The 57,671-nt window shown below is 69.1% G+C and carries 45 protein-coding genes and 6 pseudogenes (1 of these 51 running past the window's edge); 26 read left to right on the forward strand and 25 right to left on the reverse strand.

Features of this window, described 5'->3' with window-relative positions; translation table 11 throughout:
- A partial coding sequence (locus PV721_RS03965; protein WP_319721379.1) for a hypothetical protein occupies positions 1 to 1,721 on the forward strand: 1,721 nt, incomplete at its 5' end.
- Between the two features lie 136 nt (positions 1,722 to 1,857).
- Positions 1,858 to 2,622, forward strand: coding sequence for a metallophosphoesterase (locus tag PV721_RS03970; RefSeq protein ID WP_319721380.1), 765 nt, complete (start codon positions 1,858 to 1,860; stop codon positions 2,620 to 2,622).
- Between the two features lie 50 nt (positions 2,623 to 2,672).
- Here the strand turns inward: PV721_RS03970 and PV721_RS03975 are convergent, their stop codons facing one another.
- Entirely contained in the window at positions 2,673 to 3,158 is a 486-nt protein-coding gene (locus PV721_RS03975) for a nuclear transport factor 2 family protein (RefSeq protein WP_319721381.1), read from the reverse strand.
- Between the two features lie 26 nt (positions 3,159 to 3,184).
- Complete coding sequence (locus tag PV721_RS03980) at positions 3,185 to 3,919, reverse strand: SDR family oxidoreductase (protein ID WP_319721382.1); 735 nt, start codon at positions 3,917 to 3,919, stop codon at positions 3,185 to 3,187.
- A gap of 139 nt (positions 3,920 to 4,058) precedes the next feature.
- Here PV721_RS03980 and PV721_RS03985 point away from each other — a divergent pair, with 139 nt between their 5' ends.
- On the forward strand, positions 4,059 to 4,919 hold the full coding sequence (locus PV721_RS03985; protein WP_319721383.1) for a helix-turn-helix transcriptional regulator: 861 nt from the start codon (positions 4,059 to 4,061) through the stop codon (positions 4,917 to 4,919).
- Positions 4,920 to 4,938: 19 nt separating this feature from the next.
- Here the strand turns inward: PV721_RS03985 and PV721_RS03990 are convergent, their stop codons facing one another.
- The 6 genes from PV721_RS03990 to PV721_RS04015 all read right to left on the reverse strand — a co-directional run bounded on the left by PV721_RS03990 (position 4,939) and on the right by PV721_RS04015 (position 9,576).
- Positions 4,939 to 5,595, reverse strand: a complete 657-nt coding sequence (locus PV721_RS03990; protein ID WP_319721384.1) for a hypothetical protein — start codon at positions 5,593 to 5,595, stop codon at positions 4,939 to 4,941.
- On the reverse strand, positions 5,592 to 6,095 hold the full coding sequence (locus PV721_RS03995; protein WP_319721385.1) for a DUF6114 domain-containing protein: 504 nt from the start codon (positions 6,093 to 6,095) through the stop codon (positions 5,592 to 5,594). Before PV721_RS03995 ends, PV721_RS03990 begins: the two co-directional genes overlap by 4 nt.
- Complete coding sequence (locus PV721_RS04000) at positions 6,086 to 6,724, reverse strand: DUF6230 family protein (protein ID WP_319721386.1); 639 nt, start codon at positions 6,722 to 6,724, stop codon at positions 6,086 to 6,088. Before PV721_RS04000 ends, PV721_RS03995 begins: the two co-directional genes overlap by 10 nt.
- Before the next feature lie 107 nt (positions 6,725 to 6,831).
- Entirely contained in the window at positions 6,832 to 7,593 is a 762-nt protein-coding gene (locus PV721_RS04005) for a MerR family transcriptional regulator (RefSeq protein WP_319721387.1), read from the reverse strand.
- Positions 7,594 to 7,621: 28 nt separating this feature from the next.
- The gene (locus tag PV721_RS04010) at positions 7,622 to 8,815 is read right to left on the reverse strand and encodes a methyltransferase (protein WP_319721440.1); all 1,194 of its coding nucleotides are present in this window, start codon (positions 8,813 to 8,815) and stop codon (positions 7,622 to 7,624) included.
- A gap of 410 nt (positions 8,816 to 9,225) precedes the next feature.
- Positions 9,226 to 9,576, reverse strand: a complete 351-nt coding sequence (locus tag PV721_RS04015; protein ID WP_319721388.1) for a tetratricopeptide repeat protein — start codon at positions 9,574 to 9,576, stop codon at positions 9,226 to 9,228.
- 105 nt (positions 9,577 to 9,681) lie between these two features.
- Here PV721_RS04015 and PV721_RS04020 point away from each other — a divergent pair, with 105 nt between their 5' ends.
- Positions 9,682 to 10,647, forward strand: a complete 966-nt coding sequence (locus tag PV721_RS04020) for a pirin family protein (protein ID WP_319721389.1) — start codon at positions 9,682 to 9,684, stop codon at positions 10,645 to 10,647.
- 796 nt (positions 10,648 to 11,443) lie between these two features.
- On the opposite strand, the gene PV721_RS04025 is transcribed toward PV721_RS04020, so the two are convergent.
- Positions 11,444 to 12,925, reverse strand: a complete 1,482-nt coding sequence (locus PV721_RS04025) for an HNH endonuclease (protein ID WP_319721390.1) — start codon at positions 12,923 to 12,925, stop codon at positions 11,444 to 11,446.
- A 185-nt stretch (positions 12,926 to 13,110) separates the two neighbouring features.
- On the opposite strand from PV721_RS04025, the gene PV721_RS04030 reads away from it, so the two are divergent.
- Together PV721_RS04030 and PV721_RS04035 are read left to right on the forward strand one after the other, a co-directional pair.
- Positions 13,111 to 15,624 (forward strand): tetratricopeptide repeat protein, encoded by a 2,514-nt coding sequence (locus tag PV721_RS04030; protein WP_319721391.1) that lies wholly within the window; start codon positions 13,111 to 13,113, stop codon positions 15,622 to 15,624.
- A gap of 58 nt (positions 15,625 to 15,682) precedes the next feature.
- Positions 15,683 to 16,663 (forward strand): hypothetical protein, encoded by a 981-nt coding sequence (locus PV721_RS04035; RefSeq protein WP_319721392.1) that lies wholly within the window; start codon positions 15,683 to 15,685, stop codon positions 16,661 to 16,663.
- A gap of 142 nt (positions 16,664 to 16,805) precedes the next feature.
- On the opposite strand, the gene PV721_RS04040 is transcribed toward PV721_RS04035, so the two are convergent.
- The 3 genes from PV721_RS04040 to PV721_RS04050 are packed head-to-tail and all read right to left on the reverse strand — an operon-like array spanning position 16,806 to position 20,476.
- Positions 16,806 to 18,758, reverse strand: coding sequence for a DUF3732 domain-containing protein (locus PV721_RS04040; RefSeq protein ID WP_319721393.1), 1,953 nt, complete (start codon positions 18,756 to 18,758; stop codon positions 16,806 to 16,808).
- Positions 18,759 to 18,779: 21 nt separating this feature from the next.
- Entirely contained in the window at positions 18,780 to 19,265 is a 486-nt protein-coding gene (locus PV721_RS04045; RefSeq protein ID WP_319721394.1) for a three component ABC system middle component, read from the reverse strand.
- Positions 19,262 to 20,476 (reverse strand): ABC-three component system protein, encoded by a 1,215-nt coding sequence (locus tag PV721_RS04050; protein ID WP_319721395.1) that lies wholly within the window; start codon positions 20,474 to 20,476, stop codon positions 19,262 to 19,264. The genes PV721_RS04045 and PV721_RS04050 overlap by 4 nt, the downstream gene beginning before the upstream one ends.
- A gap of 329 nt (positions 20,477 to 20,805) precedes the next feature.
- Here PV721_RS04050 and PV721_RS04055 point away from each other — a divergent pair.
- The 6 genes and pseudogenes from PV721_RS04055 to PV721_RS04080 form a co-directional block, all read left to right on the forward strand.
- Positions 20,806 to 22,181 (forward strand): annotated as a pseudogene (locus tag PV721_RS04055) (IS1380 family transposase).
- 360 nt (positions 22,182 to 22,541) lie between these two features.
- Positions 22,542 to 23,429: a DUF5655 domain-containing protein gene (locus PV721_RS04060; RefSeq protein ID WP_416371020.1), complete on the forward strand. Its 888-nt coding sequence runs from the start codon at positions 22,542 to 22,544 to the stop codon at positions 23,427 to 23,429.
- 646 nt (positions 23,430 to 24,075) lie between these two features.
- The gene (locus PV721_RS04065; protein WP_319721397.1) at positions 24,076 to 24,315 is read left to right on the forward strand and encodes a peptide deformylase; all 240 of its coding nucleotides are present in this window, start codon (positions 24,076 to 24,078) and stop codon (positions 24,313 to 24,315) included.
- 343 nt (positions 24,316 to 24,658) lie between these two features.
- Positions 24,659 to 24,784, forward strand: a complete 126-nt coding sequence (locus PV721_RS04070) for a hypothetical protein (protein WP_319721398.1) — start codon at positions 24,659 to 24,661, stop codon at positions 24,782 to 24,784.
- Between the two features lie 114 nt (positions 24,785 to 24,898).
- The gene (locus PV721_RS04075) at positions 24,899 to 25,648 is read left to right on the forward strand and encodes a transposase family protein (protein ID WP_319721399.1); all 750 of its coding nucleotides are present in this window, start codon (positions 24,899 to 24,901) and stop codon (positions 25,646 to 25,648) included.
- Between the two features lie 574 nt (positions 25,649 to 26,222).
- A pseudogene (locus PV721_RS04080) lies at positions 26,223 to 26,396 on the forward strand (transposase); the annotation flags it as partial.
- A gap of 28 nt (positions 26,397 to 26,424) precedes the next feature.
- Here the strand turns inward: PV721_RS04080 and PV721_RS04085 are convergent.
- The 5 genes and pseudogenes from PV721_RS04085 to PV721_RS04105 form a co-directional block, all read right to left on the reverse strand.
- A pseudogene (locus PV721_RS04085) lies at positions 26,425 to 27,633 on the reverse strand (IS3 family transposase).
- Positions 27,634 to 27,954: 321 nt separating this feature from the next.
- Positions 27,955 to 28,911: a YncE family protein gene (locus tag PV721_RS04090; protein ID WP_319721400.1), complete on the reverse strand. Its 957-nt coding sequence runs from the start codon at positions 28,909 to 28,911 to the stop codon at positions 27,955 to 27,957.
- A 308-nt stretch (positions 28,912 to 29,219) separates the two neighbouring features.
- On the reverse strand, positions 29,220 to 29,420 hold the full coding sequence (locus PV721_RS04095) for a hypothetical protein (protein ID WP_319721401.1): 201 nt from the start codon (positions 29,418 to 29,420) through the stop codon (positions 29,220 to 29,222).
- A gap of 196 nt (positions 29,421 to 29,616) precedes the next feature.
- A protein-coding gene (locus PV721_RS04100; RefSeq protein ID WP_319721402.1) for an IS5 family transposase occupies positions 29,617 to 30,434 on the reverse strand; the annotation gives its coding sequence in 2 pieces (ribosomal slippage) (positions 29,617 to 30,114 and positions 30,117 to 30,434; 816 coding nt in all).
- Between the two features lie 392 nt (positions 30,435 to 30,826).
- Positions 30,827 to 31,897 (reverse strand): annotated as a pseudogene (locus PV721_RS04105) (IS630 family transposase); the annotation flags it as partial.
- 482 nt (positions 31,898 to 32,379) lie between these two features.
- Here PV721_RS04105 and PV721_RS04110 point away from each other — a divergent pair.
- A complete protein-coding gene (locus PV721_RS04110) occupies positions 32,380 to 33,426 on the forward strand; it encodes a radical SAM protein (protein ID WP_319721403.1) in 1,047 nt (348 codons plus the stop codon).
- Positions 33,427 to 33,520: 94 nt separating this feature from the next.
- On the opposite strand, the gene PV721_RS04115 is transcribed toward PV721_RS04110, so the two are convergent.
- Complete coding sequence (locus PV721_RS04115) at positions 33,521 to 34,372, reverse strand: YncE family protein (RefSeq protein ID WP_319721404.1); 852 nt, start codon at positions 34,370 to 34,372, stop codon at positions 33,521 to 33,523.
- Between the two features lie 437 nt (positions 34,373 to 34,809).
- Positions 34,810 to 35,559 carry a transposase family protein gene (locus PV721_RS04120; RefSeq protein WP_319721405.1) on the reverse strand — a complete coding sequence of 250 codons (750 nt, stop codon included), beginning with the start codon at positions 35,557 to 35,559 and terminating at the stop codon, positions 34,810 to 34,812.
- Between the two features lie 357 nt (positions 35,560 to 35,916).
- On the opposite strand from PV721_RS04120, the gene PV721_RS04125 reads away from it, so the two are divergent.
- Positions 35,917 to 37,125 (forward strand): IS110 family transposase, encoded by a 1,209-nt coding sequence (locus PV721_RS04125; protein ID WP_319721407.1) that lies wholly within the window; start codon positions 35,917 to 35,919, stop codon positions 37,123 to 37,125.
- A gap of 13 nt (positions 37,126 to 37,138) precedes the next feature.
- Here the strand turns inward: PV721_RS04125 and PV721_RS04130 are convergent, their stop codons facing one another.
- A complete protein-coding gene (locus PV721_RS04130) occupies positions 37,139 to 37,966 on the reverse strand; it encodes a HEAT repeat domain-containing protein (RefSeq protein WP_319721408.1) in 828 nt (275 codons plus the stop codon).
- Between the two features lie 238 nt (positions 37,967 to 38,204).
- Here PV721_RS04130 and rpmD point away from each other — a divergent pair, with 238 nt between their 5' ends.
- The 3 genes and pseudogenes from rpmD to PV721_RS04145 all read left to right on the forward strand — a co-directional run.
- Positions 38,205 to 38,801: a 50S ribosomal protein L30 gene (gene rpmD, locus PV721_RS04135; protein WP_319721409.1), complete on the forward strand. Its 597-nt coding sequence runs from the start codon at positions 38,205 to 38,207 to the stop codon at positions 38,799 to 38,801.
- Positions 38,798 to 39,772 (forward strand): GlxA family transcriptional regulator, encoded by a 975-nt coding sequence (locus tag PV721_RS04140; RefSeq protein WP_319721410.1) that lies wholly within the window; start codon positions 38,798 to 38,800, stop codon positions 39,770 to 39,772. Before rpmD ends, PV721_RS04140 begins: the two co-directional genes overlap by 4 nt.
- A gap of 1,089 nt (positions 39,773 to 40,861) precedes the next feature.
- Positions 40,862 to 41,085: pseudogene (locus tag PV721_RS04145) on the forward strand (hypothetical protein); the annotation flags it as partial.
- Positions 41,086 to 41,138: 53 nt separating this feature from the next.
- Here PV721_RS04145 and mmsB read toward each other — a convergent pair.
- The 3 genes from mmsB to chvE form a co-directional block, all read right to left on the reverse strand.
- Entirely contained in the window at positions 41,139 to 42,374 is a 1,236-nt protein-coding gene (mmsB, locus tag PV721_RS04150) for a multiple monosaccharide ABC transporter permease (RefSeq protein ID WP_319721411.1), read from the reverse strand.
- A gap of 3 nt (positions 42,375 to 42,377) precedes the next feature.
- Positions 42,378 to 43,925, reverse strand: coding sequence for a multiple monosaccharide ABC transporter ATP-binding protein (mmsA, locus tag PV721_RS04155; RefSeq protein WP_319721412.1), 1,548 nt, complete (start codon positions 43,923 to 43,925; stop codon positions 42,378 to 42,380).
- Positions 43,926 to 44,026: 101 nt separating this feature from the next.
- Positions 44,027 to 45,121 (reverse strand): multiple monosaccharide ABC transporter substrate-binding protein, encoded by a 1,095-nt coding sequence (chvE, locus tag PV721_RS04160; RefSeq protein WP_319721413.1) that lies wholly within the window; start codon positions 45,119 to 45,121, stop codon positions 44,027 to 44,029.
- Between the two features lie 442 nt (positions 45,122 to 45,563).
- Here chvE and PV721_RS04165 point away from each other — a divergent pair, with 442 nt between their 5' ends.
- The 7 genes and pseudogenes from PV721_RS04165 (at position 45,564) to PV721_RS04195 (ending at position 53,092) form a co-directional block, all read left to right on the forward strand.
- The gene (locus PV721_RS04165; RefSeq protein ID WP_416371023.1) at positions 45,564 to 46,553 is read left to right on the forward strand and encodes a LacI family DNA-binding transcriptional regulator; all 990 of its coding nucleotides are present in this window, start codon (positions 45,564 to 45,566) and stop codon (positions 46,551 to 46,553) included.
- A gap of 186 nt (positions 46,554 to 46,739) precedes the next feature.
- Positions 46,740 to 48,460, forward strand: a pseudogene (locus PV721_RS04170) (ribulokinase).
- Positions 48,457 to 48,837 carry a class II aldolase/adducin family protein gene (locus PV721_RS04175; protein WP_319721415.1) on the forward strand — a complete coding sequence of 127 codons (381 nt, stop codon included), beginning with the start codon at positions 48,457 to 48,459 and terminating at the stop codon, positions 48,835 to 48,837. The pseudogene PV721_RS04170 and the gene PV721_RS04175 overlap by 4 nt, the downstream one beginning before the upstream one ends.
- A 2-nt stretch (positions 48,838 to 48,839) precedes the next feature.
- Positions 48,840 to 49,889 (forward strand): aldose epimerase family protein, encoded by a 1,050-nt coding sequence (locus PV721_RS04180; protein ID WP_319721416.1) that lies wholly within the window; start codon positions 48,840 to 48,842, stop codon positions 49,887 to 49,889.
- Between the two features lie 410 nt (positions 49,890 to 50,299).
- Positions 50,300 to 51,280, forward strand: a complete 981-nt coding sequence (locus PV721_RS04185; protein ID WP_319721417.1) for an acetylxylan esterase — start codon at positions 50,300 to 50,302, stop codon at positions 51,278 to 51,280.
- 106 nt (positions 51,281 to 51,386) lie between these two features.
- A complete protein-coding gene (locus PV721_RS04190; RefSeq protein ID WP_319721418.1) occupies positions 51,387 to 52,784 on the forward strand; it encodes a GH1 family beta-glucosidase in 1,398 nt (465 codons plus the stop codon).
- 29 nt (positions 52,785 to 52,813) lie between these two features.
- A complete protein-coding gene (locus PV721_RS04195; RefSeq protein ID WP_319721419.1) occupies positions 52,814 to 53,092 on the forward strand; it encodes a hypothetical protein in 279 nt (92 codons plus the stop codon).
- A gap of 95 nt (positions 53,093 to 53,187) precedes the next feature.
- Here PV721_RS04195 and xylA read toward each other — a convergent pair whose 3' ends face one another.
- Positions 53,188 to 54,360 (reverse strand): xylose isomerase, encoded by a 1,173-nt coding sequence (gene xylA / locus PV721_RS04200; protein ID WP_319721421.1) that lies wholly within the window; start codon positions 54,358 to 54,360, stop codon positions 53,188 to 53,190.
- Between the two features lie 93 nt (positions 54,361 to 54,453).
- On the opposite strand from xylA, the gene xylB reads away from it, so the two are divergent.
- A complete protein-coding gene (xylB, locus tag PV721_RS04205; protein WP_319721422.1) occupies positions 54,454 to 55,884 on the forward strand; it encodes a xylulokinase in 1,431 nt (476 codons plus the stop codon).
- A gap of 13 nt (positions 55,885 to 55,897) precedes the next feature.
- A complete protein-coding gene (locus PV721_RS04210) occupies positions 55,898 to 57,109 on the forward strand; it encodes an ROK family protein (protein WP_319721423.1) in 1,212 nt (403 codons plus the stop codon).
- Between the two features lie 186 nt (positions 57,110 to 57,295).
- On the opposite strand, the gene araA is transcribed toward PV721_RS04210, so the two are convergent.
- Positions 57,296 to 57,671, reverse strand: partial view of an L-arabinose isomerase gene (gene araA / locus PV721_RS04215; protein ID WP_319721425.1) — the end only. It continues 1,136 nt past the right edge of the window; only the last 376 of its 1,512 coding nucleotides appear in the window; its start codon lies off the right edge, out of view; it ends in the stop codon at positions 57,296 to 57,298.

Consider the following 57,671-nt stretch of genomic DNA (forward strand, 5'->3'; position numbering starts at 1 on the left):
CCCCCGGCCGCCGCACGGGCACCGCCCGCGCCGTGCTCGCGCTCGTGCTCGCCTCGGCCGCCGCCGGCCCCGCCTCGGCCGCCGGGGGAGAGGGGGCCGACGTACCGCAGGGCGCCGTCGCGTACCGGCCTGTGGCGCAGTTCACCACGGCCGGCAAACCGCGCGACCTGCTGCTGCACCCCGACTCGAAGAAGCTGTACGTCGGTTCGGACGACCTCCCCGAGACCGCCGACGCGAACGAGGGCGGGCTGCACGTCCTTGACCCCGCCGACGGCAAGCTGCGCAGCAGCGTCGGGCAGGCCCCGGGCCCCACCGGCACGCTCGGCCGACGGGCCGTGCGGCAGCTCGTCGCCCCGCTGCCCGGCGACGGCGCCGTCTTCGTCTATCCGCTGCGCGGCATCGGCACCGCCAAGGACGGCGACGCCGCGGCGGCGGGCGCGTGGGTGCCGGGTGCGGCCGTCACCGACGCCGCCCCCGGGCTCACCCCCTCGTCGGTGCTGGTCGCGCAGGGCTCCGTACTGTCGGAGGTCGACATTGCGACCGCGACCGTCAAGCGGTCCGTGACCCTGGAGGGCGGCGAGGAGTTCGCCGTCGACGCGGCGCGCGGCGCGGTCTGGTTCACCGACGTCGGCAACCGCCGGATGTACCGGATCGACACCGCCGCCTTCCAGGTCACCAAGACCGTGGACCTCCCGGCGGGAGAGGGCTTCGGAGGATTCACGGAGGTGGATCCCGGGACCGGCGCGGTCTGGGTCGGGCTGGACACCTCCGTCGTCGTCCACGACGCGACGGGCAAACGGCTGCGCACCATCGAGGGTGTCGACTTGCCCCGCGCGGCGAGGTTCGACGCCGCCACGCACGAGGCGTTCGTGGTGTGGCAGGACGCGGGGGACACCTCCCAGCCGGGCAGCGACGGCAACGGAACGCTCACCGTCCACCGCACCGGCGACCTCCAGGAGGCCGCCAAGCCCGTCGTACTCCCGGGGAACCACGGGCAGTTGGGCAGCGCGGCCGTGGCCGTCGAGCCCGGCGGCGCGGTCGTCTTCGTCTCGGACCCGGCGGGGGCGAGGATCACCCGGCTGGAGCGGTCCACGTCCCCGGAGGTCACCCGGAGCCCGGCGGACCGGTCGGTCACCGCCGGAGCCGAGGTCTCGCTGACCGCGCAGGCCGAGGGGAACCCGCGGCCCGCCGTCGCCTGGCAGGTCAGTACGGACGCCGGCCGGACCTGGCGGGCCGTGCCGGGCGCGACCTCGCCGACCCACACCTTCACGGCGGCGGCCGCCGACAGCGGCAGCCGGTACCGGGCGGAGTTCACCAACGACGCCGGGACCGCCCGCAGCGATGCGGCCACGGTCACCGTCACCGCCGCGGACACGACGACCGGCGGCGGCGCGTCCACGGGAGGGGCCGGTGGCGGCTCCGGCACGTCCGGGAGCACGTCCGGGGGCACGACCGGAGGCCCAGGTGGTCCGGGCGACGGTCCGGGCGACAGTTCGGGCGGTGCTGCGGGCGGTGCCGGCGGAAGCGCCGCCGGCGGCTCGGTGAGCGGCTCGGCAGGGGGCTCGGTGGGCGGTGCGGTCGGCGGTACGGGCGCCACCCCCACCGGCGGCGCGCTCGCATCCACCGGTGCCACCGTCGCCTCCCTCGCCGCAGGCGCGGTCGTCCTCACGGCGGGCGGCTGGGTGCTGGTACGCCGCACGCGCCCGCGGAAGACCGCCTGACCTCCGGCCCGGCCCCGGGTCAACGGCGCCTGAATCCGCCTGAATCCGTCTGACTCTGTCTGAGTTCCGCCGCGGGCCGCCCTGTTGAATGGGTGCCAATCGCATCTCTTGACCAGAGACGAAGGAGACACCGCTCGTGATCGTGATCGCCCACCTCAGCGACATCCATCTCGACGGGGGCCCGCGCGCGGCCGACCGCACCCGCGCCGTCATGGAGTACCTCGACGGTCTGCCGTACGACTTGGACGCCGTACTGGTGAGCGGGGACATAGCCGACCACGCCGCCGGCACCGAGTACGAGGAGGCCGCCAAACTGCTGCGCTCGCGGCACCCGCTGGTGGTCTGCCCCGGCAACCACGACGGCCGGACCGCCTTCCGGCAGGTCCTGTTGGGGGAGGAGGCCCCGTCCGCGGCGCCGGTCGACCAGGTGCTGCGCGGCGCCGGCTTCGTGCTCGCGGTGTGCGACTCCTCCGTACCCGGCGCGGACCACGGCCTGCTGGAGGAGTCCACGCTGGCCTGGCTGGACGGCGTACTGACCGACACCCCGCGGGAGACCCCGGTCCTGGTCGCCTTCCACCACCCGCCCGTACCGCTGCACACCCCGTACGTCGACGAGATCCGCCAGTTCGGTGAGGAGCGGCTCGCCGAACTGGCAGGACGGCACCCGCACCTCACCGCGTTCCTGTGCGGACACGCCCACACCGCGGCCGCCACCACCTTCGCGGGGCGGCCGGTGCTGGTGGCGCCGGGCGTGGTGTCCACCCTGCGGCTCCCGTGGGAGCACCCCTCGGCCGGCTCCGAGCACGTCCACCTGGACGAACCGCCGGCCGTCGCCTTCCACTTGCTCGGCGACGACGGGCGGCTGACGACCCACTACCGGGTGGTCGTGGACCGGCGGTAGCCGCTTCCGCCACGGGTCCGGGTCGGGGGCCGGGTCAGCAAGGCGGGGGGCTACGGGACTTCCGGCTCGAAGGTCCGGAGTGCGTCCTCCCCGCCGGTCCACAGGACGCCGAGCCGTTGGCGGGCCAGGAGCCAGCCGTCCGGCCCGCGGCGGAACTCCCAGGTGTACGGGCCGCCCATGGAGTAGGTGCCGGAGGTCGACCCGGACGCGGTGACCGCGACGAACCACATGTAGCCGATGCCGTTCGCGCGCTCGCCCTCCACCTCGAAGTGCATGTTGAGGAGGTGGTGCTGCATGCCCGGGTAGGGCGATTCCGCCTCCTCCACCGTCGCCCGGATCGCCTCCTTGCCGCGGGTCTCGCCCCACGGCCCGAACTCCAGCACCGCGTCGTCGGCCCAGCAGTCGATCCAGGTCTGCCAGTCCTTGCGGTCCAGGGCCCGCCAGCCGCGGATCAGGAGGGTGCGCAGAGCCTCCTTGTCCTCGAGGTTCCGCAGCCTCCGGACCAGGCTGTCGTACTCGGCGGCCGTGGGCAGCACTTCGGCGCCCTCCCTCCCGGCGGGGGTCACCGGGCGCTCGCGGCCGGGCGGACGACGATCTCGTTCACGTCGACCTCGGGAGGCTGGGAAACGGCGTGGGCGATCGCCTCCGCGACGGCCGAGGCGGGCAGTGCGACGGCGCGGTAGGCCTTCATCGCCTCCCTGGCCTCCGGATCGGAGATGCCGTCCGCGAGTTCGGACTCGGTCACGCCGGGCGAGACGAGGGTGACCCGGACGTCCCCGCCGGACTCCTGCCGCAGGCCTTCGGAGATCGCGCGGACGGCGAACTTGGTGGCGCAGTAGACGGCGGCGGTGGGGGAGACCTCGTAGGCGCCCACGGAGGCGATGTTCACGATGTGCCCGCCGCCCTGTGCGCGCATCACCGGCAGGGCGGCGGCGATCCCGTGCAGGACGCCCCGCACGTTCACGTCGATCATGCGGTCCCACTCGTCGGTCCTGAGCGCTGCCAGCGGGGAGAGGGGCATCACCCCCGCGTTGTTCACGAGGACGTCGATCCGGCCGTACTCGCGGCACGCCGCATCGACGAACGCGCGCACGTCCGCCGCGTCGGTGACGTCCAGCGCCCGGAAGGCGGCGGTGCCGCCCTTCCCGGTGATCTCCTCGACCAGCCGTTCCAGCCGGCCGGTACGGCGCGCACCGAGCAGGACCCGGTGCCCGTCCGCGGCCAGACGACGTGCCGTGGTCTCCCCGATGCCGCTGCTCGCGCCGGTGACGGCCACGGTCATGGCGGTCTGCTTCATGTCTGTTCCTCCTTGTGGCCGGCTTTCGGCCGGCTCGCCCTGCGGAGTCTGGGCGGCGGCGGAAGGAAGGACCAGGACGGGCTGTGCCTGGGTACGGCGCACCCGGGCACGCGCCGTGGGAGCGGTCTAGCCTGGCGTGATGACAGGCAACGCCCTCGGGGACTTCCTTCGCGCGCACCGTGCACGGCTGCGGCCCGACGACGTGGGGCTGGCCTCCTACGGCCGGCGCCGGGTGGCCGGGCTGCGGCGGGAGGAGGTCGCCGTCCTGGCCGGCATGAACACCGACTACTACGCCCGCCTCGAGCAAGGCCGCGAGCAGAGCCCCTCGCCACAGATCCTCGAAGCGATCGGCTCCGCCCTGTGCATGGACCACGAGGCACGCGACCACCTCTTCCGGCTGGCGGGCACCCTGCCGGACGGGCAGCGGACACGGCCGAGTGAGACCGTCAGCCCGATGCTGCGCCAATTGCTGGACGGGTACGCGCACACCCCGGCCTTCGTCCTCAACCCGGCGCTGGACCTGCTGGCGGCCAACGGCCTGGCCGACGCGCTCTTCTCGCCGTTCGAGGAGGCGGACAACCTCGCCCGCATGACCTTCCTCGACCCCGCCGGACGGTCCTTCTACGCACAGTGGCCGCGGGCGGCCGAAGCGGTCGTCGCCGCCCTGCGCCAGGCCACCGGCCTCGTACCGCACTACCCGCGCCTGCGCGAACTGGTGGGCCTCCTCGCCGCGACGAGCGAGGAGTTCGCCGGGCTCTGGTCTGCGCACACCGTCTACGGAAAGACCCTCGACGCCAAGGCACTCGTGCACCCGGAGGTGGGAGCCCTGTCCCTCACCTACCAGTCCTTCGACGTACGGGGAGCGCCCGGCCAGCAGGTGGTGATCTACCACGCGGAACCAGGGAGCCCCGGCTCCCACGCGCTCTCGCTGCTCGGCAGCCTGAACGCAACCGGCCCGTCCGGCACCGGAGTTCACCGGACCGGACGGGCTCGGGCGTGAGCGGAGGGGGGTAACGGGGTCAGGGGCCGACGGTGATCTGCTGCGCCGGATCGGTGGTGTCGGCGACCCGGTAGACCGCGTTGAAGGTGGACGAGGTCGCGCTGGTGGGGCAGCCGAACCCGCCGGTGACCTTGACCGGTACGGACGCGTTGGTGAAGGTCAGGCTGGACGGGGCGCCGTTGGCCCAGGTGCCGCCGACGCTCGCCGGGGCCGTGGGGGCGGCGGTGACCGTACAGGAGGCGAGCCCGGTCGTCTTGACCACCAGGCCGCCGACCGGCAGACCCATGGTGGCGGTGATCGGGGAGCCGTCCTGCATCGACACGGTCCACGCGCCGGAGGTCGTGACCGTGGGGGTCACGCCCGGCATGCTGGAGGTGCAGGAGCTGTACGTCGGCGCGGAGATCGGCGAGGACACCGGCCCGGCCGGGTTGCTGTTGCCGGGGGCGGCCGGCACCGTGCCGGTGGCGACGGAGACCGTGCACGTCACCGTCACGGAACCGGCTTTGAGCGTGGCCTTCCCGCTGAGGGTGGCCTGGAAGGCGTGCCCGGCCGGGGTGACGGTGGTCGACCCGGCCGAGGGTAACGGCGCCGCGGTGACGGGGGCGGTGACCGCGCCGAGCGCGAGGGCTCCGGCGGAGGCCGCCCCGAGGGCGAGCGCGGTGCGCGAACGGCTCATGGCTGTACTCCTTGGGGATCGTGGTGCGAGGTGGGGGGAGGGGGCGCGGCGGTCGCCGCGGCGCCCACGGCGGACTCCGCGTTCCCGGTGCCTGACACGGACTCCGCCGCGGACTTCGGTTCCCCGGCGCGCGGGGCTGCGCGCTGGGCGGCGTACGGCTGCCACGCGAACATCAGGCCGCCGCCGAGAATGCCGAGCAGGGTTCCGATCAGGAAACCGCCCAGATTCGACAGGACCAGCGCGGCCGTGGCGATCAGGGTGGTGAGGACGCCCGCGAGCGTGCGCTGAGCGGGGGAGAACCAGGTGGTGAGGCCGAGCACGATCATCACGATGCCCATCAGGACGGACGGGATCCCCGCCACCCCCTGCTGGAGCATGACCTTCAGCGGCGCCAGCGGCAGGACGCAGATCCACGCCCCGGCAAGGATCGCGAGCAGCCCGCCCCAGAAGGGCCTGCTGCGCCGCCACCGTTGCCACCGCCGCCGACGGCTCAGAAGCATTCCTTCTTGCCCTTGCTGACGTTCATGCTGAGCCCGGAGAGCTTGAAGGTGCCGGCGTTGGTCGCCCACGCCGTCTGCTGCAGACCGGTGATGCGGACCGTGTCGGCCTGCTGGGCGAAGAGGTCCTGCATGCCCTGCGCTTCGGCCGGCCCCTTGTCGAGGGTGGAGGCGTCCCGCCCGATCTCGATGTTGCTGAAGACGGCGTCGCCGGCGAGCTGGGTCGCGTCGACGAACAGGTTGCTCGCCTCCACCGGGGCCTTGCGGCCGGCGGTGAGGTTGAGCGAGATGTCACCGACCACCGGGAGCGTGGTGACCACGGACTGGCAGAGGTTGTGGAGCCTGGCCTCCCGGATGGCGGTGACGGCCACCGGGATCAGTTCCTCGCGGGCGTTGACGTCGACGCTGCCGTACTGGGCGAATCCTTCGCCCTCCAGGCTGCTCGCCGAGACCTTGAACTGCTGGCCCGACACGGCGAAGGAGGCGGCCAGCACACCCTGCGCGAGGGCGATGCCCAGGCCGGCGGTGACGGCGACGGCGGGAACGGTCAAGGCGGCGAACCGCCGCCAGCGCACGCGGCCGGAGTCACTGCGCTCGTCGCGCTCGTCGGATAAATGGGGGGAACCGGTCATGGGATCGTCCCTTATTTCGGCTGTGCACCGTTGTTACCGACGAGTTGAATGTAAGAGTGCCAATGGAGGTTGGCAAGGTTGTGCGAGCGCACCCTTTGAGCCGACTCCTACTGCTCCGTACGCAGCAGTTCGGCGACCTCCGCATCCACCCGCCGCGCCATCGCCCGTGCGAACTCCGTGGCCACGACCTCCCCGGCCACCGGCCGCAGCGCCGCCACCGCCGCGGTGATGTGCTGGAGCCGGGTGGCCGAAAGCAGTTCCAGGCCCTCCGCCCCCTCCGTACCGATCACATGCCGCCGGAACAGCCCGACGAACCGGTCCGCGACCGTCGCCGCCTGCGTCTGTACGAACTCCCCGACGTCCAGGATCTCCGCCAGCGGCACCCCCAGGCGCACCAGCGTCAGCGTCGCGTCCAGCAGCCGGCGGCTCGGGTGCGTGACCCGGTCCCCGTCGACCGTCACGTAGCCCAGCTCCGCCGCCCGCCGGGTGTCCGCCGCGGTCGCCGTCGGGCCGAACAGCTCACGCAGCTCGGCCCGGGTCATCGTCACCGGCTCCTCCTGCACCCAGTCCCGCGTCATCTCCCGTTCCAGGCCCAGCAGTCGGGACAGGCCGCCGCCCTCCTCCCACGCCTGCAGCAGCTCCGCGATCCCGTTGACCGTGTAGCCGCGCCCCAGCAGATCGCTGATCAGGCGCAGCCGGGTCAGGTGGTCGTCGGAGTACCAGGCGATCCGGCCCTCCCGGCGCGGCGGCGGCAGCAGCCCGCGCTCCTGGTAGTAGCGCAGGTTGCGCACCTTGACGCCGGCCGCCCGGGCCACGTCCTCCCGGCGGTAGCGCCCGCCACCGCTCCCGTCCTCCACCTGGCTGCTCACGGGCCAGAGTGTAGGAGCTACCGGCAGGTCACATGGGCCGCGGGCGATCCTGCTTGACCGCCCGCAGGATCACGAACTTCGGCTCGCTCGCGACGACTTCGCTGTTGCCGAAGAGCCGGCGCAGGTGGGTGTGGTAGCCCATGTGCCGGTTCGCAACGATCCACAGCTCGCCGCCGGGCCGCAGCACCTTGCGCGACTGCGCGAACATGCGCAGCGCCGTGGCATCCGTGGTGGCCTGGTGGGAGTGGAAGGGCGGATTGCTCAGCACCAGGTCCACGGACGAGGGCGGCAGCATGGCCACCCCGTCTCCGACGAGGAACTCCGCGGTCCGCCGGCCCTCGCGGACGTTCGCCCGGTACGTGGCCTGCGCCGAGGCGACCGCCTGGTACGACTCGTCGGTGAAGACGACCTCGGCGTCCGGATCGTGGACCTGGACTGCCGTGCCGACGACGCCGTTGCCGCAGCCGAGGTCCACGACCCGGGCCCCGTCGGTGTTGGTCGGCAGGTTCTGCAGGAAGAAGCGGGTGCCCACGTCGAGCCGGTCGGCGCAGAAGATCCCGGCGTGGTTGACGACGGTCAGGCCGGAGCCCGACCCCGCGTCCTCGTCCACGGTGTACGTCAGCGGCCACGGCCCGGGGGTCGTGGGGCGGGTCGCCCCGGGGGTGCCCGGCGTGCAGAAGATCAGCCGGGCCTTCTTCTCTGCGAGCGAGGTCTTCGTGGGGCCGAGGATCTTCTCGAAGAGGCGCAGCGTGGAGGTGTGGATCTCCTTGACCATGCCGGCGCCGACCACGACGGTGCCCGCGTGCACGTGCGGGGCCAGCCGGTACAGCTGGTCCTCCAGCAGCGCCAGGCTCTTGGGCACGCGCACCAGCAGGACGTCGATCTTCCCGGGCGGCGGGTCCTGCGTGGTCAGCAGGGTCACCGTCGCCTTGGCCGTCCCGATCCCGTTGCGGTCCAGGTTGGCCGCGGTGGCGGAGCGGGTGAGGGCGGAGTCGGTGATCTGCGTCGGGCGGTACGCGGCGAGCGCCGTCGTCAGCGTCCCCCAGCGGTCCCCGAGCACCGTGATCTGGCCGGCGGAGGCCAGATCCACCGGCCCGCGCTCACCGGTACCGGAGTCGAGGTGGCGCAGCAGGTACTCGTCGGCCGCGTCCCAGGCACGGAGCCGGTCGCGCGGGTCCTCGGGGAAGCGGGTGAGCTCGTAGGAGCCGAAGGGTGTGGTCAGGCGGTTCATATGGCACCCAGGCTATCCGAGCCGACCGCCGGACCCCGCATGCACGGGGCCGGGCGACCGAATGCACCGGACCGGGCACCCGCTCGGGGTGGCACTGGAGGTCCGGCAGGTCTGGGGGCTGGGCGTCCGCTCGGACGGGGCTGGACGTCGGCACGTGCGGGCCCGGCGGCCGCTCGGGGGGCGCGGCCGGACATCCGACGGGTGCGGGTCGGGCGCCCGGTCGGGCGGGGCCGGAGGTCCGGCAGGTGCGGCGCCGGACTACCGCTCGGGGCGGGGCGCGGCGCCGCATGCACGGGCCGGGCGTAAGCAGGCGTGTGTGCCGGCCGGTCCACCCGCTACGCCGGCTACTCCCGTCCACTCCGGCTACTCCCGTCCACTCCGGCTACTCCCGTCCACTCCGTCTACTCCGGGAAGTCGCCCGCCATCGCGGCGGCCACCCGCAGGTACGGACGGGCCTCGGCGGCCCGGCCCAGGCGCTCCAGCGTGCGACCGAGCATCAGTTGCGCGTAGTCCTCCACCGGCCAGTGCTCCAGGATGGCGCGGAGCTCGTGCTCGGCACGGGAGAGCTGGGCGGAGTGGTAGTAGGCGCGGGCCAGCAGCAGCCGGGGCGCCAGCTGCTCGGGCACCTCGCCCGCCAGCCCCTCCAGGATGCGGGCAGCCGTCGCGTACTCCCTCGCCTCGAAGAAGAGCTGGGCGCGCGCCCAGCGCTCGGCTGCCGTTCCGTGCTCGAAGTACGTCGCCGGCGCGTTCATCGCGTCCCTTCCGCCGTTCAGGTGGTCCGTCCGGTGCCTCCAACACGCCTGGGCGGTGGAACATTCCACCCGCCGGAGCCACCGCCGCGGGGCTAGGTTGTCCGCATGAGCAATCTCGAACGCCAGCCCGCTCTCTCCGCCTGCGGCGGCCGCGGCTTCGTCGTGGCCGAGCCGGTGCGCGAGCTCCTCAGCCCGCGTACGGTCAAGCTCGGAGAGTCCACCGAGGTCCGCCGACTCCTGCCGAACCTGGGCCGCCGCATGGTGGGTGCCTGGTGCTTCGTGGACCATTACGGCCCGGACGACATCGCCGACGAGCCCGGCATGCAGGTAGCGCCCCATCCGCACTCGGGCCTGCAGACCGTGAGCTGGCTCCACGAGGGCGAGGTGCTCCACCGCGACAGCGAGGGCAGCCTCGAGACGATCCGCCCGCGCGAGCTGGGCCTGATGACCTCCGGCCGCGGCATCAGCCATTCGGAGGAGAGCCCGCGCCCGCACGCCCGCTTCCTCCACGGCGCCCAGCTGTGGGTGGCCCTGCCGGACGCCCACCGCAATGTCGAGCCGCACTTCCAGCACCACGCGGAACTCCCGCACGTCACGGCCCCGGGCCTGACGGCGACGGTCATCCTGGGCACCCTGGACACGGCGACCTCGCCCGGCACGGCGTACACCCCGATCGTGGGCGCGGACCTGAACCTCACGGCAGGCACCGAGACCCGCCTCCCGCTCGACCCGGACTTCGAGTACGCGGTCCTGTCGATGTCGGGCGAAGCCCACGTCGACGGCGTCCCGGTCCTCCCGGGCTCGATGCTCTACCTGGGCTGCGGCCGCACGGAACTCCCCCTGCGCGCCTCGTCGGACGCGGGCCTGATGCTCCTGGGCGGCGAGCCGTTCGAGGAGGAGATCGTGATGTTCTGGAACTGGATTGGCCGCTCCCACGAGGATATCGCACAGGCCCGCGAGGACTGGATGAATGGGACGAGATTCGGCGAGGTGAAGGGGTATGACGGCCCTCCACTTCTGGCTCCTGACCTGCCCCCGGCCCACCTCAAACCACGCAGCCGAGTGCGCTGACCTGCGATAACTAGAGAGATGCGGTCCGGCAGGGCGCGGGTCGCGCACCTTCCGGTTGTCGAAGCCTCGGCGCTTCCGATCACGCCCCGCGCTTGCCCTTCGAGGGTGCGGGGCCTTCCCCCTCTGTGGGCGTCCGTGGGTGGGTGTGTGTCTACGAATGCTGACCCAATGCTGACTTTCCTGACGCTATGCCAGGTGAGGCTTCGGGCAGGTACAGACGTCGAATCGGCTTCGTCTGCGCTCGGCGCTTGTCTGGAAGTTGTTCCCGGCTACGTGCCAGTCGGGTTGCCCGCTGCGCTCCGCAAAGGCCGGACCGAGAGTCTGATGGATTGGGCGTTACCGCTTGTGGGGAGCCGACAACCCGTGCAGCGGTCGTCGAACCGGTCTCCCGGGAAGGGGACAGCGGATGAATGCCACGTGTGTCTGACCCCGGGTGTGCAGGTCTGGTAATCCGGGGTCGAGGTCCGGGTGCTGGCATGCGAGGTAGTTCAAAAGCGAGCGCGTTCCAGCTGTGGGCTCAGCCGCTGTGAGCGCGCCGGGCCGATATCGGCGGGCAGGTCGCCTGCCCTGCTGTAAGGGCGTCGTACGGGGTGCGGACGTCGAGGCTGTAAGCAGGTTCTTCGAGTGCTGGTAGTACACGTGCCACACCGCTCCTGATCAGGCAAAATGAAGGTATCTGCCTTCGGCTGGCCGGTGCTGGCCCGCAACTGGCCCGGATCTTGGTTGTGGGGCGAGAGAGAGGGCGCACTGTCTTTCCGGGGCCAGGTCTCGAAGCGATGGCCGTCGGTGGAGGGCCTCAGAGCTTGGGTGGCGCCGACGGCTCGCTTGCGGGCGGCGTCAGGTCGTTGCCAGCCCAGCGCTGACGGTGGTGGCGAACGTACCGGGAGTCGATGAAGTGCCACCGGTGGAGTTCGATCCTTTTCCCGGACTGGCCCGTCACGGTGTCGATGATCGTGAGGTCGTCGGTCAGGACCCGTGCTCCCGCGTCGAAGAGGACGTGGCAGGTCGGGCAGAGGCACAACAGGTTCTCGACGATGTCGGGTCCGTTGTCCTCTCTGGCCCGGATGTGGGCCGCTTCGCTATAGCGATGGCGTGGTGAGGGCAGGGCCAGGACTTGGGCGCACATCTGACAGCGGTCCTGGTACCACTGCTTGAGTTTGCGCACGGCACTGCTGCCGGTCTGCGGCCGATTCCTGTGCATGCCTCTGCCGGACGGCCACCATGGTTCGGATTCAGGCGTGTTTGAGCGAATTGCAGGGGCTTCTCCCTCAAGTGCTTCCATGCCGAAGAGCCGGTCGTCCAGGTCCTTGACGACCGGCTCCACCGTGCTGTGGTCCATGGCGGCGAGGTGCGCGGTGTCCAGGACGGCGCGGCGGGCGAGTGACCAGGCGGCCTCGATGTGCGTGCTGTGGATGGCGGTGCGTTCGGTAGCCGCGAGCGTTCCGGCGACGCGGGAGACGTGATCGCCGATCCGGACGAAGAAGTCGGCGTACTGCTCGGGCAGGGTGGCATCCCAGCTGCACTCGGCCTCGCGAATTGCGTGCCACTGTCGCCTTGCGCGAGTGGTGTAGGTCAGGATCGGTCGGGTGTTGAAGGCCCAGCCGTACGCCGTTGCCAGCTCGTCACGCCATTTGCCCGACGACGGGTTGGGGCGTGGGGCAGGCGCTGGCCGCCGGGCGAAGTGCAGGACGCGCGAATAGGTGGCGGCGTCCGTGGAAAGGAAGCCCCGCCATTCGCTTGCGGACAAGTCCCACAGGGATCCGACGTGCGGTGGAACGGGTCTCCTGGCTGCCCGGTAGCGTCCGATGCCCCGCGTGGGCAGGGTGTGTCGCCCGTCCCAGGCCTGTCGCAAGTGCCCTTCCAGTGACGTGCTGATTCTGGAGCCGCCGCGACCTGATGTGAACGGCGAACCGGTCAGGAGAAACGTGGGCGTGCCTGCGCCGGCGCTGTCCGCACGGCGGGTGGCGTGGGAGGCCGCACTGAGCAGCCTCTGGTCCGTAACGTCGGGGTGGACTGCCAACGGGCCGGGCCCGTTGAGGAGGCGGTGGACCAGGTGATGCAGCAAGTCGCTCTCGGACACGTCAGAACGCACCAGAGACGTCCAGACCGTCACCGGGGCGTCCGGCCATGAACTGACCGAGACCGCAGGCGCAACGGCCGCAGACCACCAGCTGATTGCCGCCAGATAGAGGTCCCCTGGATCCACACCCGCCGAGCCGGCCTCGGCCTGAGCCACTTCCCCGAGCGGCCCTCGATAGAAGGTGTCGTCGTCCGTCATCGCCCTACCCCCATCTCGGCTCCGCGCCTGCAGCGTCGCCGCCCCTGTTGAGTCTGCCCGACGGCCCTGACTGCGGCCGGGAGGGGCGGTGCTGCCCAACGAACCCTTCCGCAAGGGGCAAGGACTGCATCGGTGAATCCCGTGATCCAGCAGTGCGCCTCATCGTGCCGCAGCACACTGGATCCATGGGTGTGCTGCCGCGTTGGGAAGAGCTCGCCGGGGGACGGCAGGCGTTCGAAGAGGGCGTGACGATGCTCCTCGCCATGGTCTATCCCGGCCTTAGGCACGTTGACGGTTCCGGAGGTGACCGAGGGGAGGACGCCGTCCTTCTACTACAGGGAGGCGGACGCCATGTCTTCCAGGTGAAGAGCTTCACGGGGCGTCTGAAGCCGGTCCAGCGCCGTCAGGTGGAGGGATCACTGAAACGAGCGGCTGAGGGCGAGCCCACGCGTTGGACTCTCGTCGTACCACTCCGTCTCACCCCGCAAGAGTGGGACTGGTTCGATGGACTCCGCGACGGCTTCCCTTTCCCATTGGACTGCCACGATCTGAACTGGCTCAACACCAAGTCCTGCCAACACCCGGCTATCGACGCCCTGTTCCAGCCAGAAGCGCCGTTGGCTGCCCTGCTGAACTGGCCTCGGGTGGCGGACACCAGCCCGATCGATGCCGGCCTCGCCGTGCCCGAAAGCGGCGACATTCCTCCCTATGTAGCGCGTGACATCGATCCTGTCGTGCGAGATCGGATGCGAGCGGCGGCTGAGTCAGGCGGAGCGCTCGTGCTCGTGGGGGATTCCGCTGCGGGCAAGACCCGCACACTCTACGAAGCCTTGTGCGCGGAGCTGCCCGGCCACCGCTTGGTGCACCCCATGCAGCCCGGCGACGTCCCGTTGCTGATCCCAGGCATCATTGCGGCAGCGGGGCCCTGCGTCTTGTGGCTCGACGAGTTGCACCGCTACCTGGAGGACGGCCGTTGCCTCACGCCACACGGGCTCGGGGAATTGCGCCGCGCGAGGGCCATTGTCTTGGCCACGCTCGACGCGTCGGCCCACGAACACTGGCACGGCTCGCCCGTGTTGCGTCAGATGCAGACGCTTGTGCTCGATCGGCGCTGGAGCCTGGCCGAGCGCCAGCGGGCGGCTGCGGCGCCGGACTCACGAGTCGTCCAGGCGGCGACGGCCGACCCGGCCATCGGAGTTGCCGAATGCCTGGCCGCTGGACCCTGGCTGTGGCAGGAACTGAAGCTGGCCGACCGGGCGGGCGGGCAGCCGCGGGGGGCGGCAATGATCCGGGCCGGTATCGACCTCGTCCGGGTCGGCCTCGCAGGCCCGTTGTCCACCTCGCGGCTCCTCGAAGCCCACCTGCCCTATCTCGCGGACAGCGGCGGTCCCGTACTGCGCCCCGAACCGGCCGATGACGCATTGTCGTGGGCTGGCAAAGTGCGCTTCGGCGTTAGCAGCATGCTGCTGCCTGCGGGCGAGGACGCCTGGACGGCCCATCCCCAGCTGGCCGCCGCGGCCGACGAAGATAGCGTCACGGTCCACCCGTTCACCTGGTTTCAGGCGCTTGGCGCGGCCGGCGATCTGGACGACATGTTCAAGGTGGCGCTCAATGCCAGTACTCATGCCCCTTCCATTGGCGTGTTCCTGTGGCGATCACTGGCGGACGCCGGCCTCAACGAGGCCGCGAACAACCTCGGTGTCACACTGGCCGACCTGGGCCGACACGAAGAAGCCGAGCACGTGTTCCGGACCCAAGCGAACCCTGAGGATGCAGTGGTCCTGCTGAACCTCGGCAACCTGCTGTGCAAGACAGGCCGTCACGAAGAAGCCGAAGAGGCATACCGGAAGTCGGGTGCACGGGGGCAGGCGAAGGCTTGGAACAACCTCGGGCTGCTCTTGAAGGATCGGGGCGAGTACGCCTGCGCCGAGACCTGTCTGCACAGCGCTGCCCTGGCCGGCGCCCCTGACGCCGAGTACAACCTTGGGGTGCTCCTGGACGAGCTTGGGCGAGCTGACGAGGCCAAGGCTGCGTATGCGCGTGCGTACGACGCTGGGGACGCAAGCAGCCTGACCAACTGGGGGATGCTGCTACTTGAGGAGGGCCGATGGACCGAGGCAGAACCCTTGTTACGGCAGGCCGCAGAAACCGGCGATGGAGACGCGATTTTCTGCCTGGCCAACGCGGAGAAGGCGAAAGGAAATCTGCTGCAGGCAACGCGATGGTACCGGCGCGCGATCAACATCGGTGATGCCCGTGCCTGCTTCAATCTGGCGAACCTCCATCAGGACGACGATCGTCCGGACCTTGCCGAGCCGCTCTATCGGGAAGCCATCGATGCCGGAATCACCAGCGCCCTGTACAACTTGGCCCTCCTTCTCAAGAGGCAGAAGCGCCTCACCGAGGCCGAGGACTTCCTCCGCCGGGCGGCAGCGGAAGGACACAAGGAAGCCCTCTTCCATCTCGGCGACGTGCTATGCCAGACAGACCGCCAGGAGGAAGCCACTGCGCAGTGGAAGGCGGCCGCTGAAGCAGGTGACCCCAATGCGGCGATCGCACTCGCGACGGTGCTGACCGACCCCGCCGACCAGCCGTATCTCCGGAAGGTCCTCCGCTGTGCGGCAGACGCTGGCGACAATGACGCGGCCCTGCTGATGTCGGTGCTGAACGCCACTCAAGCTTCGGCCTCCGGAGAATGAGCAGATCTTTTTTGAAGTCGTCGTCGGGCCACGTTGGCAGCGAGGAATGGAGAGGGCCGTGAGAAACGAGGGTTCTGCTGCCTCGCCGGTGCATCTGGCCCTCTGCCGTGCCACGGCCCAGGTCGAGCTGGAAATGGGGCAGCTTCTCGCTGACGAGGGCCGCTGGGACGAGGAGTACATCACCCAGCGCCTCTGCATGTTGATCCGTCCCGAGGTGACAGCCGTGAGGTTTAACCGGCCGCAGGAGCGCCAGGTCGGGGCGGACTATATCTGGTGGTGGGTGGACCGCTCCGGCGAGTCCTTCGGGTGCCTGATCCAGGCAAAGAACATCAAGCGGAGAGGGCGGCGCTCCAGTATCGACTTCCAATACGGCGACGGCAGGCAGATGCAGGCGCTGTTCCAGACCGCCGACCTTCTCCGAGTCCCGGCCGGCTACATGTTGTACGCGGGCGATCGGGACTACCAAGCACAGTTGGGCTGTATGGCAGATCACTCCAGCCGACTGCCGTGCTACGAACGCGAGGGCGCGGCCGTGACGCTCGTGCCCGCCCTGTTGGCCGAACGAGTGGCTCTCATGAGTTCGGTGGTCCCCGTCTACGCGCAGGCCAGCGCTGCGGAGGTCTTCTGCCAGTGGGCAAAGCCGCTGATCGACTTCACGGCAAGCAAGCCTTACGGCTACGGAAACCCGCTGCACCGCATCTTCGACCTGACAGACGCCGACCCCGGACTCAGGGAGTTCCTGTCCGCTGGCCAGGTCGGGGCACGAAAAGTCGCCCGACACATCTTCGACACGGTGCTGAGGATGGCCAGCATGCAATTCTCCGCCGTGAGATCCGCTCCACCGCTCATCGACCCGGACGCAGCGAGTGTGTTCCCCAACCTTCCCGGGTGGCGAGCACACTTCAGAGCTTCCTACTTCGAACACACCCTCCGAGGACTGCGCCACACCCTGCCCACCTACGTCGAGCAATGCTTGGCGGGAGACCCTCCGCCTGAGATCGCCGATCGCGTTGCAGGGATCATCGTCGTGCGGGTCTAGCGGATCTCGACCCGCGGCCGAATTCCCCGGTGCTCCCGACCGGGGCAGGTGGCTGTCCCTGAGTCTGTATGTGGGCGGGCGCGGGAAAGATGAGGCAGCGGCCTAACGCCGCGCGTGCCGCCGCCAGGGTGGTGGACGAATTTCAGCTGAGCCAGTCGGGCGGGATGAGCGCGTTACGTGTGCCGTCGTCGTTGGGCCTCCAGTTCTCGATCACGGCCTCTTGGAACCAGTCGTCGGAAAGATTGGCGTGATCGCAGACGATGATCTGCAGATCGCCTTGATGGAGTTCCGTGACGTCGTTGAGGAGTCGGAAGTATTCGGTGACTGTGGACCAGTCGGCGTCCGGGACAGTGGACGCGTCACGGGGCTTGGACGGGAAAAACGCCTGCGTGGGTTGGTCGAGCGCGAGGAAGCTGGGGACGGGCCTGTGGTGGCGGCGTAGGTAGGTGTGCAGAGCTAGGTGGGCCACGAGGTGGTAGCCGATGTAGTTCTTGGCGCTGCCAACGCGTTCCTGAGGCAGACGGTCGTGAGCGCGCCGGATGACCACGCTGAGTTTTTTGAAGCTGATGCCCGCCTCGTTCGGGTCAGCTGACTGTCCAAGATTCAGCCGCCGCGCCCACGGGGTCAGATCAGCGGCGATGTCCGCTAGACGGCGTTCCGTCTCGGCGGGGACGTCATCGTTAGCCGTGTGTTCTTCGAGAACACTGACGACTTCTTGCGCGGATGCCAGCGCATTGCGCAGCTGACTGACATCGTCGGTAGGTCTGCGGTCATGAGCAAGGGATTGCGCGATGCGTCCTTGAAGGTGCGCTGCTCGCAGATGCTGCTCCTGCAGACGCGCCATGTTTTCATCGCTCGCCATCAGCTCTTTCAAAAGTGACCCGTTGGTCTTGAGGCGCTCGGCGAGGCCGTTACGTTGGGCTTGGAGGGCCCGAAGATGCTCCTGACGTACGGGCTGAACGCCGGCTGCCTGCTCCAGCTCCTCCGAGAGTCGGCTCGTCAGCCTCGTGATGTCCTGGGCTGACGGATCCGGGTGTTCGAGGGGCTGGGTACACATGGGGCAGACGTCGGTGTCGTGGTCCCGTTCAGGCCCCAGAAGGTCGAGGGTCTTGAGCCGGTCCACCTGGAGGTGCAGTTCTCCTGTGAAGTCGAAGCTTCTCCGTTGCCAACGGTCGACGGTGGCCAGGGCAGCGTCGAACTCCTGGAGCTTTGCCCGCAGCGTCCGACGTTCCTCATTCAGCTCCTGACGTCGGTCACCGATGTCGGTATTGATCGGAGCGAGGGGCGGGACCGCGAGCGCTTTGCAAAGTAGGGACTGCACTGTGTCGGCATCAGGGGCCGCGGGAACGTCGGTGAGAAGCCCCTCGTTCTGAGCGAGCCTGAGCAAGGCAATGCCATTGGTGTCCAAGACCTCGCGCTGCCGCAGGGAGGCGTCCAGCTTGCGCTGCGCCGTGCGTACCTCGCGGCGGGCTTCGACTAGGCGGTACTGCCGCAGGGCCTGTTCGGGGCCGGCTGCCCCGAGAAAGTAGGGCAGGGTGTCCTTGATGGCTTGCGCCATGCCGTCCTCGGTTTGACGGTGGAACAGAGTCTTTGAAGCTGCAATCTCGTCCTGGTTCTGGAAACAGAACAACGCGGCCTGGGCTACCGAGACGTCGAAGGGGTAGCGGGCGGCGCCCGCTGGAGGCTGAAAGCGGAAGTCCTCGATCCCGAGGTGTGCGCTCACTTCGCCGCGCAGCGCGGCAGCGTTCGAGTTGACGTTGAATTCATCAGCGCGGGGAAGAGCGAGGGTCTGGTCTCCAGAGCGCACGAACGCCTCGGTCGTGGACTCGCCGGCCGGTCGAGGCCGAGCGAGAACCATCCGGCGCCCGTCACGAAACTCGGCCAAGACCGCGTACCAGCCGACGGTACGGTCGATGGGGTTATCGGGTAGCCCGGGCTTGCTACGGCCCAAGCAGAAGTCGATGATGGCGAGGATGCCGGATTTTCCGGTTTCGGACTCGCCGGTCAGGATGTTCAGCCGGCCGGGGCGGAACCGCAGGACCCTGGGGGTCTTCCTGTTGTCTTGGGGGTAGAGGGCCAGGGCAAGCAGCTGCATGGCGGTTCTGGGACTCCTTGGTCAGGGACGGACGCCGAGAGCGGTATAGGCGCGGTTCGGGTCGGTTACTGCAAGCCAACGGCCTACCAGGGCCGCGGCGCGCGCGCACTCAGTGATCTCCTGGCCGAAACCAGGGGCCGGCCTGGGCTTGCGTGGACAACGCAGGCCGAGCGGCGTGACGTCCACGGCCTGATGGCGCACCGCCATACGCAGACTCATCCGCGTGAGACCGGTCAGCGAGATCGCGCGCTCGGCGAAGGCTGCCTGCTGAAGCGGGTTCGCGTCCGCCCACGCCATGAGGGAGACCGTCGAATTCCCCGGGAGGCTGCCGCGTGCCTTGGCAGGAAGAACGAGCGGCAGGATGAGAAACGCGGACGGCCACGGCATTGGCTGCCCCCGCTTGCTCTCCGCAGCGTAGATGCTGCTGGCCAACAGGTAGGCGCCGAAGGCCGGGTTAAGAAGCGCCTGCGCCTCCGCCGAGCGGTTGAGTGGAGCCGGTGTGGTCATCGGTCTGCGGCCTCGATGTGGTCCTTGCACAGACGGGGGTGGTCGGGGTGCCAGCCCACGGCTCGATCGCTCCCCACATATTCCGCCCTATCACACAGGTCATGGATGGATCCGCGACCGATCCAGGGGGCCGTACTGGTGCCTGGCCGAGCCGCCTTGTCAGCGACCTTCTTCATCGTGTCGTCCAGGACGTCTTGACCGATGTCTTGCCGAGCGACCTCGCTGGTCTCATCGTCGATGCGGCGGGTACGGCGCCGGAAGACGCTCTCCCACTCGTAGTGCAGATCACGCTCGTACGCGTCCAGCCCATCGGTAGTGACCTTGAAGTTCCGAAGCCACTCGGAGCGCTGAGCCCGCGCGTAGTGGTAGTCGCGCAGATGCATCGCGATCTCGCTGTCCGGAAGGCCGATCCACTGCATCTGCGAAACGACCAGCCGGCTCCGGTAGGGGGCCATCTCGGCCTCGGTGAGGTTGCGGAGGGTCTCAGTGATCGGCAGGCTCTTGCCCGTGTAGCGATCGACGGCTTCATCGCGACGGCACAGGAGTTCTTCGGCACTGACCGAGGCCAGCATGTAGGCAGGGTCCTTGCGCTCCAGTAGACGCACGGCCACGCGATACCACCAGCCCTTGATCTCGTCCAGAACTGCACCGGCGTGCTCGCTGGGGGTGATCCCCAGCTCCTTGGCGAGACTACGGTCGAGGTCTGACATCACCGGTGCACCGTCGTCGACCACCATGGCGTTCACGAGGCTGAGCCGTTGCGCTGTCGTGAGTTGCATGAAGAGCGCACGGTCTTCAGCCGTCGTTCCGGGCCCGTCTGCGTCGTTGGCGACTTCCTCCATGCGCGCCAAGGCCCGATCTGTGTTCCGGCCCTGGCCTGAACGCAGCCAGTAGAGGAAGGTCCCATCCTTCGCAATCTGTGTGGAGACGAGTCGCAGGATGGGCAGCTGCAGGGCTGAAGGACTGGCGCTGACGTTCAGAGAGTCAATCCAAGAGGTGACTGAGCGCCAGAAGTCTTTCCCGGTCTCGCTTAGCTGTCCTGCCGCCTCTCGGTACTTAGACTGCAGCAGCTCCAGGGGGTCCTGTGTCTCATGGTGCAAGAACTCGATGTCGTCGAGGAGTTCCATACGCACTTCGATGGTTATGTCATCCCAGCTGCGGCGTGCGAGTTCCAGTAGGGCCAGCTCGCATTGGTAGAGGTAGCCCATCATCTGGCCCGCCGCTGAGTGCGATCGCGCTTGCGCCACGTCCCCCACTACTGCTCGAGCTAGACGAACCGTGCGGCCGCATGCCGCAGCAGGGTCCCGGCAAGAGGGGACCTCGCAACAACGTAGCACCAGGCGCACCTGTTGGTGGGAGCTATGCAGATTCCGCCGTCGCCCTCTGCGGGTCTTGTGGCGAGAGGTTACCGCCCCTAACCTCGCGCTTTCATGAAGCGGGCTGTCCGACGGGTGGTCAGGCAAGCGAAAAGTGCCTCTGACCAGCAACAATGAGGATTGTCGAGGTCCTTGTTCCTGCCACCCTCGGAGGCACTTCCCAGGTGAAGAAGCGTATCGGGTCCTATCCCCGCGTCCGTATTGAGGGCGGTGGCCATGCGGTGGTGTCCCAGGCCGCGGCCGTGCTGCTGGTCGAGACCGTCCGCAAGGCCGGGCTGGACCAGGCGATATCGGCGGCGCTTGCGCCGTGGCGGCGTCGGAGGGCGGTACACGATCCGGGCAAGATCCTGCTGGACGTGGCCCTCGCGGTCGCGCTGGGCGGGGACTGCCTCGCAGATGTCGGCATGCTGCGGGCCGAGCCGGCCGCGTTCGGGCCGGTGGCCTCCGACCCCACTGTCTCCCGCCTCATCGACACCCTCGGCACGGCCGGGCCGAAGGCCCTTCACGCGATACAGGCCGCGCGGGCCGAAGCGCGCGAGCACGTCTGGAACGTGGCCAAGAACGCGGCCCCGGACGCCGCAGGCAGGTGATCGTGGACCTGGACGGCGTGCTCGTGCTGGCCCACTCCGAGAAGCAGGACGCCACCGCGACCTGGAAGAAGACCTTCGGACACCATCCTCTGATGGGGTTCGTCGATCACGGAAGCGGTGGCAGCGGGGAGCCGGTGGCCGGCCTGCTCAGGCCCGGCAACGCAGGCAGCAACACCGCCGCCGACCACATCACCACGGCCCAACTCGCCCTGGCCCAACTGCCGAGGAAGTACCGGCGTGGACGCCAGACGCTGATCCGTACCGACTCCGGAGGCGGAACACATGAGTTCGTCGCCTGGCTGGCCCAGCGGGGAAGGTGGCTGTCGTACTCGGTCGGCATGACCATCACCGACGCCATCCACGAGGCCGTCCTCAGAGTCCCGCCCGCCGCTTGGACGGCGGCCGTCGAGCCGGGCGGCGATATCCGCGACGGCGCCTGGGTCGCCGAACTCACCGGCGATGTCCTCAAGGGCTGGCCGAAGGGGATGCGACTGATCGTCCGCAAGGAACGGCCGCATCCCGGCGCGCAGTTGCGCTTCACCGATGCCGAAGGGCTGCGGCTCACAGCGTTCGCCACCAACACCACCGGCGTCCCGATCGCCGCACTCGAACTGCGGCACCGCCAGCGGGCACGCGCCGAGGACCGCATCCGAAACGCCCGCGCCACCGGCCTGCGCAACCTGCCACTGCACGACACCGCGCAGAACCAGATCTGGCTGGAGATCGTCCAGATCGCCCTCGACCTGCTGGCCTGGATGCCCATGCTCGCCCTGACCGGCGAAACCCGCAGGTGGGAGCCCCGCCGTCTCCGGCTCCGCCTCTTCTCCGCCGCCGCTCAGATCGTCACGACCGCCCGCCGCCGGCATCTGAGATTCGCACGCCACTGGCCCTGGACCGACGTGATCACCAGCGCGTTCGAGCAACTCCGATCCCTGCCAGCCCCAGGCTGACCAGCGCGTTCCCGTCCCCGCGAGCATCACCACCCCGACCGGAGCCGTGGAAACCGGCACCCACCCGACACGACAGTCGGGCCATCAGCCTGCCCATCACCAGCCCAAACAGCCGAAACGGCCCGCCGAAGAAACCGACGGACCGTCACGAAAGATCGAGGCTAACGAGCTCGTTGGGAAACGGCTCGTAGCCGCAATCTCTGCGCCGTCATTCCAAGCAGGCGCCACGGGTGCGACCGGGGAGCCATCCGGCTGTTGGGCGGATGCCACTCTTAGAGACCCCTGGCATCCCCGACAGCCCCGCCGGAAACAATTCTGGCTCCCTCACCGTTGAGGCCTGCGGAGCACGAGCTAAAGGGGGTGTCGGGGCTGAGGCTGTTCGATGTGGCCGGGGGAAGCGCGGTAGAGATCGCTGCACGTCCTGCAGAGGTGGAGCGTCACCTGCAGGACGTGGTCGAGGCGAACATGGAGGCCATGCTGGGGGTCCGGTTCCTGGCCAGCGAGTACAGCACCGGACCGGTTCATCGCGGCCGGATCGACTCGCTGGGCCTGGACGAGAACGGCTCGCCGGTCGTGGTCGAGTACAAGCGAGGCCGCGACGCCGGCGTCATCACCCAGGGGCTGTTCTACCTGGCGTGGCTGACCGACCATCGGGCCGAGTTCCAGCAGTTGGTCCGCGAGCATCTCGGGGCAGACGTCGCTTCCCAGGTGCTGTGGAGCAGCCCTCGGCTGATCTGCATCGCGGAGGACTACACCCGTTACGACCTCCACGCCGTGCGCGAGATTCGACGCACCATCGACCTCGTCCGCTACAACTACTTCGGCACAGGTCTGCTCGCCCTCGAACCGGTGGCCAAAGCGACAGCCGGGGCACAGGGGCGCAGCGAGCAGCGCCGTCGCCGACCGAGCGCGTCGCTCGGCATGCGTGAGGACCCCATCACCGGGCTGCGCAGCGCGCTCGACGAACTGTTCCAGGGGCTGGGAGACGATGTGAGCAGCGTTGACCGCAAGCAGTACCGCGCGTACCGGCGGCTGCGGAACTTCGCATGCGTCAGTCACGCCCACCAGCAGGAGGTCGTGGTTACGCTCCGGCTTGACCCCAAGGACGTGGACCTCGTTGGGGGCTTCACCCGGGATGTCAGCCAGATCGGCCACCACGGCACTGGTGATGTCGAGGTCCGTCTTCGGACGGAGGGCGATCTGAGTCGCGCTGAGCCGTTGCTCCAGATGAGCTACGAGGCTGCCTGAGAACGCCGGCGAGAATGTCCGGTCGGCGGCGGCGGTCTGAGACTGGTGCTGAAGCGGTAGGTGTCCTCCTCGCGTCGCGATGGTCAGAAGGGTGGCGGTGTCCTTCCATGATGCGGAGAATCCGTGATTTCCGAATTCCTGCACGGAGTGATAGCCCCGGAGGAATACCAACCCAGGAGCAGCGCTCTCCGCTGCCATGGAGCCGACGTCGTCGCCCAGCCCGGGCCATGGCCGGGCCGGAAAAGGTGCCAGCTGGCCCGGCCGGTAGGAGCCGCGGTCGCGGCCGCTCACGAGATCGCCGGATTCGAGGGTTGCGGTGAGAGGCCCTTCTGATCGTGTGCGCGGCGGTTGCGCCGTGGGCGCTGGCTCAGGTGCGGGAGCTGTCCGCCACAGTGCCGGAGGAAGCCGCCGCGACGGCGTTGGCCTCGGCTCCGCTTCCCCGCCATTCTCGACCCCGTCGTCTGGGCCACCGAGACCTCCATGACCGCCGAGGCGCCTCCCCTTCGGACCGCCCCTCGCGTCGCGAAGAGGACGGGGTACGGATCTTCCGATGGGAGACAGTCACTCCCGACCTTCACGCCCGATACCGTCTGGAGTGGCGCCTGCGCGTCCGCCCGGAGAATCCCAACGCCACAAGGGAGTTGCTGTGACCGACGCCCGCCCCAGCGACACGATGCGCGCCCTCGGCGTCGTCCAGGCGGAAGCCTCGATCCTCCACCAGCCGACCCGCCCCTTCGACCTCCCCGCCGAGCAGGAGACCGCCAAGCAGGTCCTCGACGAGCTGTTCGCGGCGGCCGCCCGGGTCGGCCAGGCCCATCCTTTCGCCAAAGGCATGGGGCTCGCGGCCCCCCAGATCGGCATCGACCGGGCGGCCGCCATCGTGTAGCCGGCAGAACCGGCGCCGCCCCGATCGCCGGCGGAAGTCTTGCTCGTTCGGCAGTCAGGCACTTGGCGACAGAGCAGGCTTGCGGTAGCTGATGTCCCGGCCACCCAGCCGCTCCTTGACGTCCTCCAGACACAGCCCGATGTGGCGGACCGCGCCCCGGCGGGCGCCTGGTCTTCACGATGGCGGCACCCAGTGCGGATGGTCCGAGCCCGCGAGGATCTCGCAGCCGAGGACGTTCCGCTCTTCGGGAGCCGGGAGCCGGGAGCCGGGAGCCGGGAGGCTGGCGGACGGGGGAGCAGCCCCGCTGCCTAAAGCTCCGGGGCCAGGGCGGCATACACGAGCGGTGCGCGTCGGTCGTAGCGAGGACGCGCCGGCAGACGAGGCCACCGAACGCCTCTTCACCGCACGTGGCCGTTTCATCCGGGAGGCGCGCAGGGTGACCACCGCGCCCGAGCAGCGCACGCAGTGAGCTTTTTCAGAGTGGCCACCGGACGGGTGACGAGGCAGATTGCCACAACGCACGCGGCTCCTGCGCTGTTGAGAGAGGTGTTCGACGTCTCAACTCATCAGCGCAGGAGCCGCGTTGGTTCCCTATCCTGCCGCACTCGACCTGCCTCACGCACTCGTCGAGTGGGTGACCATGCTCATGGTCACCCGTGAGGGTGACCGCCACTGCAAGCTGCCCCCACATCAGCGGGCTCTCGTCGGCCTGATCTACCTCCGTCGGCACGACACCCTCGCGCAGATCGCGGCCGGTTTCAGGATCTCCGTGGGCACCGCCCACGCCTACGCCACCGCCGTCATCGACCATCTCTCCCGGCGGGCGCCGGGACTGCTGCGGGTTCTGCGGGAGACGGACCCCGACCACGTCCTGCTTGACGGCACGCTCGCGGAGTGCGACCGGGTCGGCGACAGCCGGGCCGACTTCTCCCAGAAGCACCGCCGCCACGGCGTGAACCTGCAGGTCGTGACCGATCCCGCGGGCAGGATGCTGTGGATCTCACCCTCTCTGCCCGGCCGCACCCACGATCTCACCGCCGCCCGCACCCACCGGATCATCAGGATCTGCGAACGCCAGGGCGTCCCAGTCCTTGCCGATCGTGCCTACATCGGAGCCGGCGTCTGGGTGACCACGCCGGTCCGACGCCCGCCCCGCGGAAAACTCACCCCTACCCAGCGAACGGTCAACCGGGCGCTGTCAGCAGCCCGAGCACCGGTCGAACGGAGTGTCGCGAGACTGAAGTCCTGGCGGATCTTCCGCCGGGCCCGCTGCAGCCCGAACCGCCTGTCGTCAATCTCCGCCGCCGTCCTCACCCTGGAGCGGCAGCGCTGAAAAACCTCAATGAGCAACGAAACCATCACAGCTGAACGAGCTTCTTACCGCGGTTCATGGACCGATCCCGATGTTTCTAGCAACTTTGCAAATACTCGCCCCTCCTCCGACCGTGGCTCCAGAAGTGAAATGGCGGCTCGAGTGTAGCTGCGGTCCTGGCAAGGCGCTGACCCCAGGTACTCAATGCTTTCAATCATACTGATCGGAATATGTATCCATTCGGCGCATCCGCCGAATAGGCCGAATGGGATATGTTCGGGTATTTCATTCGGGGGCTCTGGGGGCTTCACGAATCCAACTAGGCGGATTCGTGGAAGCAGGGTCTGATTACTGAGCTTGCGGAGGAATTCGCGCGGTTCGAGCTCTGATTGATTTGTCATGCCCTACTCCTAGGTGTTGAGATCTATATCTAATGCTCGATCTTCTCTGCGTGTTTCGCAACAAGTGTGGGCCAGATGGGTGAGTGACCAAGTCGCCGCGGGCACGACGAACATGCCGGTCGCCGCGCCAGACACAGGCATGAAGTGGGCCGGCTAGCGCGTGTCTCTTTGATGGGTTGGTCAGTTGATCGGATATGCCTGTCCGATTAGTGATCACCGATGCGATGTGGGACCGGATCGAGCCGCTGATGCCGGCTGATCCGGTCCGCGGTCGACGGTGGGCCGACCACCGTCGCACCCTTGAGGCCATCGCCTGGAAGTACCGCACCAACTCGCCCTGGCGTGACCTGCCGGGCGAACTCGGCCCGGGGCCTTGACCCCGGATTTTGAACACATCTATGCCGCTTGGGCCAGGGTAGTTGTTGCTGGTTGGAGGGCGTTCTCGTAGGCGATCGGGGACCGTTGACCGAGGCGGGAGTGCCTGCGTCGGGTGTTGTATCGGGTCAGCCAGCGGAAGGCGTCGAGCCTAGCCTCGTGCTCGCTCGACCAGGCCTTTCGGCCTTTGAGCGTCTCCCTCTTGAAGGCGGCGTTGAAGGACTCGGCTGCGGCGTTGTCCGCGCTGGATCCGATCGCGCCCATGCTCTGCCGGACCCCTGCTGACCTGCAGATTTCAGCGAAGGACCTGCTCGTGTATTGCGACCCGTGATCGGTGTGCATGATCGCTCCGGCCAGGCTCCCGCGGGTTCGCTCGGCGGCCGTGAGGGCGTCGATGACGAGCTCGGTGCGCATGTGATCGGCGATCGCCCACCCGGCCAGACGGCGTGAGGCGAGGTCGATGACGGTCGCGAGATAGAGCGGCTTCGAACCGCTGACCGGCAGGTATGTGATGTCGCCGACGTACTTCGCGTTCACCTGGGATGCGGTGAAGTCACGTCCGATCAGATCCGGTGCCTTCGACGCGGCCTGGTCCGCGAGCGTGGTGCGGTGCCGACGGCGCAGACGGACTCCCTCGAGCCCGATGGTCCGCATGATCCTCGCGACGCGCTTGTGGTTGACCACCGGGCCGCCCTCGTCACGGAGCTCGGCGGTGATCCTGGGGGCCCCGTAGGTGCCGTCGGAGTCCTGGTGGACCTTGCGTATACGGCTGCGAGCCTGGCCTCGACGGTCTGCCGGGCCGTCCGCGCGGCCGCGGTGCGGCGCCAGTAGTAAAAGCTCGAGCGGGGAACGCCGAGAATGTCGCAGAGCCGCTTCACGCCGTGACGGCGGTGGTGGTCGTCAACGAACTGGCAGCGGTTCACCAGCGCGTCTCCGTCGCGAAATACCGGGCCGCCTTGCGGAGAATGTCGCGTTCTTCCTCCAGCTCGCGGATCCTCTTCCGTGCCGCGGCCAGCTCCGTCTGAACATCGTCACCGCCCGCCTGCGCAGCGGCTGGCGGTGCGGAGCGGGCACCGGGGCTGCGGCCGTCGGCGGCCCGGATCCAGTTCCGCAGCGTCTCGGTGTTCACCCGAGATCAGCGGCGACCGACTTGATCGTCGCTCCCGGCCTCGACCGGTACAACGCGACCGCGTCCGCCTTGAACTCGGCGGGATAGTGCTTCATCCCCACAGGGACTCCGTTCTCCTGGACCATCAAGATCCAAGTCTCTCCGGTGTCCAAAATCCGGGGTCAAGGCCGGGTCAAGGCCCGATGCGCTCATGTCCCACCCCCTGGCTTACGCGGACCAACGTGACCGACCGTAGGGAAGCCGAGGCCCGGGGACGAGGGATATGGGATCGCTTCGCTCAAATGGGGACGGCAGCTCCGTCCGGCCGCGCTGCCCGACCAAACAACGCTCGGCCGCCCGCGAGCGGCAGCCCTGCGCGCGGCATGCGCATGCGGGTGGCGCGCCCCGGCCGAGTACCCGCTGGACTGGGAGAAGATCGGTAGCTACAGCGTGACCACCGACAGGGAATCTGCGAAGAAGTTGGTCACGTACAGGCGAGTTCCATCCGGGCTCACGGCCACACCGCGCGGGCCCTGACCGACGGGGATCGTGGCAACCACGGCCTGGCCAGAGACATCAATCACCGACACGGACCCCGTGCCTGGGAAGTGGGCCACGTAGAGGCGAGTTCCATCCGGGTTCATCGCCACACCATAAGGGTCGATAGCGACCGGGATCGTGGCAACGACGGCCTTGCCAGAGACATCGATCACCGACACGGACTTTGCGAAGTAATTCGTCGCATAGAGGCGGTCATTGTCCTTGCTTGCCACCACACCCACCGGAAAACTGACGTCCGGGATACTCGTGGGGGCCTTGAGGAACTTATCAGTCACTAGCACAGTGTCTGACAGGGCTAGCGTCAGGCAGACGTGTCCATCCGGGCTCACCGCCGTGCCGTAGGGGTTCTTGCTGTGGTCATCCGCAGAGAGGATGGAGCCATCTTGGAAGAGGTCATCGCCGGAGATGCTGTACTGCGTCACAGTGCCTCGGCTCGGGGAGGCCACGTAAAGGTCGGTTCCATCCGGGCTCACTGCCACACCGTACGGGGCTTCGCCGATCAAGTGAGTCGCAACCACCGCCTCGCGGTAGGGGTCAATCACTGACAGGGAGCCGTCACCGAAATTAGTCACGTAGAGGCGGGTTCCATCCGGGCTCGCGGCCACGCTGTGTGGGCGAACGCCGACCGGGATCCTCTTCACCTCCGGAGCAGCCTCTTGCCCTGCCTCTGCTGGCGCCGAGGAAACATGCAAGCCCTCCTCCCGGGCCCTCGCGAACAGCCGCTCCAACGACAGGTCGCCAAGGATCTGCTCTGTCTGAGCTATCGGCTCTCGTCGTGCATTGCCCGGCGGTGGTTCTTCCACCCTCCGGGGGACCTGGCTGCCGTCTTCGGTGGTCATGGAGCGCCTCCTTGGCGGTAGATTCCGCGGAGCGATGCAAGCTCCCATACCTAAGGGTGCCCCAGAAGGCGCACAGCCGCAGCTCCTGGCGTGACCGGTCCTCATCTTTCACAAAGCGCCTCAAGCTGGCTTCGCAGGTTAACTCATCGGCACGAACGGCGTGCTCGCCTACGGCTCGTGGTAACCCGAGAGGACTCGTGCGGTAGTGGCCGGCTCAACTCAATGTTTGACTGAGTCGGTCGTATCCGAGAGAGCAGCTCAAGAACGCATTTTGTGTGCCGGAGCACTGGCATCCAAGGGAGGGTACGTCATGTCGAATCACGGCGCAGTAGTCCCGAGTCGATATTGAGGGGATCGACCTTCCTGACGAAGTGCTGCAGCGAATCAACAATGCAGTCCGGAAGGCTGTGCTTGTGGAACTGGCCACCGTCGGGCTCGGCGGCCGCACCGTAGACCTGCTCAGTGCCGGATTGACCGTGGATCGGATCCCCGAGGAAGGCCACCTCCAAGGATTCCGCGTGCGGCAGGCGTAGTAGATGCATGCAGACCTTGATGGCCCCGACTCATACGCCAACGCCTCACCAGTCGATGCAGGCAGCATGCGAGGCGCGTTGTGTCCCAGCACCACGTGCCATGAGGGAGCTCAACTGATTGCGCTGCTTGGGCCGACCGGACGTCTCGGATACCTACGAGCTCGTAACACGATCACGAGTCGGGCTTGTTGAGGCGTCGCCAGCAGATGAGGCTGCAGGCGAGAGAGACGAAGGCGTCGTGGAGTTCGGTGCGGCGTTCCCACCGGACGGCGAGTCGTTTGAACTGGTGAAGCAGGGCGAAGGTCTGCTCGACGACGTAGCGGAGCTTGCCCATGCCCTTGACGTTCGGGGATCCCCTGCGGGAGATGACGGGCAGGATCCGACGTTTACGCAGCTCATCGCGGTTGGGGTTGGAGTCGTAGCCCTTGTCCCCGAGCAGGGCCTCGGGACGTTGGCTGGGCCGACCGGGACGGCCTGCCACCGGTGGGATGCCGTCGACCAGGGCGAGGGTCTGGGTGACGTCGTTGACGTTCGCCGCGGTCGTGATGCCTTTGAGCGGGGTGCCGCGTCCGTCGCAGATCAGGCAGATCAGGTGGTGTTTGCTGCCCGTCTTCCGCCGGTCGACCGGCGACGGACCGGTGTCGGCTCCCCCTTTTTCGCCCGGATGTGGGAGCCGTCCACGCAGGCCCGGGACCAGTCGAGGCGGCCGGCCGCGTTCAGTTCGGCGAGCAGGAGTCGGTGCAGCTGGTCGAAGACCCCAGCCTGCTGCCACCGCTCCAGGCGTCGCCAGCAGGTCTGCCCCGAGCCGAACCCCACTTCAGGGGGCAGAAGTTGCCAGGCGATGTCGTTGCAGAGCACGTACAGGATGCCTTGCAGGCACAGCCGGTCAGCTACCGGCTGCGGCCCTGGTGACTTCGTCGGCCAGGGTGGCAGTAGCGGCTCGATCAGTGCCCACAAGTCGTCGTCCACGATCCACGGCCGAGTACTCACACCACCACGAACGGCCGAATCATCACACCGGTCACGCCCAGCCAGGACATCTCATCAAGATCGTGTTACGAGCTCTACGTCCCGGGATCCCTGTGACCGAAGAGTTCATTGAGGCATGTGAAGGACACGGAAGTCCGGAGTCTCGCTTTCGATTCGCCGATAGATGCGAACAGAACTCATGTCAGCACTGGATCGGTCGGCATTGCTCTCTGATTGAAGGTCTGATCAGTGCTAGACCTGAAACCACCTCAGAGCAAGACGAAGGACTTCCGCGATGCGCCATTCGATCCGACTGCCGCTGGTTCTCCCAGGAGGGATCGATGGCCTGCGCCGTCTGTCCGGTTGTCGTCTACCGACCTACAGCAGGGCACTAGGTGACCTGAGTCAGAGATTCGTTGGCAGTAGGCGGCGACTTTGTCGAGGATCTCGTCGGCTGTCTTCATCCAGACGAACGGTCTGGGGTGCTCGTTCCAGTCGGCGAGCCAGACCCGGATGTCGCGTTCGAGGGCCTGGACGGAGCGGTGGACTCCTCGCTTGAGCTTCTTCTGGGTCAGCTCGGCGAACCACCGCTCCACCAGGTTCAGCCAGGACGCGCTGGTCGGCGTGAAGTGCAGGTGGAACCGTGGGTGGGCCAGCAGCCACCGCTTGATGTCGGGGTTCTTGTGGGTCGCGTAATTGTCCAGGATCAGATGAACCTCCAGATCGGCCGGGACTTCCTTGTCCAGCTTCGTGAGGAACTTCTTGAACTCCGTTGCGCGGTGGCGCCGGTGGAGGGACCCGATGACCTTGCCGGTGGCGACCTCGAGGGCGGCGAAGAGGGTCGTGGTGCCGGCCCGGATGTAGTCGTGGCTGCGGCGTTCGGGAACGCCGGGCACCATCGGCAGCACCGGCTGGGACCGGTCCAGGGCCTGGATCTGCGACTTCTCGTCCACGCAAAGCACCAGGGCCTTCTCCGGCGGATCGAGATACAGACCGACGACGTCACGGACCTTGTCGATGAACAGCGGATCGGTCGACAGCTTGAACGTCTGTGACCGGTGCGGGGCCAGCGCGAACGCCCGCCAGATCCGCGAGACCGTCGACTGCGACATCCCCGTGGCCGCGGCCATCGGCCTCGTCGACCAGTGCGTCACGTTCTTCGGCGTCTCCTCCAGCGTCTTGACGATCACCCGCTCGACATCAGCATCGGTGATCTTCCGCGGGACGCCGGGCCGCGGGTCGTCACACAAGCCGTCCAGACCCCGCTCGATGAAGCGGCGCCGCCAGGTGCGGACCGTGTCAGGAGCGATCCGCAGCCGACGGGACACCTCCATGATCGAGTGGCCTTCGGCGCACTCCAGCACGATCCGCGAACGCTGCGCCAGAGCCTGAGCCGTCCTACGGCGGCGTAACCAGCCCTCCAGCACCACCCGCTGGGCATCAGTGACCGACAACGGCGGAATCTTCGGACCCGGACGACTCATGCCCGACTAACGAAGAATCTCTGACTCAGGTCACTAGACCCGTATGCCGCAGAGCCCGTACCGCAGGCTCGCCATCCCGCCCGCGGCCGCGATCAGCCATGGAGAAGTAGTGGTCACCTCTTCGGACCAACATCCCGCGCGGCTCGCACGCCCGGCCTGGACGATGTAGGGGACCCCTCGTTCGCGGCATTCTCCGCGGCGCAGGTGTCATGCGGCCGACGGCCAAGCCGGTCTACGGCCGTTGGCACCCCGAGCCGTTCCGACCTCCGAAAAGAGAAGACCATGGCCAACCAGGGCCCCACTTTTGTCTTCCGTACGCAGGACCTCACCCTCGAAAGCGACGGGCAGGTCAGGATCTTGGATCCGCAACTCGCCCGATCAGTGGCGGCCGCCATGGCGGCAGAGCCTGACATGGAGGTACGAGGAGAGCCCACCACCAACAACTGCCATGGGGGCAACTGTGCCAAAGGGTGCGGCAGCAAGTGAGCGGCGCACACGGTGAGCTGTCTTCGTTCGACAGCGAGTTCGCCCACTCCTTTCGCAGCGATCGCTTTCACCTGATCCTGCTGCCGACGGAACAGTGCAACTTCCGCTGCACGTACTGCTACGAGGACTTTGCCATCGGACGAATGGAGCCTGAGGTCGTCAGCGGCGTCAAGAACCTCATCGGTAAGCGTGCCGACGCCGGACTGAGGCACCTCCAGGTGTCATGGTTCGGCGGGGAGCCGATGCTAGGTCGCTCGATCATCGAGGACGTGGCCGACTACGCATGTCGGGTGCAGGAGGGGCACGAGGGACTGTTTTACGAAGCCGACATGACGACCAACGGCTACATGCTGGATGGCGCAGCTGTCGAGCACCTGGCCAGCCTCGGCGTGCGTGCCTACCAAGTTTCCCTGGATGGGCTCCCCGAGCATCACGACCGAACACGCTTGCGCGCCGATGGCAAAGGGACGTTCCAACGGATCTGGCGCAACCTGCTGTCGATCCGCGAATGCTCCGCGGACGTGAGGATGCTGCTGCGGGTCCATTTGACGCCGGAGAACCTGTCGGGCATGCCAGAGTTCCTCACTCGAATCCGGGACACATTCCTCGACGACCCGCGGTTCTCGGTGTTCCTCAAGCGTGTGGTGCACCTGGGCGGGCCTAATGACTCGGCCATGGAGGTGGTCGACGAAGACGACCGGAAGATCGCTGACTTGGAGGCCCTGTTGGTTAAGGGTGGCGGCACCGAGCGGCTGTTCGAACCGGAAGAGGTCTGCTACGCGGCGCGGGCCAATTCGCTGCTGGTGCGTGCGGACGGCCGGCTGGGCAAGTGCACGGTAGCCCTCTCAGATGACGCCAACACCATTGGACGGATCCTGCCCGACGGCTCGCTCGACGTCGACAACCCGAAACTCCGCCGCTGGCTGCAGGGCTGGGAGTCACGCGACCCCGAGCTAAACGCCTGCCCATACCTGGCCTTCACCGAGCCGCAGCCCCTGCTGCAGATCGGGAAAGGACCACTGGCGGCGGTGTCGCGCGACTAGCCAGCGTGACCGATCCAGCGGTCGGACCGATGCCGCCGGTGCTCAGGCACTCGGCGGCATCGGCCCTGAAGCCCGGATCAGCCGCGGCCAGGCCCTACAGTTCGATCACTGTCACGGAGTCCGCGAAGAAGTTGGTGACGTAGAGGCGGGTGCCGTCGTAGTTCACCGCTATCCCGCGTGGGCCATCGGCGACCGGGATTGTTTCGGTCACCGCGAGCTTGGTGGTATCGATTACTGAGACCAGGTCGGATCCGAAATGCGCCACGTAGAGACGGTCTCCTTGGTGGCTTACTGCCGCTCCGTATGGGTGCGGGCCGACCGGGATCGTGGAGGTCACCGTCTCAAGGTCGAGATCGACCACAGACACCTTGCCCGCGAAGTAGTTGGCTGCATAGAGAAGGCTCCGGTCCGGAGCCGCCGCCACGCCGGTGGGGAAGTTGATGTCTGGGATCTCGGTGTCATCCACGAACAAGGGGTCCGTGACCAGCACGGAGTCCTCCAGCGCCAGGGTCCAGTAGATGCGGCCTCCGCCTGGACGCATAGCTACGCCGTAGGGAGCCCGATGCAGGCTGTAGTGCGTTTCCTGGCCAGTGCTGAGGTCGATGCGCACAAGCCGTTTGGCCCCGGGACTGGCCACGTACAGATGGCTCCCGTTGGGATTGACGGCTACACCGTAGGGCCCTTCAACCGCGTTGATCGTGTCCACGACGGCCATGCCTTCAAGGTCGATCACCGAGACGGTGCCAGTTGCGAAGTTGGTCGTGTAGAGGTGCATGCCGTCTGGGCTCACCGCCACGCTGTGCGGGCGCTTGCCGGCTGGAATCCGTGTGCCGCTGACAGCGGACGAGAGCGTCTCCGTGGGCTTGTGCGGGACCTGCAGTCCTTTCTCGCGCGCCCGCGCGATCAGCTGGTCCAGCGGCGCGTCAACGCTATGTGAGGTAACCATGGGGTCTCCCTGAATTGTGATGACGGCGTGGAGTCTCCCTCCCACGAGCGTGGGCCACCAGCAACTCATCCGCATCTTGCGCCTGGGTTGCCTGTCCCGGCAAGGCCGGTGATTGGGCGCCGTGGGTAGCCCTTGCCTCGCTGGCTGCTGCGTGCCGACCGCCACCGGGCCTTCGGCCCTATCTACTGCGCCCACTGCACGCCGAGTGCGGCGAGGCGGCGAGTTGTCCCGCGTCGAGTCGCTCGCCCAGGCACCCGCGGGGCCCACGACGCTACGGCCTGTTCGCCAGCCGACCGCGGCCGACTCCCTGGGGTCTCCCAGGTCAGCAACGGGCAGCAGTCACAGTCGTGGCTGCTGCCCGTACTCGTTGCCGTACTCCTGGGCGGCGGGGGATCGCAGCTGCCGGTAGATGCCTGGATCCGGGTCACTGAGGATTTTCAGCGTTGACGCTCCAGAGTGAGGACGGCGGCGGCGATGGCCGTCATGCGGTTGGGGCTGCAGCGGGCTTTGCGGAAGATGCGCCAGGACTTGAGTCGCGCGACGCTTCGTTCGACGGGTGCCCGCACCGCTGACAGGGCCCGGTTGATCGTCTGCTGGGTCGTGGTCAGGTCCCGGTTCGGGAGCCGTCTGAACGGTGTGGTCACCCAGGGGCCGGCCCCGATGTAGGCACGGTCGGCGAGGACGGGAACACCCTGGCGTTCGCAGATCCGGATGATGCGGTGGGTGCGGGCGGCGGTCAGGTCGTGGGTGCGGCCGGGCAGCGCGGGCGAGATCCACAGCAGGGCGCCCGCGGGATCGGCCACGACCTGCACGTTCACTCCGTGACGACGGTGCTTCTGGGAGAAGTCGGCCCGGCTGTCGCCGACCCGGTCGCATTCGGCGAGCGTCCCGTCGAGCAGGACGTAGTCCGGATCGGCCTCGCGCAGAACACGCAGGAGGCCGGGTGCCCGACCGGACAGGTGCTGGACGACCGCCGCGACGTAAGAATGGGCGGTGCCGACGGATATGCCGAAGCCGGCGGCGCTCTGCGCGAGCGTGTCGTGCCGGCGGAGGTAGACCAGGCCCACCAGGGCGCGCTGATGGGGCGGCAGCTTGCAGCGGCGGTCACCCTCACGGGTGACGATGAGCATGGATACCCACTCGACCACAGCGTGCGGCAGGTCGAGTGCGGCAGGTTGGGGAACCAACAGGGCTCCTGTGCCGATGGGTTGAGACTTCGAACACCTCCCTCAACGGCGCGGGAGCCCTGTGCGTTGCGGTTCTCATCCTGACTCGGCCTGGGTCACTCGATCAGTGGCCACTCTGAAAACGCTCCTTACCTTGTTGGCGGGTTGATTCCGGTCCTTCGTACGATCGGGAGACCCGGGGGCCTGGGTGTGGCTAAAAACGCTCATGCCGTAGGTGTGGCTTTGACTGATTGGCCGCCCAGTGCCCCGCGACGACACGGCCACTCATTGGGATGAGCGAACACAGATCGCTTCGTAAGGACACGTCGGCGTGGTCGTCTGCAGGGACCAGTCAACCGATCGACGAGGGAGGCTCGGGTGCCCGAGCTCTGGGCGGGGACGGATGCCGGCAAGGCCGCGCATCACTGCACGGTGATCGACACGGACGGGACGAGGGTGCTCTCGCGCCGGGTGCCCAACAACGAGCCCGAGCTCCTGGAGCTCATAGGTGACGTCCTCGCACTCGCCGAGGACAGCCCGGTGACCTGGGCCGTCGACCTGAACGCAGGTGGCGGCGCTCTGCTGATCGCTCTGCTCACTGGTCATGGTCAGCGGCTGCTTTACATTCCTGGCCGCACCGTCCACCACGCCTCCCGTGGCTACCGCGGAGACGGCAAGACCGACGCGAAAGACGCCTACGTCATCGCCGACCAGGCGCGGATGCGTCGGGACCTGCAGCCCTTGCAGGAGTGGGACGAGATCGCGGTGGACCTGAAGATTCTCACCGGCCGCCGCTACGACCTCGCCGCAGACCGGACCCGCGCCATCAACAGGATGCGAGCACAGCTGCTGGAGTACTTCCCCGCCCTGGAACGGACCTTCGACTACGCCGCCTCCAAGGGTGCCCTCGTCCTGCTGACCGGCTACCAAACGCCAGCTGCCCTACGCCGGGTCGGCCCGAGCCGGCTCGCGACCTGGCTGAAGAACCGCAAAGTCCGTGCTGCCCAGGCCATGGCCGATGCAGCCGTCGCCGCGGCTCAGACTCAGCACACTGCTGTGGCCGGGGAGAGCACTGCCGCGGCTGTGGTCAACAGCCTGGCCAGGGCAGTTTTGGCTCTGGACGATGAGATCGCTGGCATCGACGCGCAGATTGCGGTCCGTTTCCGTGAACATCGCGACGCGGACGTGGTCCTCAGCATGCCCGGCATGGGCCCGTTGCTGGGGGCGGAGTTCATCGCCTGCACCGGCGGTGACATGGACGCCTTCGGCAGCGCGGGCCGCCTCGCTGGTGTCGCCGGACTCGCCCCGGTCCCACGGGACTCAGGACGAATCAGCGGCAACATGCGCCGCCCACACCGCTACCACCGCCGGCTCCTGCGCGTCTTCTACCTCTCTGCCCAGATCGCTGCACGCTTCTGTCCCACGTCAAAGACCCTCTACGACCGCAAACGAGCCGAGGGCAAGAGTCACAAGCAGGCGATTCTCGCGCTCGCCCGCCGTCGCCTCGACGTTCTCTGGGCCCTCATCCGCGACCAACGCCAATGGACAGCCCAGCCACCGCGACTGGGCCTGGCCAGCGCCGCATGAAGCGCACGCCTCGTCAGCTGCGGAGGGGCTTGCGCTGACGTGCCTCGGTTGCCTGGTCACGAACGTACGGGTCAGCGTCTGCTGCCAGCTGGTCGAGCACGGCCGAGGTCGCGGGGTCTGCGGGCTCCAGGGCGGGAAAGCGGCCCAAGGCGATCGCGACCCAGGCTCGAACGCGGGGGTTGTCGTCGTTCGCGAGCAAGCGGATCTTCGGCAGGGTTCTGGGTTGCTGAAGGAAGCCGAGGGAGCTGAGGGCGGAGATGCGCACCTGCGGGGAAGGGTCGTCCAGCAGGTTCACCAGCAGGTCGATGGCCGCCGGCTCTGTCCCGTGGCTGCTGAGCGTGCCCACGACCGCGCTGCGGATTCCTTCGTCCGAGTTCTGCGCAGCGTGGGCCAGCAGGTTGAGATCGGCTGGTTCGGGGACGAAGCCGAGCAGCCAGATTGCCGCCCTGCGAAGGTCCTCATCGTTGCCAACGGCGCACGGCAGGAGGATTTCGCGCGCGGCGGCCGGGTACTCCTCCACGAGTACATGGAGCGTCATCGAGAGGGAGTCCTGGTCGTCACCCAGATTGTGGGAGTAGGCCCGCAACAGGGCGGCAAGGGACGTGTGGCCGGCGGTCTCGGCCAGAATCCGAGCCAGCACATGACGGGCGTACCAGTTGCCCGCCTCCACAGCTGCCGCGAGATGTTGTTCCAGGTACGGAATCAGCTCCCGCCGCCGGGCGGCTACGAGCTCCTCTTCGATTTCTGCAAGGTCGTCGAGGTCGCAATCCGGATCCGTGAGTCCGGCCGCCAGCTCATCAAGGCGCAGGGTGAGATCATCTGCTGCCCGTTGGTCTTCCAATCCGTCCTCCTCATGTCCTTCAGACCGCACCGAGCCTGCCGCTGCGGGTCTCCCTGCTGCGGTGCAGGCTGACGGAACGGATTGTCCAACAGGCCTCTGACAACCGAGTTCGGTGCAGTCGGCTCACTCCGCCGCTCAGACCCTCTCAACGTCCGCACAGGGTTCTGTGACCTTGACAAGAACGATTGGGAATCAGTGATCAGATGCGCAACGAGGTGGTCGGAGCAATGATGGGGGCATGGCGCGGATCGAGGACCAAGCTCTCGTGGTGCAAACACGGTCTGCCATTGGGCGCGGCGAGAAGCAGCGAGCAACGCTGAGATCGCTGGGTCTCCGGCATATTGGAGACATCGCCCAGCGCGACATCTCCAATCCTTGCGTTGTCGGCATGATTCGATCAGTGCAGCATCTGATTAGGGTGTACCCGTATCCGAGTGTGCCACTCTCCCATAGCGCACGGGTCGAAACCCCGAATCTATTGGTGCGCAAATATGGAACCGATCAATGGCCGGCCCGGCATGTCGAGGCAGGAAATGCGGAGTATGTGCGAATCGAAGCAAACGGGGACGCTTTGGGGCTGGGCTATCGCCGAGGTGGCCTGGGTGACCCTTGCGGAGCTTCCCGGGTACATCCTGTACGGGATCTTCGAGCCGGTGCAGAGGTACTTGGAGGCCCGGATCGGGCTATCGCCGCCTGGCCGGAGCTGATGCTGCGGGGGCCAGGGGCCCCGACGCGACGGGGCCCCGGGCGCTTGTCAGGCCCTTGGAAACGTTGCCCTATGTGCCGAGGTCTTACATTGCGGGCGTCTCCGAGGGTGGGCATGGTTGAGGTATGAGGCCCCGCACGGTGCTGGTCACGCTCTATGACGGCGTCGAGGCGCTGGACGTTACCGGCCCCGTGGGCGTACTGGCCGGGGCCAACACCTACCTCGCCGCGACCGCACCGGGCCAGTCCGGATACCGCATCGCCACGGCATCACCGGGCGGCTCCGCCGTGGAGTCGCTCAGCGGCGTGACCCTGATGCCCGACGTGGACCTGGCAGGAGCTGAGGTTCCCCACACGCTGCTCGTGCCGGGCGGTGCCGGAGGAGTGCCCGAGGCGGGTGCCGGTCATCCGGACGTCGTTTCCTGGCTGAAGGAGAACGGGGCCAAGGCGGAGCGGGTCGTCTCCGTGTGTACAGGTGCGTTCCTGCTCGCCGAGGCCGGTCTGCTCGCCGGTCGGCGGGTGACGACGCACTGGGACAGTGCGGGGGAACTGGCGCAGCGGTATCCCGGCGTCGCTGTCGAACCGGACTCGATCTTCATCCGGGACGGCTCGGTGTATACCTCCGCGGGCGTTACTGCCGGCATCGACCTCGCCCTTGCCCTGGTGGAGGAGGACATCGGGAGGGAGGCTGCCCTGACGGTGGCGCGGCACATGGTGGTCTTCCTGCGGAGGTCCGGGGGACAGGGGCAGTTCAGCACCCAGATGCAGGCGCAGCTCGCGCATCGCCAAGAACTCCGTGAGCTTCAGCAGTGGATTGCCGACCACCCGGACGCGGACCTGTCGGTCGATGCCCTGGCGCAGCGCGTCAATCTGTCGGCTCGGCAGTTCACGCGGGCGTTCGCCGAGGAAACGGCGGTCACCCCCGGGCGTTATGTGGCCAACACCCGGCTCGAGACGGCGAGGCGGCTGCTTGAGGACACCGACGACGACGTGGTGCGCATCGCGGCCTTGAGCGGTTACGCCACTACCGAGGCGATGCGCCGAGCCTTCCAGCGAGTTCTTGGGCTCTCTCCGTCCCAGTACCGGACTCGCTGCGGCTGAGGCCGTGCGATGGGCCGGCTGCAGCGGTGGGGCTGAGCTGGCTGCCGAGGTCCACCAAGAGATCGATGGCGGCGCGGTGAGGGACGAGGAGCTCGTCGATCTGCCGCACAGCGGTCGGGCCGTCGAGGGCCAGGGTCGAGCGCAGGAGGTTCTGGTACTCACGCCGAGCTCCCTCAGTGAGCGCCGCAATCGGGATGCGCGCGAGGGCTTCCTGGGTACGGAGGTCCTCGAAGGCGACCGTTCCGCCAGCCTCGCTCGTCGCCCAGATGACGTTCCGCCCTGAAAAATCCGCGGTGAGCCGGGTACCCCGACCGGCCGCCTCACTGAGGGCCGGTAGATCAACGGGGGAGGAGCCAGCCAGCGAGCGCGCGGCCTCGAAGGAGTCGAGCGCCCAGTACGGACGCGGTGGGCTTCCCTGGGCCGGCCGCGGAGGTGTGATGCGGTCTCCGCTGCCCGCGGCCGCAGACGGACTCCGGCGGGAGGCTTCGGCCCCAAGGTCTTCTCGGCTGCCGAGCCAGGTGATGGCAACGAAGCGGAGGTCCGGGAAGGCGGCGGGGTAGAGCACCTGCGTGACGACCTCGATGGCGGCGACGGCGAAACCACCGACCGCCAGAGTGCCGACCGCGGCGAGGGAGGGAGCGCGACCCTGGGCCAGGGCCTGGTGCCTGATGACTCGCGGGGACCGGCGGGAGCGCCGGACATGCCGCGTTCCACGCGTGCCAGGATCCGGGCGTGGTCGGGCTGGTGGGCCTCGGCGGCTGCGCGCAGCCGCCCGGTGTTCGGGGCACGAGTCGTGGATCGCCGCGACGTTGTGCGGAGTTCCACCTGAACCCAGACGGAGGTGGACGTAGAGGTGTGAGGACCGGCCCCGGCAGCGATAGCGGACCTCGGCGCCGGGCGGTACGAGGCTGACCCGGCCGGGGCGGATCGCGTACTCCGTGCCGTCCACCGTCAAACCGGCCTCGTAGTCGTACAGATGGAGCTGCCAGAGATCCGGCAGGGAGAACACGTCCACGTGGCCGGCCGGGCCGTGCACGCCGATGCCGACGGCGGCGAGAGCGGGGGGCTCGTCAAGGTGGGCGAGTGCCGTACGACGGCACGGGCCGCACCTCGCCCACCACGGGCGACAGCGACGAGCCGCCGTACGAGTCGGGGGTGGCGGTGCTCCGGGCGGGCTGGCGGCTGATTCAGGCCGCTCAGCTGATCCCGCCGTACCCGGGTCATGAGTACGACCTCTCCTTCCTCAGCACGAGTTCTTCTTCGAGCGTATCGTCGACGCGCGAGCGGAGCCGCGGGAGGCGTGCTCCCGGTAGGCGAGGCGCTCCCTCCTCGTGAGGCGGCGGCACCGAGGAGGGGCAGGGCAGGGTCAGGCTCCGGCCTTTCGCTTGTTGTAGACGTCGAAGCCGACGGCTGCGAGCAATACCAGGCCCTTGATCACCTGCTGGTAGTCGGTACCCACACCGACCAGCGACATGCCGTTGTTCAGCACGCCCAGCACCAGACCGCCGATGATCGCACCAAGGACGGTGCCCACACCGCCGCTCGCGGAGGCGCCGCCGATGAAGGCGGCGGCGATCGCCTCCAGCTCGAAGTTGATGCCGGCCTGCGGGGTACCGGCGTTGAGTCGCGCGGCGAAGACCATCCCGGCCAGGGCCGCGAGGACGCCCATGTTCACGAAGGCCAGGAAGACGACCCGCTTACTCTTCACCCCGGACAGCCTCGCCGCCGCCTCGTTTCCGCCGATGGCGTAGGTGTGCCGGCCGAGGATCGAGTTGCGCATCACGTATCCGAAGCCGACCAGCAGGACGCCGAGGATCAGCAGAACGATCGGCACCCCGTGGTAGCTGGCCAGCAGCAGCGTGAAGGCCACCACGGCCGCGGTGATCGCGCCGAGCTTCACCAGGAAGAGCCCGGCCGGGAGGGGTTCCAGCCCGTACGAGGCGGCCCGCCGCCGTCCGCGCACCTCCTGCAGGATCGCGACGGCCAGCACCACGAAGCCCAGCAGCAGGGTGAGGTTGTGGTAATTGGTGTGGGGGCCGACCGCGGGGAGGAAGCCGCTACTGATGTTCTGGAAGCCCTTGGGGAACGGCGCCACCGACTGGCCCTGCAGGAGGATCTGGGTCCCACCGCGGAACAGCAGCATGCCGGCCAGCGTGACGATGAACGAGGGGATCCCGAGATAGGCGATCCAGAAGCCCTGCCAGGCTCCGGCGAGGGCCCCGATCAGCAGCGCGGCCACCAGCGCCACGGGCCACGGCGCGTGGTGTTTGACCATCATCACCGCGGCGGCTGCCCCGACGAAGGCGGCGAGCGACCCGACCGACAGGTCGATGTGCCCGGCGATGATGACGATCATCATGCCGATGGCCAGGATGAGGATGTAGCCGTTCTGCTGGATCAGGTTGGTGATGTTGAGCGGCTGGAGCAGGATGCCGTCCGTCCAGAACTGGAACAGCAGCACGATCAGCGCCAGCGCGAGCAGCATCCCGTACTGGCGCAGGTTCCCGCGCAGCGCTCGGGCCAGTACGGCACCGGCTGACGGTCGTTGGCCGCTCTGCGGTGTGGGGGGCGTGGTGTCTGGGGTGGTCTTGGTCTGGGCCATGCCTCACACCTGCTTGTCGGGGTATGCCGCGCTCATGGTCATGAGCCGCATGAGGGATTCCTGGGTGGCGTCCGAGCGAGTGACCTCACCGGTGATCCGGCCTTCGGCCATGGTGTAGATCCGGTCGCACAGGCCCAGGAGTTCGGGGAGTTCGGAGGAGATGACGAGTACCGTCTTGCCCTGGGCGGCGAGTTCGGCGATGACGGTGTAGATCTCCGCCTTGGCGCCGATGTCGATGCCCCGGGTGGGTTCGTCGAGGATCAGCACCTCCGGCTCGGCGAAGATCCACTTGCTGAGGACGACCTTCTGCTGGTTGCCGCCGCTGAGCTTGCCGGTCTCCGCGAACACCGAGGGGGCCTTGATGTTCATGGTCCGCCGGAACGATTCGGCGCTCCGGACCTCCTCGTGCCGGTTGACCCAGCCCCGCCGGGCGACCTTGCCGAGGGAGCTCAGCGAGATGTTCCGGCTGATGTCGTCGCCGAGGTCGAGGCCGAGCTGCTTGCGGTCCTCGGTCACGTACGCGATGCCGTGCCCGATGGCCTCCGGCACCGTCCGGGTACGGATCTCCCGGCCGTGCAGCCGCACCCGGCCCCCGGTCCACCGTCCGTACGAGCGGCCGAAGACGCTCATGGCCAGTTCGGTGCGGCCGGCGCCCATGAGGCCGGCTATGCCGACGATCTCGCCTCGACGGACGTGCAGCGAGGCGCCGTCGACCACCTTCCGCCGGTGGTCGATCGGGTGCTGGACGCTCCAGTCCTCGATTTCGAAGGCGACCTCGCCGATCTCCGGGGCGCGCTCGGGGTAGCGGTGTTCCAGGTCGCGGCCCACCATGCCGCGGATGATCCGCTCCTCGGAGATGCCCTCGGAACCGATAGCGATGGTCTCGATGGTCCGCCCGTCGCGCAGGATGGTGACGGCGTCGGCGACTCGGGCGATCTCGTTCAGCTTGTGCGAGATGAGGATGCAGGAGATGCCCTGAGCCTTGAGTTCGAGGATCAGGTCGAGCAGCTTGCGGCTGTCCTCGTCGTTCAGGGCGGCCGTCGGCTCGTCCAGGATGAGTAGCTTGACCTTCTTGGCGAGCGCCTTGGCGATCTCGACCAACTGCTGTTTGCCCACGCCGAGATCGGCGATCCTGGTGTGCGGGCTCTCGTCGAGTCCGACCTGCCGGATCAGTGCGGCGGCGTGGGTCAGCGTCCGGTGCCAGCTGATGACGCCCCGAGTGGCGTGCTCGTTGCCGAGGAAGATGTTCTCGGCGATGGACAGGTAGGGCACCAGTGCGAGTTCCTGGTGGATGATCACGATGCCGCGATGCTCGCTGGCCCGGATGTCCTTGAACCGGCAGGGCTCGCCCTCGAAGTAGATCTCGCCCTGGTAGCCGCCATGCGGGTGGACCCCGCTGAGTACCTTCATCAGTGTGGACTTGCCGGCGCCGTTCTCACCGCAGACGGCGTGCACCTCACCCGCGGCGACCGTCAGGTTGACCTCGGAGAGAGCCTTGACACCGGGAAACGTCTTGCTGATCGACCGCATCTCGAGAACGGGTCGGGCCATGGTTGTGCATCCGTATCGTCGGGGCGGTGCGGCGGCGGCCGGTCTCCCGGGCGTCGCAGCGCCGTGTCGTCGTCGCCGACCCGTCGGCCGGGCTCCGTGGGCTACTTCAGCTGGTCCGCGGTGTACTGGCCGCTGTCCACCAGGACCTTCTGGTAGTTCTCCTTGTCGACGCTGACCGGCTGGAGCAGCTGCGCCGGTACGGTCTTGACGCCGTTGTCGTACTGGCCGGTGTCGTTGACCTCGGGCTTGCCGCCCGTCAGTAGCGCGTCACCCATCTGGACTGCTGCCTTGGCCAGTTGGCGGGTGTCCTTGTAGACGGTCTGGGTCTGCTCGCCCGCGATGATCGACTTCACCGAGGCCAGCTCGCCGTCCTGGCCCGTGACGACGGGAATGGGCTGGCCGGCGCCGTAGCCGACGCCCTTGAGTGAGGAGATGATGCCGATCGAGATGCCGTCGTACGGCGAGAGCACGGCGTCGACGCGTGCGGCGGTGTACGACTTGCTCAGCAGGTTGTCCATCCGGGACTGGGCGAGGCCGCCGTCCCAGCGCAGTGTGGCGATCTGATTGAAGGAGGTCTGGCCGCTCTGCACGACCAGCTTCTTGTCGTCGATGTACGGCTTCAGGACGCTCATCGCACCGTTGAAGAAGAAGGTGGCGTTGTTGTCGTCCGGTGAGCCGGCGAACAGCTCGATGTTGAACGGGCCCTTGCCGTCCTTGAGGCCGAGCTTGTCGACGATGTAACTGCCCTGGAGGACGCCGACCTTGTGGTTGTCGAAGGTCGCGTAGTAGTCGACGTTCTCGGTGCCGCGGATCAGCCGGTCGTAGGAGACGACGGGGACGTGGGCGTCGGCGGCCTTCTGCAGCACGTTGGTGAGCGAGGAACCGTCGATGGCGGCGATCACCAGCAGCTTGGCGCCCTTTGTGATCATGTTCTCCACCTGGGAGACCTGGTTCTCCACGACGTTGTCGCCGTACTGGAGATCGGTCTTGTAACCCTTGGCCTGGAACTCCTTGACCATGTTGTTGCCGTCATTGATCCAGCGCTCCGACGACTTGGTCGGCATCGCGATGCCGACGAGGCCGCCTTTGGCCTCCCCGCCACCCCCGCCCTCGCCTGCTCCGTTGGCGCTCTGGCCGCAGGCTGCCAGCGACAGCGTCAGGCCCAGGGTGACAAGGCCGGCTGAAAGCTTCCGCACAGTTCCTCCAGTGATGTTCCGCGACCGGCACGGTGCGACCCGGTTGGGAGAAGCCGGAAGCGGTCGAGCGGGGCCGGCCGGGAGTCGTTTTCTCGCGCTGTGCGAAGTCCGGGTTGCAGCGGCTCCGGCCTGGCGATACCTGAGTGTTAACGCTCACAAGTGTGCCGTCAAGGGTCTGTTCGGATCACCGTTGGGTTAACAACGGCGCAGGCGATCAGCCACTGTGTCCTGGCGCCCGGGCTGGGTAGTGGGCGGCTCTCGGAGTGGCCGGCTGCCCGCCGCAGTGTCCCTGCCGCTGGATGGTGGTAGCCCGCCGCATCCGCTTGTCCGTCACCGCTCACACAGCCTTCGTCGGCGGTCGGTGGCGTACCGTGGCCCGGAGTCGAGGAGGGAAGTGCGAGTGGGAAACGACAGTGCCGGGACCGAGCGGCGCCACCCTGTGATGGCGGACGTGGCGAAATTGGCCGGCGTGTCCCACCAGACGGTGTCCCGGGTGCTCAACGGCGCCCCGCATGTGCGGCCCGGCACCCGGGAGCGCGTGCTCGCCGCCATCCGTGAGCTGGACTACCGGCCCAACTCCGCCGCCCGCGCCCTGGTCACCCGCCGCTCGCAAACCCTCGGCGTCGTCAGCTTCGAATCCACCCTGTACGGTCCCGCCTCGATGCTGCACGGCATCGAGCAGGCTGCGCGCAGTGCGGGGTACTTCGTCAGCGTGACGAGTCTGCACTCCCTGGACGGCCGCTCGGTTCAGGAGGCCGTCGACCGGCTGCGCGACCAGGGCGTGGAGGGCGTGGTCGTGATCGCTCCCCAGATCTCCGCCGTCAGCGCGGTGGCCAGGCTCTCCAGCTCCGTGCCGGTGGTCGAGGTCGGACCGGGCAGCCAGTCGCGGGTTCCCATGGTCTCGGTGGACAACCGGTCCGGCGCCGAAGCGGCCACCAGGCACCTGCTCGATCTGGGCCACAGTACCGTGCACCACCTGGCCGGCCCGGCCGGCCGGATGGAGAGCCAGGACCGCCAGGAGGGCTGGCGCGGCGCGCTGGAGGCCGCCGGAGGCCCGGTGCCGCGTGTCGAGCCCGGCGACTGGAGTGCGCGCGCCGGCTACCAGGCGGGCTTGCGGATCGCCGAACTGGATGGCGTCACCGCCGTCTTCTGCGCCAACGACCACATGGCGCTCGGCCTGCTGCGCGCCCTGCACGAGGCCAGACGTTCGATCCCGGGCGACATCAGCGTGGTCGGCTTCGACGACATTCCCGAGGCCGCCTACTTCACCCCGCCCCTGACCACGGTGCGTCAGGACTTCGGCGAGCTCGGCCGCAGGGCCCTGGAACTGCTCGTCGAGGAGCTGGAGGGCGTCGCGCACACCCGCACCCACGTGCGAACCCCGCCCGAGATGGTGCTGCGTCGCAGCGCGGGTCCCGTCATCCGCCGTTGAGCCGGCACCGTCGGACTCGGGGCTGACCGCCGCAGCGTCCCACGCTCTCCGCCGCGTCGGCCGCACTCGGTCGAGGGCTCCATTGATCCCTTGACAGGGTGATTGTTAGCGCTAACACTGTCGCCCAACGAGAGAGACGCCCCCATCAACTCGGCAGGAAGGGTTTCCCGTGCGAAGGATGAGAAAGTGACCGTGATCCCTGCCGCCGGGGGCTCGGACAGGTACGTCGTCGGCGTCGACTTCGGCACCCTCTCCGGTCGTGCCGTGGTGGTCCGCGTGCGGGACGGACAGGAGCTCGCGACCGTCGTCCACGAGTACCCGCACGCCGTCATCGAGCGCGAGTTACCCGGCACCGGGCACCCACTGCCGCCCGGCTGGGCCCTGCAGCACTCCGAGGACTGGCGCGAGGTACTGCGCACCGTCGTTCCCGCTGCGCTCGCCGTCTCCGGCGTCGATCCCGCTCACGTCATCGGCATCGCCACCGACTTCACCGCCAGCACGGTCCTGCCGGTGCTCGCCGACGGCACCCCGCTCGCCGAGACCACCGAGTGGGCCGCTCACCCGCACGCCTGGCCCAAGCTCTGGAAGCACCACGCGGCCCAGGACCAGGCCGACCGCATCAACGCCCTCGCCCACGCACGCGGAGAGAAGTGGATCTCCCGCTACGGCGGAAGGATCTCCGCCGAGTGGCAGTACGCCAAGGCGCTCCAGGTCCTGGAGGAGGACCCGGCCGTCTATGCCGCCTGCGCGCGGTGGATCGAGGCAGCCGACTGGATCGTCTGGCAGCTCACCGGCGTCGAGAGCCGCAACGCCTGCACGGCCGGATACAGCGGTATGTTCCAGGACGGCGGTTACCCGAGCGAGGAGTACCTCGCCGCCCTGCACCCCGGGTTCGCCGACTTCGCCCGCACCCGTCTGGAGCACCCCCTCGCCCCGCCCGGCTCCCGGGTCGGCTCGCTGACCGCCCGGGCGGCGGAGTTTACGGGGCTGCCCGCGGGCATCGCGGTGGCCGCCGGCAATGTCGACGCGCACGTGGCCGCACCGGCCGCTCGGGCCGTCGAGAGCGGCCAACTCCTCGCTCTCATGGGCACCTCCACCTGCCACGTCGTCAACGGCGCCGCCCTCGCAGACGTCCCTGGCATCTGCGGCGTGGTCGAGGACGGCATCGTCACCGGCTCCTACCGCTACGAGGCGGGTCAGAGTGCCGTCGGCGACATCTTCGCCTGGTGGCTGCGCCAGGGCCTCCCGGCCCACTACCTCGCCGAGGCCGAGGCGGTCGGTGAAGACCGGCACGCGCTCCTCAGCCGCAAGGCCGCCGCCCAGCCCGTCGGTGGGCACGGCCTGGTGGCTCTCGACTGGATGAACGGCAACCGCTCCACCCTGGTCGACCACAACCTCTCCGGCGTGATCGTAGGCCTCGGACTCAACACCCGCCCCGAGGAGATCTACCGTGCCCTGCTGGAGGCCACCGCCTTCGGTACCCGTGTCATCGTCGAGGCCCTGGAGCAGCGCGGTGTCCCCGTCACCGAGTTCATCGTCACCGGGGGCCTGAAGAAGAACGCCCTGCTGATGCAGATCTACGCCGACGTACTACGCCGTCCCCTCTCGCTCGCCGAGTCGGATCAGGGTCCGGCCCTCGGCTCGGCGATCCACGCCGCCGTCGCCGCCGGGGCGCACCCGGATGTGCGCTCGGCGGCGGCGGCCATGGGCCGGGTGCTCCGGGGGGCGTACCAGCCCGACCCCGGCCGAGCCGACGCCTACGACGCGCTGTACGCCGAGTACCGCGCCCTGCACGACCACTTCGGCACGACAATCTGCTCCGCCGGCTGCGCCGCATCCGCAACGCCGCCCTGACCACGCCGACCACGCCGACCACGGCCCTCACCGACCCGAGCGAGGTACGGTGAACGCGGCCATCGGCCTGATCCGTCGCGAGGTCGGCGGCCTCCACCGGAAACTCGTCCGCCACGGCCCGGTGGTCCGGACGCCGGGCCATGCCTCCGCCGGCGTTCCCGGCGAGGACCTGCTGGTCATCAAGCCGAGCGGTGTCTCCTACGACGAGCTGTCGCCCCAGAACGTGATCCTCTGCGACCTCGACGGGAACGTCGTGATGGCGACCACGCGCCCTCCTCCGACACCGCCGCACACCGGCCCGGGGGATGGTGACCCCACCCTTTCCGAGCCGATGACGCCCGCCCGTACGGCGGGCGTCGCTCCCCTCCCCGCCGCGTCGAACGGAGTAGTCGCGTGTCGCGAGACGCACTCGTGTCCCATGGTGAACTGACGGTGACCCAGGAGACTGCCGCAGAGCTCCCGGACGGGCGGCGTATCACCCGCTGGACGTTTGGCTCCCCGGGGCGCGTGACGGCGGAGGTGCTCAGTCTGGGAGCCCGCTTGCAGGCCCTGCACACGCCGGACCGGGACGGGCGGCGGGCCAACGTCGTCCTGGGCTGCGAGAGCCCAGCGGATCTGTTCGGGGAGGCGGCCTACTTCGGCGCGACGGTCGGCCGCTACGCCAATCGAATCGCTGGCGGAACGCTGCCCCTCGACGGCACGACGCACCGGCTGGCGACCCAGCAGGACGGCCACACCCTGCACGGCGGACCGGACGGCTTCGCCACCCGCCTCTGGGACGGCGTGCCGGTCCGCGTGGGCAGGCGGGCAGGCGTCCGTCTCCGCATGGACAGTCCCGACGGCGATCAGGGATTCCCGGGCGCCCTCACGGCCGAGGTCACGTACCTGCTCGGCCCCGACGGTGAACTCTCCCTCACCTACCGGGCGACCACGGATGCCCCGACGGTCGTCAACCTCACCAACCACATGTACGTCAACCTGGCCGGGGAGGGCCGTGGGACGGTGCTCGGCCACCTGCTGCGGGTCGAGGCCGCCCGTTACACCCCCGTGGACGCAGAACTGATACCGCTCGGTCCGGCCGAGCCCGTCACCGGCACACCGTTCGACCTCCGCGAGGCCCACACGATCGGTGCCCGCATCACCGAGGAACACCCGCAGATCAGCCGGGCCGCCGATGGCTTCGACCACAACTGGGTGCTCGACGGCACCGGGCTCAGGCGGGCCGCCGTCCTGAGCCACCCTGCCAGCGGCCGGCGCGTCGAATGCCTGACGACGGAGCCGGGGCTCCAGGTCTACACCGGAAACCACTTCGACGGCTCGCTGACCGGCCGCTCCGGTCGCCCGTATTTCGCGTACGCGGGCATCGCGTTGGAGACCCAGCACTTTCCCGACTCGCCCAACCGGCCCGAGTACCCCTCCACCCTCCTGCGCCCGGGGGAGGAGTACCGCTCGACGACGGCGTACCGCTTCTCGACCGAGTAGGAAAGGCCGACGTGATGCTTCACAGCCGCCGACCGCTCCGCCGAGCACCCGGTCCTCACCGCACAGCTCACGGTGACCGGGACGGCCCCCGCGCCCCGCGTGGTCGTCGACTTCGACGACCACGCGGACACCGCCATCGTCGACGCCACCCGCACCAGCGGCGACGCAGTGACCCCGGCCGATCCGGTGTGGCCCGCGGTGCTTCTCTTCCGCGACGTCGATCCCTCCGGGGCGGTCCGGGTGGAGGCCGAGACCGCCCTCGAGAACGCGGGGTGCGGGGAGGCGCGGTGGCCCGTCCGGGGGGACGGGCCACCGCCCCTCCCCACACCAGTGCCCGGACCTGCGAGGCAAGGCTCCCTGTGGCCGCCAAGCTCCGCTGCCTCGTCACCTCTCCGACCGGAGGAAGCCCCATGCCGCTCACCGACGAGGCGGACGAACTCGTTCGCAACCGGCCAGAGTTGTCCGATCCGATGGATTTCGACGCCTTCTGGCGGCGGGCCCTTGCCGAAGCCCGGTCGCACGACGCGGCGATCAAGGTGGAACGGGTCACCGCCCAGCACCTGCTGAGCACCGTCGAGGTCGACGACGTGCGCTTCCCCGGCTGGAACGGCGAGCCGGTGGCCGCCTGGCTGCTGCGCCCGGGCAACGCGGCCGGACCGCTGCCGGTCGTCGGTACCTACATGGGCTACGGCGGCGGACGGGGACTGCCCACCGACCACCTGTTCCGGTCCGCCGCCGACTACGCCCAACTCGTCGTCGACAGCCGGGGCCAGGGCCACGACACCCCGGACCGGGGCATGGGCGACGGTACGCAGTGGGTCGAGGGCTTCATGACCCGCGGCATCGACTCTCCCGACACCTACTACTACCGGCGATTGGTCACCGACTGCGTGCGAGCCGTGGACGCGGTCGCGGAGCTGCCCGGTCTCGACGGCCGTCGGATCGTGGTGGCCGGAGCCAGCCAGGGCGGCGGTCTGGCGCTCGCCGTCGCCGGTCTTGCCGGGGACCGCGTGGCGGCGGCGATGCCGGACGTCCCGTTCCTGTGCCACTTCCGCCGCGCTGCCGCGATCTGCGGCGACGGTCCGTACCAGGAGATCGCCAAGTACCTGCGCTGGCACAGCCGCCACCGCGTGGAGCCGGCGTTCGCCACCCTCGCCCACTTCGACGGCGTCCACTTCGCCCGGCGCGCCACCGCGCCGACGCTGTTCAGCGTGGGCCTGATGGACCCGGTCTGCCCGCCCTCCACGGTCTACGCCGCCTTCAATCAGTACGCGGGGGAGGACCGCAGCATGACCGTGTGGCCGTTCGGCGACCACGGCGGCGGCTGCGGCTCCAACCCACCCGTCCAACTGGCCTGGCTGCGCGAGCGTGGCCTGGCACCGGCGCTCTGACCGCCCTGTACCACCGGACCGGGCACACCGCGCGAGGCCCCGCGCGCCCACGCACTGAGCCCCGCCCCGAGACCGAGGAGCCCGACAGACCCATGAGGTACCGCACATGAGCACCCCGGCCTTCCCGGAACTGCCCGCCGGGTTCCGTTTCGGTGCCGCGACCGCCGCCTATCAGATCGAGGGCGCCCACGACGAGGACGGCCGCGGCCCGTCCATCTGGGACACCTTCAGCCACACCTCCGGCCGTACCCTCGCCGGTGCCAGGGGCGACACCGCCTGCGACCACTACCACCGCTACGGCGAGGACATCGCCCTGCTGCGCGGGCTCGGCGTCGACGGCTACCGCTTCTCGATCGCCTGGCCCCGCTTGCTGCCCGGGGGCACCGGACCGGTCAACCCCAAGGGCCTGGACTTCTACGACCGCCTGATCGACGAGCTGCTGGCCGCCGGAGTCGCCCCCGCCGTCACCCTCTACCACTGGGACCTGCCCCAAGCCCTGGAGGACCGCGGTGGCTGGCGCGTCAGGGAGACCGCCGAGGCGTTCGCGCAGTACGCGGCCCTCGCGGCCGAGCGCTACGGGGACCGGGTGGAGCGCTGGATCACCCTCAACGAGCCGTACTGCTCCGCCTTCGCCGGCTACGCCGAGGGGCGGCACGCACCCGGTGCCGAGGAGGGCCGCGGCGCGCTGGCGGCCGCACACCACCTGCTGGTCGCCCACGGCCTCGCGATACGGGAGCTGCGCGCTGCGGGCGCCCAGGAGGTCGGGATCACCCTCAACCTCGACCGCATCCATCTCGCCTCCGCCCTCCCCGAGGACCGGGCCGCCCTGCGCCGTGCCAAGGTCCTCCACAACGAGGTCTGGACCGAGCCGCTCCTCGCGGGCCGTTACCCCGCGCACGAGGCCGAGACCTGGGCCGGCCTCGCCGACGGCCCCTGGCGACTGCCGGGCGACCTGGAACTGATCGGCGTCCCACTGGACTTCCTCGCAATCAACTTCTACCGTCCCGTGACGTTCGCCGCCGCCCCCCACCGCGAGGCCGACCCCGAAATGCGTACCGCCGTGGACATCGGCGTCACCGAGCTGGACCGGTACAGGGCCCGGCACACCACCATGGGATGGCCCGTCGTCCCGGGCGCGCTCACAGAGTTGCTCCGTGAACTCCACGCCCGCTACCCGCGGCTTCCGCCGGTCTGGATCACCGGGAACGGCTCCGCCGAGGGAGACACCGTCGGCCCCGACGGCCGGGTCCATGACACCGAGCGGATCGACTACCTCGCGGACCACCTCGCCGCCGTCGCCGACGCCATCTCCGCAGGGGTGGACGTGCGCGGCTACTACGTCCGGTCGCTGCTGGACAACTTCGAGTGGGCGCGCGGCTACAGTCAGCGCTTCGGCCTGGTCCACGTCGACTACGACACCCTGACCCGGACGCCCAAGGACAGCTACCACTGGTACCGGGGCCTGATCACCGCGCACCGCGCGCAGGCGGAGGAACCCGGCTGACCGTCGAGTGCTGGTCGCCGGCCGAGGGCGTGAACGGGGTCCGCGTCACCCACCGCGCCGGTTCGGTGCGGCGGGGGCCGGAGTACACGCTGCCCGGCGCGCAACCGGATGTGGGGAAGGTGTACCGGGACGGCGCGGCGGTCGAGCTCAGTGCGGGTGAGCTGTCGCTGCGGGTGGACACCTCCCGGCCGTGGCGCATGGAGTTCACCGCCGGCGAGCAGATGCTGACCTCCGTGGGCGAGCGCGGCACCGGCTTCCCACCGACGCCGGCCGGAGCCCTGGAGGCCGGCTTCACCCATCCGGCCTGAGCGGGGCGGCCGGGCGAAAGGGGCGGCCTCCCGGCGGCTTCCTCGTGCGGAGCCGGGCCGTGGAACGTCACGGCCCGGTTCATGGGCACACCGGCTCAGCGGGCGCCGAGGAGGTGTTCGAGGGCGAGCTGGTCCAGCTGCTCGAAGGCCATGCCGCGGCGGGCGGCGGCGTCGACGTCGAACTCGTCGAAGGCGGACGGGTCGGCCAGCAGCCCGGCCAGGCCGTCCGCGGCGGTCGGGAGGGCCAGTTCGGGCAGCCGGGAGGCGGCGAGCGCGGCCCGGACCTCCGGATCGGACCGGAGGGTGCGGGCACGCTCTGCCAGGATCAGGTAGTTGCGCATGCAGCCGGCCGCCGAAGCCCAGACGCCGGCGGAGTCCTCGGTGCGCGGCGGCTTGAAGTCGAAGTGACGGGGGCCGTCGTAGCCGGCCGACTCCAGCAGGTCGACCAGCCAGAAGGCCTGGCGCAGGTCGCCCGCACCGAAGCGCAGGTCCTGGTCGTACTTGATGCCCGTCTGGCCGTTGAGGTCGATGTGGAACAGCTTGTCGTGCCACAGGGCCTGGGCGATGCCGTGCGGGAAGTTCAGCCCGGCCATCTGCTCGTGGCCGACCTCCGGGTTGAGGCCGACCCGCTCGGGCCGCTCCAGCTCGTTGATGAACGCCAGGGCGTGGCCGATGGTGGGCAGCAGGATGTCGCCGCGCGGCTCGTTGGGCTTGGGTTCGATCGCGAAGCGCAGGTCGTATCCCTGGTTCTCGACGTACTCGCCCAGCAGGTCGAAGGCCTCCTTCAGTCGGTCGAGGGCGGAGCGCACGTCCTTGGCCGCGCCCGACTCCGCGCCTTCGCGGCCGCCCCAGGCGACGTAGACCGAGGCGCCGAGTTCCACGGCCAGGTCGATGTTGCGGATCGTCTTGCGGAGCGCGTACCGGCGCACGTCCCGGTCGTTCGCGGTGAAGGCGCCGTCCTTGAACACCGGGTGGGTGAAGAGGTTGGTGGTGGCCATCGGGACCTTCAGCCCGGCCGTGTCGAGTGCGGTGCGGAAGCGCTTGACCGCCTGCTCGCGGGCGGCCTCGCCGGCGCCGAAGGGGATCAGGTCGTCGTCGTGGAACGTGACGCCGTAGGCGCCGAGCCCGGCCAGCCGCTCCACGCTCTCGACGGGGTCGAGGGCGGGTCGGGTGGCGTCGCCGAAGGGGTCCCGGCCCTGCCAGCCGACGGTCCACAGGCCGAAGGTGAACCTGTGCGCGGGGGTGGGGACGAGCGGGTCGCTGGTCATGAGGCGCTCCGGATCTGGGCCGAGGGCTATTTGTAATGGCGAAGAACAAATTAGTATGCGGAGACGTCAGAGGGAACCCCACCGGAGGAACGCATGTCTGCTCAGCGTGTCGTGATCGGTGTCGACAGCTCGACCCAGGCCACCAAGGCCCTCGCCGTCGACCTGGACACCGGCGCCGTCCTGGGCGAGGGCCGCGCCGCTCACGCCGTCAGCGCGGGCGCCGGACGCGAGAGCGACCCCGAACAGTGGTGGCGGGCGCTCGGCGAGGCCATGGCGGGCACCGGCTGGGCGGATCGCGCCGCCGCCTGCTCGATCGCCGGCCAGCAGCACGGCCTGGTCACCCTCGACGCGGCCGGACGGCCGGTGCGCCCGGCGCTGCTCTGGAACGACGTCCGCTCCGCCCCGCAGGCCGCCGAACTCGCAGCCGCGTTCGGTGCGGCAGAGCTCGCCCGCCGCACCGGAAGCGTCCCCACGGCCGCCTTCACGGCCGCCAAGTGGGCCTGGCTGCACACGAACGAGCGCGCCGCCGCCGACCGCGTCGCGGCCGTCCGGCTTCCCCACGACTTCCTGACGGAGCGCCTGACCGGTGAGGCGGTGACGGACCGCGGAGACGCGTCGGGAACCGGCTGGTGGGGCCCGGACGGCTACGACACCGACGTCCTCGGCCGGATCGGCCTCGACCCCGGGCTGCTGCCGCAGGTCCTCCCGCCGGGAGCCCGGGCGGGCGTCGTCCGAGCCGGGATGCCGCTGCGCAGGGGCGCACTGGTGGCGACCGGGACCGGTGACAACATGGCCGCCGCCCTCGGCCTGGGCCTGACCCCCGGACGTCCGGTGCTGAGCCTCGGTACCTCCGGCACGGTCTACGCCGTCGGCCGGACCCGGCCCACCGACCCGGGCGGAACCGTCGCAGGCTTCGCCGATGCCCTCGGCGGCTGGCTGCCGCTCGCCTGCACGCTCAACTGCACCCTCGCCGTCGACCGCTTCGCCGCCCTCGTCGGCCGCGACCGGGAGGACGTCGAGGGAGGCGGCACGGCGGTGGTGCTTCCCTACCTGGACGGCGAGCGCACCCCTGACCTCCCGGGTGCTTCCGGCCTGGTCCACGGCCTGCGCCACGACACGACGCCGGGCCAGCTGCTCCAGGCCGCCTACGACGGCGCCGCCCACGCCCTGCTCGCGGCCCTGGACGACGTGCTGCGCGCCGGAGGCGAGAGCCCCGCCCCCGGCGAACCACTCCTGCTGATCGGCGGCGGAGCCCGCGGCAGGGCCTGGCAGAGGACCGTCCTGCGACTGTCCGGGCGAGCGGTCCAGGTGCCTGAGGCCCGGGAACTGGTCGCGCTCGGGGCCGCCGCCCAGGCCGCCGCACTGCTCACCGGTGAGCCTGCCGATGCCGTCGCCCGGCGCTGGCGGACCGCCGAGGGCCGGGTACTGGAGCCCGTACCCCGTGACGAGGACACGCTCGAACGGATCACCAGTACGCTGCGGCGGGCGCGGGCCTTGCAGGAGGTCCCGCCGGGAGAGCGATAGGAGGGTCGGGCCGATGACGGGGACCGGCAGGGCGAGCGGGGGCGCGGAGGCCGCGCCCGCCTCGCAGCAGGGGATGCGCCGGCGGAACCTCGCGGTGGTGATCGGCGTGGTCGCCGCGCACGGCCCGCTCTCCCGGGCGGGCGTGGCCGGGCACACGGGCCTGACCAGGCCGGCCGTCTCCTCCCTGGCCGACGAGCTCATCGGTCGAGGAGCGCTGACCGAGACGGAGACCGCGCCCAGCGGACGGGTCGGCCGCCCCGGACGGGCGCTGGCCCTGAACGATCGGGGTCCCGCGGGCCTCGGCCTGGAGATCGGCGTCACCCATCTCGCCGCGTGCGTCGTGGACCTGCGCGGTGAACCCCGGGTCTGGCGTCGCGTGGAGCGGGCCAACGCGGGCCGGCCGGCCGGAGAGGTGCTGGCGGAGGCCGCCGCGCTGGGCGCCGAGGCGGAGTCCGAGGCCGCGGCCCTCGGCCTGCGCGTCGAGGGCCGCGTCCTGGCCGTGCCGGGGGTGGTGCCGAACGAGCCGGGCGGACTGGTCGTGAACGCTCCCAACCTCGGCTGGCAAGCCGTCCGCCCCGCCGACCACTGGCCCGACCCCGACACCGCGCCCGAGCCGGAGAACGAAGCCAACCTCGGGGCGCTGGCCGAGCAGTGGTACCAGGGAAACCCCGCCGAGACCTTCGTACACGTCTCCGCCGAGGCCGGAATCGGTGCCGCACTGGTCATCGGCGGGCAGCTGTTCCGGGGCGCCCGCGGCTTCGCGGGCGAACTCGGCCACCTGCCCGTCCACCCGGAGGGCGCCCGTTGCGCCTGCGGGGCGCGCGGTTGCCTGGAGCAGTACGCGGGCGAAGCGGCCGTGCTGCGCGAGGCCGGGCTGGGGCGCGTCGGCGACCCGGTGGCCCTGCTGGCCGAGCGGGCGGGAGCCGGGGACGCGGCGACCCTGCGCGCCCTGGACCGCGCAGGACGGGCCCTGGGCCTCGCCCTCACCTCGGCGGTGAACCTGATCGACCCGGACGGCCTCGTTCTGGGCGGCGCCTACGCCGAACTCGCCGACTGGCTCCTCCCATCCATACGCGCCGAACTGGCCGCCCGGATCACCGTCCGGCCCTGGATCCCGGAGGCGGTACGACCCTCCGCCCTGGGGCGCCGCGGACCGGTGCTGGGCGCGGCCTGGTCGACCGTCCGAGAAATCATCGCCGATCCCACTCGCCTGCCGGCCCGGTAGTGCTGTGACCGCGTGGGTTCGCCGGGCTGGTGGCCGCCGTTCCCCGGTGCACCGGGGCGGTCAGTCGTCCATCGCGCTCGCAGCGAGTCGCCGCTCGGACAGGCGGCCGGCCACTGCTCCACGGCCGTGATGTGGACGGTCGCGGCCGGTGCCAGGCTGCGCGGACCGTGCCGGGCTTCAACTGGTTCACAGTCCCAGTGCCAGCCGGTAGTACGCCTGGTTCCAGCGGAGATCGCGCCGGAACTGCCTCGGGGTGGTGGTCTCGTCGATGAGGGCGAGCTCCAGGCGGAGCATTTCCGCCAGGTCGTCGAGGTGGTCGGAGGCCAGGGCGGTGCTGAGGACGGTGTGGTGCGGTCCTCCGGCCGTCAGCCAGGATTCGGTGGAGGTCCGCAGGTCGGGGCGGGGCCGCCAGACCGCGCGGGCGACGGGCAGTGCGGGCAGCGGGTGAGGGGGTGCCACCACGTCGATGTCATTGGCGATCAGGCGGAAGCGGTCGCCGAGGTCGGCGAGCCCGACCACCACGGCCGGGCCGGGTGCCGCGTCGAACACCAGCCGCACCGGG

The organism is Streptomyces sp. MB09-01, assembly GCF_033794505.1.
Lineage (GTDB): Bacteria > Actinomycetota > Actinomycetes > Streptomycetales > Streptomycetaceae > Streptomyces.

Bases quoted from the DNA above. Each gene is read 5' to 3' on its own strand.
- PV721_RS04140 (WP_319721410.1), top strand. From the start codon at position 38,798: ATGAGGCCCCGCACGGTGCTGGTCACGCTCTATGACGGCGTCGAGGCG.
- PV721_RS04030 (WP_319721391.1), top strand. From the start codon at position 13,111: ATGGGTGTGCTGCCGCGTTGGGAAGAGCTCGCCGGGGGACGGCAGGCG.
- PV721_RS04015 (WP_319721388.1), bottom strand. From the start codon at position 9,576: ATGAACGCGCCGGCGACGTACTTCGAGCACGGAACGGCAGCCGAGCGC.
- PV721_RS03980 (WP_319721382.1), bottom strand. From the start codon at position 3,919: ATGAAGCAGACCGCCATGACCGTGGCCGTCACCGGCGCGAGCAGCGGC.
- PV721_RS04040 (WP_319721393.1), bottom strand. From the start codon at position 18,758: ATGCAGCTGCTTGCCCTGGCCCTCTACCCCCAAGACAACAGGAAGACC.
- PV721_RS03990 (WP_319721384.1), bottom strand. From the start codon at position 5,595: ATGAGCCGTTCGCGCACCGCGCTCGCCCTCGGGGCGGCCTCCGCCGGA.
- PV721_RS04090 (WP_319721400.1), bottom strand. From the start codon at position 28,911: ATGACCACCGAAGACGGCAGCCAGGTCCCCCGGAGGGTGGAAGAACCA.
- PV721_RS03985 (WP_319721383.1), top strand. From the start codon at position 4,059: ATGACAGGCAACGCCCTCGGGGACTTCCTTCGCGCGCACCGTGCACGG.
- PV721_RS04210 (WP_319721423.1), top strand. From the start codon at position 55,898: ATGACGGGGACCGGCAGGGCGAGCGGGGGCGCGGAGGCCGCGCCCGCC.
- PV721_RS04115 (WP_319721404.1), bottom strand. From the start codon at position 34,372: ATGGTTACCTCACATAGCGTTGACGCGCCGCTGGACCAGCTGATCGCG.
- PV721_RS03995 (WP_319721385.1), bottom strand. From the start codon at position 6,095: ATGCTTCTGAGCCGTCGGCGGCGGTGGCAACGGTGGCGGCGCAGCAGG.
- mmsB (WP_319721411.1), bottom strand. From the start codon at position 42,374: ATGGCCCAGACCAAGACCACCCCAGACACCACGCCCCCCACACCGCAG.
- PV721_RS04190 (WP_319721418.1), top strand. From the start codon at position 51,387: ATGAGCACCCCGGCCTTCCCGGAACTGCCCGCCGGGTTCCGTTTCGGT.
- rpmD (WP_319721409.1), top strand. From the start codon at position 38,205: ATGGCGCGGATCGAGGACCAAGCTCTCGTGGTGCAAACACGGTCTGCC.
- PV721_RS04045 (WP_319721394.1), bottom strand. From the start codon at position 19,265: ATGACCACACCGGCTCCACTCAACCGCTCGGCGGAGGCGCAGGCGCTT.
- PV721_RS04025 (WP_319721390.1), bottom strand. From the start codon at position 12,925: ATGACGGACGACGACACCTTCTATCGAGGGCCGCTCGGGGAAGTGGCT.
- PV721_RS04050 (WP_319721395.1), bottom strand. From the start codon at position 20,476: ATGATGGGCTACCTCTACCAATGCGAGCTGGCCCTACTGGAACTCGCA.
- mmsA (WP_319721412.1), bottom strand. From the start codon at position 43,925: ATGGCCCGACCCGTTCTCGAGATGCGGTCGATCAGCAAGACGTTTCCC.
- PV721_RS04000 (WP_319721386.1), bottom strand. From the start codon at position 6,724: ATGACCGGTTCCCCCCATTTATCCGACGAGCGCGACGAGCGCAGTGAC.
- xylA (WP_319721421.1), bottom strand. From the start codon at position 54,360: ATGACCAGCGACCCGCTCGTCCCCACCCCCGCGCACAGGTTCACCTTC.
- PV721_RS04185 (WP_319721417.1), top strand. From the start codon at position 50,300: ATGCCGCTCACCGACGAGGCGGACGAACTCGTTCGCAACCGGCCAGAG.
- PV721_RS04165 (WP_416371023.1), top strand. From the start codon at position 45,564: ATGGCGGACGTGGCGAAATTGGCCGGCGTGTCCCACCAGACGGTGTCC.
- PV721_RS04020 (WP_319721389.1), top strand. From the start codon at position 9,682: ATGAGCAATCTCGAACGCCAGCCCGCTCTCTCCGCCTGCGGCGGCCGC.
- xylB (WP_319721422.1), top strand. From the start codon at position 54,454: ATGTCTGCTCAGCGTGTCGTGATCGGTGTCGACAGCTCGACCCAGGCC.